This window comes from Simplicispira sp. GW247-4R2A, assembly GCF_059424465.1.
Genome location: NZ_JBWKZM010000003.1, coordinates 107,296 through 163,667 on the forward strand (window position 1 = coordinate 107,296; position 56,372 = coordinate 163,667).

At 62.6% G+C, this 56,372-nt stretch carries 50 protein-coding genes, 1 tRNA gene and 1 pseudogene (2 of these 52 only partly in view); 30 read left to right on the plus strand and 22 right to left on the minus strand.

Going from position 1 to position 56,372, the window contains the following annotated elements; all coding sequences use genetic code 11:
- Positions 1-187, minus strand: partial view of a YqiA/YcfP family alpha/beta fold hydrolase gene (locus AC07ZH_RS03525; protein ID WP_495198579.1) — the 5' end (the start) only. Its footprint begins 428 nt before the window's first position; only the first 187 of its 615 coding nucleotides appear in the window; it begins with the start codon at positions 185-187; its stop codon lies beyond the left edge, outside the window.
- A gap of 32 nt (positions 188-219) precedes the next feature.
- On the opposite strand from AC07ZH_RS03525, the gene rodA reads away from it, so the two are divergent.
- The 6 genes from rodA to AC07ZH_RS03555 all read left to right on the plus strand — a co-directional run bounded on the left by rodA (position 220) and on the right by AC07ZH_RS03555 (position 5,662).
- Positions 220-1,380 (plus strand): rod shape-determining protein RodA, encoded by a 1,161-nt coding sequence (gene rodA / locus AC07ZH_RS03530; protein WP_495198580.1) that lies wholly within the window; start codon positions 220-222, stop codon positions 1,378-1,380.
- Positions 1,381-1,474: 94 nt separating this feature from the next.
- Positions 1,475-1,810, plus strand: coding sequence for a YegP family protein (locus tag AC07ZH_RS03535; RefSeq protein WP_119109019.1), 336 nt, complete (start codon positions 1,475-1,477; stop codon positions 1,808-1,810).
- A gap of 60 nt (positions 1,811-1,870) precedes the next feature.
- Positions 1,871-3,355 (plus strand): metalloprotease TldD, encoded by a 1,485-nt coding sequence (gene tldD / locus AC07ZH_RS03540; protein ID WP_495198581.1) that lies wholly within the window; start codon positions 1,871-1,873, stop codon positions 3,353-3,355.
- A 45-nt stretch (positions 3,356-3,400) separates the two neighbouring features.
- On the plus strand, positions 3,401-3,955 hold the full coding sequence (locus AC07ZH_RS03545) for a hypothetical protein (RefSeq protein WP_495198582.1): 555 nt from the start codon (positions 3,401-3,403) through the stop codon (positions 3,953-3,955).
- Positions 3,956-4,157: 202 nt separating this feature from the next.
- Positions 4,158-5,288, plus strand: a complete 1,131-nt coding sequence (locus tag AC07ZH_RS03550) for a 3-deoxy-7-phosphoheptulonate synthase (RefSeq protein ID WP_119109016.1) — start codon at positions 4,158-4,160, stop codon at positions 5,286-5,288.
- Positions 5,289-5,350: 62 nt separating this feature from the next.
- The gene (locus tag AC07ZH_RS03555) at positions 5,351-5,662 is read left to right on the plus strand and encodes a hypothetical protein (RefSeq protein ID WP_495198583.1); all 312 of its coding nucleotides are present in this window, start codon (positions 5,351-5,353) and stop codon (positions 5,660-5,662) included.
- Between the two features lie 79 nt (positions 5,663-5,741).
- On the opposite strand, the gene mpl is transcribed toward AC07ZH_RS03555, so the two are convergent.
- On the minus strand, positions 5,742-7,178 hold the full coding sequence (mpl, locus tag AC07ZH_RS03560) for a UDP-N-acetylmuramate:L-alanyl-gamma-D-glutamyl-meso-diaminopimelate ligase (protein WP_495198584.1): 1,437 nt from the start codon (positions 7,176-7,178) through the stop codon (positions 5,742-5,744).
- A gap of 169 nt (positions 7,179-7,347) precedes the next feature.
- Between mpl and AC07ZH_RS03565 the strand changes: the two genes are divergently transcribed.
- From AC07ZH_RS03565 to AC07ZH_RS03595, 7 genes are all read left to right on the plus strand, one after another.
- Entirely contained in the window at positions 7,348-7,953 is a 606-nt protein-coding gene (locus AC07ZH_RS03565) for a hypothetical protein (RefSeq protein WP_495198585.1), read from the plus strand.
- The gene (locus AC07ZH_RS03570; protein ID WP_495198586.1) at positions 7,950-8,543 is read left to right on the plus strand and encodes a TlpA family protein disulfide reductase; all 594 of its coding nucleotides are present in this window, start codon (positions 7,950-7,952) and stop codon (positions 8,541-8,543) included. Before AC07ZH_RS03565 ends, AC07ZH_RS03570 begins: the two co-directional genes overlap by 4 nt.
- A 103-nt stretch (positions 8,544-8,646) precedes the next feature.
- Complete coding sequence (gene accB / locus AC07ZH_RS03575; protein ID WP_495198587.1) at positions 8,647-9,093, plus strand: acetyl-CoA carboxylase biotin carboxyl carrier protein; 447 nt, start codon at positions 8,647-8,649, stop codon at positions 9,091-9,093.
- A 47-nt stretch (positions 9,094-9,140) separates the two neighbouring features.
- The gene (accC, locus tag AC07ZH_RS03580) at positions 9,141-10,490 is read left to right on the plus strand and encodes an acetyl-CoA carboxylase biotin carboxylase subunit (protein ID WP_119109011.1); all 1,350 of its coding nucleotides are present in this window, start codon (positions 9,141-9,143) and stop codon (positions 10,488-10,490) included.
- Positions 10,491-10,517: 27 nt separating this feature from the next.
- Positions 10,518-11,405 (plus strand): 50S ribosomal protein L11 methyltransferase, encoded by an 888-nt coding sequence (gene prmA, locus AC07ZH_RS03585; protein WP_495198661.1) that lies wholly within the window; start codon positions 10,518-10,520, stop codon positions 11,403-11,405.
- Positions 11,406-11,442: 37 nt separating this feature from the next.
- A complete protein-coding gene (locus AC07ZH_RS03590) occupies positions 11,443-13,035 on the plus strand; it encodes a DUF3426 domain-containing protein (RefSeq protein ID WP_495198588.1) in 1,593 nt (530 codons plus the stop codon).
- Between the two features lie 27 nt (positions 13,036-13,062).
- The gene (locus tag AC07ZH_RS03595; RefSeq protein WP_119109009.1) at positions 13,063-13,965 is read left to right on the plus strand and encodes a carbohydrate kinase family protein; all 903 of its coding nucleotides are present in this window, start codon (positions 13,063-13,065) and stop codon (positions 13,963-13,965) included.
- 52 nt (positions 13,966-14,017) lie between these two features.
- Here the strand turns inward: AC07ZH_RS03595 and AC07ZH_RS03600 are convergent, their stop codons facing one another.
- From AC07ZH_RS03600 to AC07ZH_RS03635, 8 genes are all read right to left on the minus strand, one after another.
- A complete protein-coding gene (locus AC07ZH_RS03600) occupies positions 14,018-14,617 on the minus strand; it encodes a histone (RefSeq protein ID WP_495198589.1) in 600 nt (199 codons plus the stop codon).
- 196 nt (positions 14,618-14,813) lie between these two features.
- A complete protein-coding gene (locus AC07ZH_RS03605) occupies positions 14,814-15,989 on the minus strand; it encodes a ribonucleotide-diphosphate reductase subunit beta (RefSeq protein WP_119109008.1) in 1,176 nt (391 codons plus the stop codon).
- A 121-nt stretch (positions 15,990-16,110) separates the two neighbouring features.
- A complete protein-coding gene (locus AC07ZH_RS03610) occupies positions 16,111-18,999 on the minus strand; it encodes a ribonucleoside-diphosphate reductase subunit alpha (RefSeq protein WP_495198590.1) in 2,889 nt (962 codons plus the stop codon).
- 276 nt (positions 19,000-19,275) lie between these two features.
- Positions 19,276-19,854, minus strand: a complete 579-nt coding sequence (ampD, locus tag AC07ZH_RS03615; RefSeq protein WP_495198591.1) for a 1,6-anhydro-N-acetylmuramyl-L-alanine amidase AmpD — start codon at positions 19,852-19,854, stop codon at positions 19,276-19,278.
- Positions 19,844-21,310: a sigma-54-dependent transcriptional regulator gene (locus AC07ZH_RS03620; RefSeq protein ID WP_495198592.1), complete on the minus strand. Its 1,467-nt coding sequence runs from the start codon at positions 21,308-21,310 to the stop codon at positions 19,844-19,846. Before AC07ZH_RS03620 ends, ampD begins: the two co-directional genes overlap by 11 nt.
- A gap of 10 nt (positions 21,311-21,320) precedes the next feature.
- A complete protein-coding gene (locus tag AC07ZH_RS03625) occupies positions 21,321-23,048 on the minus strand; it encodes an ATP-binding protein (RefSeq protein ID WP_495198662.1) in 1,728 nt (575 codons plus the stop codon).
- Positions 23,038-23,262: a PP0621 family protein gene (locus AC07ZH_RS03630; protein ID WP_119109003.1), complete on the minus strand. Its 225-nt coding sequence runs from the start codon at positions 23,260-23,262 to the stop codon at positions 23,038-23,040. The genes AC07ZH_RS03625 and AC07ZH_RS03630 overlap by 11 nt, the downstream gene beginning before the upstream one ends.
- Positions 23,259-24,056 (minus strand): cytochrome C assembly family protein, encoded by a 798-nt coding sequence (locus AC07ZH_RS03635; RefSeq protein WP_495198593.1) that lies wholly within the window; start codon positions 24,054-24,056, stop codon positions 23,259-23,261. The genes AC07ZH_RS03630 and AC07ZH_RS03635 overlap by 4 nt, the downstream gene beginning before the upstream one ends.
- 79 nt (positions 24,057-24,135) lie before the next feature.
- On the opposite strand from AC07ZH_RS03635, the gene ffh reads away from it, so the two are divergent.
- Complete coding sequence (ffh, locus tag AC07ZH_RS03640; RefSeq protein WP_495198594.1) at positions 24,136-25,515, plus strand: signal recognition particle protein; 1,380 nt, start codon at positions 24,136-24,138, stop codon at positions 25,513-25,515.
- Between the two features lie 110 nt (positions 25,516-25,625).
- On the opposite strand, the gene miaB is transcribed toward ffh, so the two are convergent.
- From miaB to AC07ZH_RS03675, 7 genes are all read right to left on the minus strand, one after another.
- The gene (gene miaB / locus AC07ZH_RS03645; RefSeq protein WP_495198595.1) at positions 25,626-26,960 is read right to left on the minus strand and encodes a tRNA (N6-isopentenyl adenosine(37)-C2)-methylthiotransferase MiaB; all 1,335 of its coding nucleotides are present in this window, start codon (positions 26,958-26,960) and stop codon (positions 25,626-25,628) included.
- 72 nt (positions 26,961-27,032) lie between these two features.
- Positions 27,033-27,458, minus strand: coding sequence for a hypothetical protein (locus tag AC07ZH_RS03650; RefSeq protein WP_495198596.1), 426 nt, complete (start codon positions 27,456-27,458; stop codon positions 27,033-27,035).
- A 107-nt stretch (positions 27,459-27,565) separates the two neighbouring features.
- Positions 27,566-27,642 (minus strand) — tRNA-Met (locus tag AC07ZH_RS03655).
- Positions 27,643-27,696: 54 nt separating this feature from the next.
- Positions 27,697-28,476, minus strand: a complete 780-nt coding sequence (locus tag AC07ZH_RS03660; RefSeq protein WP_495198597.1) for an enoyl-CoA hydratase — start codon at positions 28,474-28,476, stop codon at positions 27,697-27,699.
- Between the two features lie 52 nt (positions 28,477-28,528).
- On the minus strand, positions 28,529-30,325 hold the full coding sequence (locus AC07ZH_RS03665; RefSeq protein WP_495198663.1) for a M61 family metallopeptidase: 1,797 nt from the start codon (positions 30,323-30,325) through the stop codon (positions 28,529-28,531).
- Between the two features lie 35 nt (positions 30,326-30,360).
- Positions 30,361-31,080, minus strand: a complete 720-nt coding sequence (locus tag AC07ZH_RS03670; RefSeq protein WP_495198598.1) for a DsbC family protein — start codon at positions 31,078-31,080, stop codon at positions 30,361-30,363.
- Complete coding sequence (locus AC07ZH_RS03675; protein ID WP_495198599.1) at positions 31,077-32,252, minus strand: FAD-dependent monooxygenase; 1,176 nt, start codon at positions 32,250-32,252, stop codon at positions 31,077-31,079. The genes AC07ZH_RS03670 and AC07ZH_RS03675 overlap by 4 nt, the downstream gene beginning before the upstream one ends.
- A 161-nt stretch (positions 32,253-32,413) precedes the next feature.
- Between AC07ZH_RS03675 and ychF the strand changes: the two genes are divergently transcribed.
- Both ychF and AC07ZH_RS03685 read left to right on the plus strand, forming a co-directional pair.
- Complete coding sequence (gene ychF / locus AC07ZH_RS03680) at positions 32,414-33,508, plus strand: redox-regulated ATPase YchF (protein ID WP_119108994.1); 1,095 nt, start codon at positions 32,414-32,416, stop codon at positions 33,506-33,508.
- A gap of 229 nt (positions 33,509-33,737) precedes the next feature.
- On the plus strand, positions 33,738-35,012 hold the full coding sequence (locus AC07ZH_RS03685; protein WP_495198600.1) for a GGDEF domain-containing protein: 1,275 nt from the start codon (positions 33,738-33,740) through the stop codon (positions 35,010-35,012).
- A 77-nt stretch (positions 35,013-35,089) separates the two neighbouring features.
- On the opposite strand, the gene AC07ZH_RS03690 is transcribed toward AC07ZH_RS03685, so the two are convergent.
- On the minus strand, positions 35,090-35,563 hold the full coding sequence (locus AC07ZH_RS03690; protein WP_495198601.1) for a YqaA family protein: 474 nt from the start codon (positions 35,561-35,563) through the stop codon (positions 35,090-35,092).
- Between the two features lie 378 nt (positions 35,564-35,941).
- Between AC07ZH_RS03690 and AC07ZH_RS03695 the strand changes: the two genes are divergently transcribed.
- The 4 genes from AC07ZH_RS03695 to purH all read left to right on the plus strand — a co-directional run bounded on the left by AC07ZH_RS03695 (position 35,942) and on the right by purH (position 39,257).
- A complete protein-coding gene (locus AC07ZH_RS03695) occupies positions 35,942-36,187 on the plus strand; it encodes a hypothetical protein (RefSeq protein ID WP_495198602.1) in 246 nt (81 codons plus the stop codon).
- Positions 36,188-36,297: 110 nt separating this feature from the next.
- On the plus strand, positions 36,298-37,344 hold the full coding sequence (gene dusB, locus AC07ZH_RS03700) for a tRNA dihydrouridine synthase DusB (protein ID WP_495198603.1): 1,047 nt from the start codon (positions 36,298-36,300) through the stop codon (positions 37,342-37,344).
- Positions 37,341-37,574, plus strand: coding sequence for a Fis family transcriptional regulator (locus tag AC07ZH_RS03705; protein ID WP_119108990.1), 234 nt, complete (start codon positions 37,341-37,343; stop codon positions 37,572-37,574). The genes dusB and AC07ZH_RS03705 overlap by 4 nt, the downstream gene beginning before the upstream one ends.
- An 81-nt stretch (positions 37,575-37,655) precedes the next feature.
- Complete coding sequence (gene purH / locus AC07ZH_RS03710) at positions 37,656-39,257, plus strand: bifunctional phosphoribosylaminoimidazolecarboxamide formyltransferase/IMP cyclohydrolase (RefSeq protein WP_495198604.1); 1,602 nt, start codon at positions 37,656-37,658, stop codon at positions 39,255-39,257.
- A 69-nt stretch (positions 39,258-39,326) separates the two neighbouring features.
- Here purH and yihG read toward each other — a convergent pair whose 3' ends face one another.
- The 3 genes from yihG to thiD form a co-directional block, all read right to left on the minus strand.
- A complete protein-coding gene (yihG, locus tag AC07ZH_RS03715; protein WP_119108988.1) occupies positions 39,327-40,190 on the minus strand; it encodes a 1-acylglycerol-3-phosphate O-acyltransferase, YihG family in 864 nt (287 codons plus the stop codon).
- A gap of 80 nt (positions 40,191-40,270) precedes the next feature.
- The gene (gene hemL / locus AC07ZH_RS03720; RefSeq protein ID WP_495198605.1) at positions 40,271-41,575 is read right to left on the minus strand and encodes a glutamate-1-semialdehyde 2,1-aminomutase; all 1,305 of its coding nucleotides are present in this window, start codon (positions 41,573-41,575) and stop codon (positions 40,271-40,273) included.
- On the minus strand, positions 41,559-42,494 hold the full coding sequence (thiD, locus tag AC07ZH_RS03725) for a bifunctional hydroxymethylpyrimidine kinase/phosphomethylpyrimidine kinase (protein WP_495198606.1): 936 nt from the start codon (positions 42,492-42,494) through the stop codon (positions 41,559-41,561). The genes hemL and thiD overlap by 17 nt, the downstream gene beginning before the upstream one ends.
- Before the next feature lie 116 nt (positions 42,495-42,610).
- Here thiD and AC07ZH_RS03730 point away from each other — a divergent pair, with 116 nt between their 5' ends.
- The 7 genes and pseudogenes from AC07ZH_RS03730 (at position 42,611) to AC07ZH_RS03760 (ending at position 53,626) form a co-directional block, all read left to right on the plus strand.
- Entirely contained in the window at positions 42,611-42,763 is a 153-nt protein-coding gene (locus AC07ZH_RS03730) for a rubredoxin (protein WP_119108985.1), read from the plus strand.
- Between the two features lie 51 nt (positions 42,764-42,814).
- Positions 42,815-43,213: a response regulator gene (locus AC07ZH_RS03735; RefSeq protein WP_119108984.1), complete on the plus strand. Its 399-nt coding sequence runs from the start codon at positions 42,815-42,817 to the stop codon at positions 43,211-43,213.
- On the plus strand, positions 43,213-43,578 hold the full coding sequence (locus AC07ZH_RS03740) for a response regulator (RefSeq protein WP_119108983.1): 366 nt from the start codon (positions 43,213-43,215) through the stop codon (positions 43,576-43,578). Before AC07ZH_RS03735 ends, AC07ZH_RS03740 begins: the two co-directional genes overlap by 1 nt.
- Before the next feature lie 15 nt (positions 43,579-43,593).
- Positions 43,594-44,121, plus strand: a complete 528-nt coding sequence (locus AC07ZH_RS03745; RefSeq protein ID WP_119108982.1) for a chemotaxis protein CheW — start codon at positions 43,594-43,596, stop codon at positions 44,119-44,121.
- Between the two features lie 21 nt (positions 44,122-44,142).
- Positions 44,143-46,395 carry a methyl-accepting chemotaxis protein gene (locus AC07ZH_RS03750; protein ID WP_495198607.1) on the plus strand — a complete coding sequence of 751 codons (2,253 nt, stop codon included), beginning with the start codon at positions 44,143-44,145 and terminating at the stop codon, positions 46,393-46,395.
- Between the two features lie 46 nt (positions 46,396-46,441).
- Positions 46,442-52,427 (plus strand): annotated as a pseudogene (locus tag AC07ZH_RS03755) (hybrid sensor histidine kinase/response regulator).
- Positions 52,428-52,447: 20 nt separating this feature from the next.
- Positions 52,448-53,626 carry a PilT/PilU family type 4a pilus ATPase gene (locus AC07ZH_RS03760; RefSeq protein WP_495198608.1) on the plus strand — a complete coding sequence of 393 codons (1,179 nt, stop codon included), beginning with the start codon at positions 52,448-52,450 and terminating at the stop codon, positions 53,624-53,626.
- A gap of 10 nt (positions 53,627-53,636) precedes the next feature.
- Here AC07ZH_RS03760 and AC07ZH_RS03765 read toward each other — a convergent pair whose 3' ends face one another.
- Positions 53,637-55,121, minus strand: coding sequence for a cryptochrome/photolyase family protein (locus tag AC07ZH_RS03765; protein ID WP_495198609.1), 1,485 nt, complete (start codon positions 55,119-55,121; stop codon positions 53,637-53,639).
- Between the two features lie 20 nt (positions 55,122-55,141).
- On the opposite strand from AC07ZH_RS03765, the gene AC07ZH_RS03770 reads away from it, so the two are divergent.
- The 3 genes in view from AC07ZH_RS03770 to pyrR are tightly spaced (each overlapping or abutting the next) and all read left to right on the plus strand, a layout consistent with a single transcriptional unit that may run on beyond the window.
- Positions 55,142-55,735, plus strand: a complete 594-nt coding sequence (locus AC07ZH_RS03770) for a YqgE/AlgH family protein (RefSeq protein WP_495198610.1) — start codon at positions 55,142-55,144, stop codon at positions 55,733-55,735.
- Positions 55,732-56,160 carry a Holliday junction resolvase RuvX gene (gene ruvX, locus AC07ZH_RS03775; protein ID WP_119108976.1) on the plus strand — a complete coding sequence of 143 codons (429 nt, stop codon included), beginning with the start codon at positions 55,732-55,734 and terminating at the stop codon, positions 56,158-56,160. The genes AC07ZH_RS03770 and ruvX overlap by 4 nt, the downstream gene beginning before the upstream one ends.
- Positions 56,157-56,372 carry the 5' end (the start) of a bifunctional pyr operon transcriptional regulator/uracil phosphoribosyltransferase PyrR gene (gene pyrR, locus AC07ZH_RS03780; RefSeq protein WP_495198611.1) on the plus strand. It continues 321 nt past the right edge of the window, so 216 of the gene's 537 nt are visible here — the first part of the coding sequence; it begins with the start codon at positions 56,157-56,159; the stop codon falls past the right edge of the window. Before ruvX ends, pyrR begins: the two co-directional genes overlap by 4 nt.

Here is a 56,372-nt window from a genome sequence, read left to right on the forward strand (position 1 = left end):
TGCCGGCGCAAAGCATCTCCACCGCCGCGCGCGGTGAAGGCGGTAATTGGGGGCACCAAAATTGCACGCTGGGGTGCAGCCGCGCCACGTAAGCGGCCATCAGGCGGGCCTTGGCCGACTGGGGCGAAGACCTGAAGCCGTGCAAATAGAGCAGGTGGGTGGTGCTGGATGGATGTGCAGGAACCATGGGGCCATTGTCGCCCGCGATAATCGCGGCCCATGGAAACCACGATCAACAAGCCCACGCTGCCCGCGCGCATCCTGCCGCTGTTTCGCGGTTTCGACGGCTGGCTCATGGTGCTGGTGCTGGTACTGGCCGGGGCCGGCCTGCTGGCCATGTACTCCTCGGGCTACGACCACGGCACGCGCTTTGTCGACCATGCGCGCAACATGGTCATCGCGCTGGTGCTGCTGTTTGCCGTGGCACAGATTCCACCGCAGCGGCTGATGGCGTTTGCGCCCCCCCTGTACGCGGTGGGGGTGCTGCTGCTGGTGGCGGTAGCGGTCGCCGGTATTACCAAGAAAGGGGCGCAGCGCTGGATCGACCTGGGGGTGGTGATTCAGCCGAGCGAGCTCTTGAAGATCGGCATGCCCCTGATGCTGGCTTGGTGGTTCCAGAAGCGCGAAGGCCAGTTGCGCGCACTGGATTTCGCGGTAGCCGGCCTGCTGCTCGCGGTGCCGGTGGGGCTCATCATGAAGCAGCCCGATCTGGGGACCTCGCTGCTGGTGCTGGCGGCTGGGCTTTCGGTGATTTTCTTCGCGGGCTTGTCCTGGAAGCTGGTGCTGCCCCCCATGCTGCTGATCGCCGTAGGGATCGTGCTGATCGTGGGTTTTGAGTCCCAGATCTGTGCCGAGGGTGTGCGCTGGCCGGTGTTGCACGACTACCAGCAGCAGCGCATCTGCACGCTGCTCGATCCGACGCGTGACCCGCTGGGCAAGGGATTTCACATCATCCAGGGCATGATTGCCATTGGTTCGGGCGGGCCCTTTGGCAAGGGATTCATGGCCGGCACGCAGACGCACCTGGAGTTCATTCCCGAGCGCACGACCGATTTCATCTTTGCCGCCTTTTCCGAGGAGTTCGGCCTGGTGGGCAACCTGGTGCTGATCGTTTGCTTTTTGCTGCTGGTTTGGCGGGGGCTGGCCATCGCGATGCATGCGGGAACCTTGTTTTCACGGCTCATGGCGGGTGCTGTGGCCATGATTTTCTTCACCTACGCCTTCGTCAATATGGGCATGGTGAGTGGCATCTTGCCAGTGGTGGGCGTGCCGCTGCCGTTTGTCAGCTACGGCGGCACGGCCATGGTCACGCTGGGGCTGGCGCTGGGCATTCTCAACTCCATCGTGCGTGCGCAGCGCGACGCTGCGCAGGGGCGTTGACGCCGCTGCCGGCTGGCCGGGCGTTGCCACAGCGGCGCGCAGCAGGTACAACGGGGGGCCAAGCCTTTTTGGCGCACTTTCCAGGAGACCTTGCATGGCCGCAAAGTACGAGCTGAAAAAAACCCGCAACGACAAGTTTGTGTTCAACCTGGTCGCGACCAATGGCCAAGTGGTGCTGACCAGCGAAATGTACGAGTCCAAGGCCAGCGCGCTCAATGGCATCGAATCCGTGCGCAAGAACGGGCCAGACGATGCGCGCTATGGCCGCCTCTCGGCCAAGGACGGCTCGCCCTATTTCACGCTCAAGGCCGGCAATGGCCAGGTCATCGGCCAGAGCCAGATGTATTCGGGCGCCAAGGCGCGCGACGGCGGCATCGCCGCGGTGCAGGGCAATGCCGCCGATGCGGTGCTGGACGACCAGACGCTCTGACCGGCGCCGCCGATGCGGTTGCGGGAAGCGGCCAAGGTGCCAGCGCCCTAAAATGGCCTGATGAGCACCCGCACCCCCCTTGCCGCAGCCCACACCACCAGCACCCGCGAGCGCATCGCCCTCGCTTCTGACCTGCTGTTGTCGCCTTTTGGCCTGAACGAGAGCCACCTGGCACGCGCACTCGCCGAGATTCGCGCGCACCGCGTGGACGACGCCGACCTGTATTTCCAGACCACGCGCAGCGAAGGCTGGAGCCTGGAGGAGGGTATCGTCAAGACGGGGTCGTTCTCCATCGACCAGGGCGTCGGCGTGCGCGCCGTCAGTGGCGAGAAGACGGCGTTTGCGTACTCCGACGACATTTCCGAGGCCTCTTTGCTCGACGCGGCCAGAACCGTGCGGTCTATTTCGAGCGCACGGCAAGAGGGGCGGGCGCGAGTAGCTTCTAGGAAGATAGCTAAAAGCCGTGCACTGTATGGCTCGACCGACCCCATCTCCACGCTCGGCAGCGCCGACAAGGTGGCGCTCCTGGAGCGTGCCGAGCAGCGCGCCCGTGCCAAGGACCCGCGTGTGGCGCAGGTCATGGCGGGCTTGGCGAGCGAATACGACGTGGTGCTGGTGGCGCGCGCCGACGGCACGCTGGCGGCCGACGTGCGCCCGCTGGTGCGCCTGTCGGTCACCGTGATCGCCGAGCAGAACGGCCGGCGCGAAATGGGCTCGGCCGGCGGCGGTGGGCGCTTTGGGCTGGCGTATTTCGACGATGCGCAGATTGCACAGTACGTGGACGAAGCGGTGAATGCCGCCCTGGTCAACCTCGAATCGCGCCCGGCGCCTGCCGGCGAGATGACCGTGGTCCTCGGCCCCGGCTGGCCGGGCATCCTGCTGCACGAAGCCATCGGCCACGGGCTGGAGGGCGATTTCAACCGCAAGGGGTCAAGCGCTTTCAGCGGCCGCATCGGCCAGCGCGTGGCGGCCAAGGGCGTCACGGTGCTGGACGATGGCACGATTGCCGAGCGCCGCGGCTCGCTCAATGTGGACGACGAAGGCAACACCAGCGGGCGCAACGTGCTGATCGAGGACGGCATTCTCAAGGGCTACATCCAGGATTCGCTCAACGCGCGCCTGATGGGCGTGGCGCCCACCGGCAACGGCCGGCGCGAGAGCTACGCCCATGTGCCCATGCCGCGCATGACCAACACCTACATGCTCGGCGGCGACAAAGACCCGCAGGAGATCGTCGCCAGCATCAAGAAAGGCCTGTACGCCACCAACTTTGGCGGCGGGCAGGTGGACATCACCTCGGGCAAGTTCGTGTTCTCGGCGAGCGAAGCGTTCTGGGTGGAGAACGGCAAGATTCAATACCCGGTCAAGGGCGCCACCATCGTTGGCAGCGGGCCTGAATCGCTCAAACGCGTCACCATGATCGGCAACGACATGCGGCTCGACAGCGGCGTCGGCACTTGCGGCAAGGAAGGCCAAAGCGTCCCCGTGGGCGTGGGCCAGCCCACGCTGCGGATCGATGGGCTCACGGTGGGCGGTACGGCGTAGGCGGTACCTGCTTTTCTCTGCGTGGGCACTCGCGCACAATGGGCCATGCCGAGCACCCGCACCCGGTCGCAATTCACCGTCCAGTCCTTTGGCGACGTCAGCCGTTTCCTGCGCTCGGGGGTGGCCGATGAGGACTCACGCCAGCTGCGCGACAGTATCGGGGCGCTGGCGCAAAGAATTGACGAGGCCATCCGGGTGCGGCGCACCGCCCCCGTCAAGGCGGCTGCTGCCGACACTGCCGAAATCACCCGCCAGGCCGCTGAACTCGCCAAATGCGTGCGCGAGCACCAGTTCTTTGTCACCGGCCTGGGTTCGGCCTGGCATGCGCTGTACGAGATGGGCGCCTACCAGAGTGCGCTGCGCGGCCTGCGCCGGGCAGCGGACGCCTGGCATGCCGCATTGGTGGAGCGCACCCCCAAAGAGAGCGCGGCCTTCGATCGCATCGAACTGACCGCCTGGCGCACGCTGGGCGAAGGCCTGATGCTGATCGACATGTACGAGCAGAGTGAAAGCGCCCACAGCGAGCCGGCCGATGCGCCACCTGCGCGTCCCGTGGGCTGGCAGCGCGTGCTCGCCTGGCTGCGCGGGAGCAGGCGTTAGGAACGGCGCCTATCCGCTGTGCTACATTGCAGCCCATGTTTTCGCGCGCTGTTTTTTACTTTTGGTTCTGGTTCTCTGTCCTAGGCGGATGAGAGGCAAGCGCGCAAGCACCTGAACACTTCCCACCCAACCGCCGACGCTGCAAAGCCCGGCGGTTTTTTGTTTTTCAGTCCTTTGTTTCAACCTTTCCGGAAAGAAGCCCATGACCGCAGCAGCTGCACACCCTTCCAGCGATGCCTGGTACCGAAGCGTCGAGAAAACCAGCCAGACCGACGACGAACGCATCAAGGAAATCACCGTGTTGCCACCCCCAGAGCATTTGATCCGCTTCTTCCCGATTCGCGGCACCAAGGTGGAAAACCTCATCACCCGCACCAGGCGCAACATCCACGACATCATGATCGGCAAGGACGACCGCCTGCTGGTGGTCATCGGCCCGTGCTCGATCCACAACCCGGCGGCGGCGCTGGAATACGCCCACCGTCTGCAGGCAGCACGCGAACAGTACAAGGACACGCTGGAGATCGTGATGCGGGTCTATTTCGAGAAACCGCGCACCACGGTGGGCTGGAAAGGCCTGATCAACGACCCCTATCTGGACGAGAGCTACCGCATTGACGAAGGCCTGCGCATTGCTCGCCAGTTGCTCATCGAGATCAACCGCCTGGGCGTGCCCGCCGGCAGCGAGTTTCTCGACGTGATCTCGCCCCAGTACATCGCCGACCTGATCAGCTGGGGCGCCATCGGCGCGCGCACGACCGAGAGCCAGGTGCACCGGGAGCTGGCCTCGGGCCTCTCGGCCCCCATTGGCTTCAAGAACGGCACCGACGGCAACATCCGCATCGCCACCGACGCCATCCAGTCCGCCGGGCGCGGGCACCACTTCCTGTCGGTGCACAAGAACGGCCAAGTGGCGATTGTCGACACCAAGGGCAACAAGGATTGCCACGTCATCCTGCGCGGCGGAAAAACGCCGAACTACGACGCCGCCAGTGTGGCCGCCGCCTGCAAAGACCTGGCCGCCGCCAAGCTCACCCCGGCCCTCATGGTCGATTGCAGCCATGCCAACAGCAGCAAGCAGTACGAGCGCCAACAGGACGTGGCGCGCGATATTGCGGCCCAGGTGGCGGGCGGCTCGCATTGCGTGTTCGGCGTGATGATCGAAAGCCACCTGGTGGCGGGCGCGCAAAAGTTCACCCCCGGCAAGGACGACCCCGCCACACTCACCCACGGCCAGAGCATTACCGATGCGTGTCTGGGCTGGGAGGCGTCGCTTGCCACGCTGGGGGAACTCTCGGCCGCAGTCACCGCCCGGCGCAAGGCGGCGGTGTAAGCTTGCCGGTGTGGGGCCGGGCAAGCGCCCGGCCTGTCCATCTTCAAAAAGAAAGGCCCGCCATGCACAGCGAAGTGTCGGTCAGCGCAGACCGCAACCAGGAATTCCGTGTTGACCTCGAAGGCGCCGATGCCATGCCGCAGGACGAAGCCCGCCGCTGGCTGGACGACGAATTCATACGCCTCGAATGCGAGCCCTTGCGTGCCAGTGGGAAGGTGCTGCTGGCCGACAAGGTGCTGGCGGTGGCGCGGGCGGCAGAGCATGGCCTGCTGTCGGATGCCGCGTGGCTCAAGAGTTTTGCCCGCGCCACCAACGGCGCACTGGCCAAACCGGTGGTGCGCATCGATTTGCAGGCCATGGCGATCAGCTACTGACCGCTACGTAAAAGTTCAAGCAAAAAAGGCCTATAGCGCTTAGCCAGTAAGCGTTAACAGTTATCAAATAAATAGCATTTTAGGCTGCCAGCGCCTGCAATAGCTGCGCGTGCACGCCGCCAAAAGCGCCGTTGCTCATGCACACGATGTGGTCGCCGGGCTGCGCCTCTTGGACGATTTGGGCGAGCAGCGTGGCGATGTCGGGTGCTGTCTGGGCGCGCCGACCCGGCCCGACGCCCAGCGGCGCCAGGGCGGCCGCCGCGTCCCAATCGAGGCCGGCGGTGTGGCAAAACGCCAGGTCGGCGCTCTCCAGTGCCCAGGGGAGCTGCGTCTTCATCGTGCCCAGCTTCATGGTGTTGCTGCGCGGCTCGAACGCGGCGAGGATGCGCACTTTCGGCCCTATGCTGCGCCGCAGGCCATCGAGCGTGGTGCGGATGGCGGTGGGGTGGTGGGCGAAATCGTCGTACACCGTGATGCCGCGCACCACCCCGCGCACCTCCATGCGCCGGCGTACGTTCTGAAAAGTCTGCAGCGCCTCTGCCGCCGCCGCTGGCGCCACGCCCACATGGGCAGCAGCCGCGATGGCTGCCAAGGCGTTGAGCTGGTTGTGCACGCCCGTCAGCGCCCAGTGCACGCTGGCCACGCGCTTGCCGTGCAGCAGCACGTCGAAGGCACCGGGTTCGCCATTCGCGTTCCAGTCGCTCACCGCGCTGCCAAAGCTGGCCACCTCGCTCCAGCAGCCGGCGTGCAGCACGCGCGCCAGACTCTCTTCCAGCCCATTGACGACCACGCAGCCAGAGCTGGGCACCGTGCGCACCAAATGGTGAAATTGGCGCTCGATGGCGGCAAGATCGTCAAAGATGTCGGCGTGGTCGAATTCCAGATTGTTCAGCACGGCGGTGCGCGGCCGGTAGTGCACGAATTTGCTGCGCTTGTCGAAAAAGGCGGTGTCGTACTCGTCGGCCTCGATGACGAAAAGCGGCGCGGCGCCCGGCGCGCCTGGCCGCTGGGCGGCGCCCGGCGCGCCTGGCCGCTGGGCGGCGCCCAGGCGCGCTGAAACGCCGAAATTGAGCGGCACGCCGCCCACCAGAAAGCCAGGCGCCAAGCCAGCGGACTCCAAGATCCACGCCAGCATGGAGGTGGTCGTGGTCTTGCCATGCGTGCCAGCCACGGCCAGCACGTGGCGCCCGGCCAGCACCTGCTCGCTGAGCCACTGCGGGCCGCTGGTGTAGCGTGCGCCGGCGTCGAGAATGGCCTCCATCAACGGGAACTTTGGCGTTCCGTCGGCAAGCCGTGCGCGGCTGACGACGTTGCCGACCACGAAGACGTCGGGGGCGAGCGCGAGTTGCTCGGCACCAAAGCCCTCGATCAGGTCGATGCCCAGCGCCCGCAGCTGGTCGCTCATGGGAGGGTAGACGCCTGCGTCACAGCCCGTGACGCGGTGGCCGGCAGCGCGTGCGAGCGCGGCGAGCCCGCCCATGAAGGTGCCGCAAATGCCCAGAATGTGAATATGCATGCCTGCAATTCTAGAAGGCGCGGGGGAGCGCAGAGAAACGAAAATTGTATGAAAAATGGCATCTAGCGCTTATGTGGTAAGCGCCATAAGCTATAGTTTTAATAGTAAATTTTGGGCGGTACAAAACCCTGGGGCGTACCTTGGCCGCGCTCGGGGCGACAATGGCGGTATGTATGTCGCGTCGTCCGGACTGTCTGTGGAAATTGCCCGCACTGCCGCCCGCATGGTGGTGGAGGACGGCGTGGAGCTGGGCCGCGCCAAGCGGCGCGCGGCGCAGCAGTTGGGCGCCGCACCGCGCACGCCCCTGCCCGACACGGCGCTGGTTGAGGAGGCCATCCGGGAGCACATCGCCCTGTTTTGCGCCGATACCCAGCCTGGTGAACTCCGCGCCTTGCGCGAACTTGCATTGTTGTGGATGGAGCGCCTGCAGGCGTTTCGCCCCTACGTGGGCGGTGCGGTATGGAGCGGCACAGCCACACGCCATGTTGACATTTACCTGCAGTTGTTTTGCGATGACCCAAAATCTGCCGAAATTGCGCTGATAGACCAGGGCGTGGCCTACGACGCCAGCACCGTGCAGGGGCTGCACGGGAGCCCGGTGGAGGCGCTTAGCGTCGCAGCCTTCAGCGAGGCACTGGGCGAGCGGGTCGGGGTTCATTTGCTGATCTACGACCACGACGACCTGCGCGGCGCGCTGCGCCCGGGCGAGGGCGGCCGCGCACCACGCGGCGATGCGGCGGCCTTGCGAAAACTATTGCTGGAGCACCCCGAGTGACCGATTCAGAACCTTCTTCTGCCGTACCCGCCGCGCCTGACGCGCTGCGCCGCCGCCTGTTGTACGCGGGGGTGGCTGGCGGCGCAGCGCTTGCCGGCGCGGGCTGGGCCTGGTGGCGCTTGCAGCCGCACGCCGAGACGGCCGCCGCACAGGCCAGCGATGCGGCCTTCTTTACCCAGTCTTTTGAAACGCCGGAGGGTGCACCGTTGTCCGCGCAAGCGTTTCGCGGCAAACCGCTGCTGCTCAATTTCTGGGCGACCTGGTGCCCACCCTGCATTGCGGAATTGCCTTTGCTGAACCAGTTCTTTCAAGAGCACCAGGCGCAGGGGTGGCAGATTCTGGGCCTGGCGGTAGACCAGCCTTCGGCCGTGCGCAAGTTCCTTGAGCGCCGGCCCGTCAGTTTTCCCATCGGTATGGCAGGTTTGGGCGGGACTGAGCTTTCGCGCTCCCTTGGCAATCTTGCGGGCGGCTTGCCCTTCACGGTCGTGTTTGCTGCCGATGGCCGGGTGCTGCACCGTAAAATAGGGCAAATCAAGCCGCAAGAGCTCGTTGACTGGGTGGCCAAAGGCGCCGTCACCAGCCGTTCTTGATTCTGGCCGATGGCGCAAAAGAACGAAATTGCCCGAAGAACCCTGAGGTACGCGTAAATTGGAGTAAATTCGCGCCCTGTCAAGAATTTGCTCTGGAGCTTGCATGGACCTGCGAAAACTCAAAACCCTGATTGATCTGGTATCCGAATCCAACGTATCGGAACTGGAAATCACCGAGGCCGAAGGCAAGGTGCGCATTGTCAAAAGCGGCGGCCAGGTGCTGCAGCAAATGGTCCCGGCCCCAGCGATGGCCCCACAGGCGCCGACGCCTGCCGCGCCGGCTGTCGCCGAGCTTCCTGCGCCGGCGGAACCGAGCGGCCATGTGGTGAAGTCGCCCATGGTGGGGACCTTCTACCGGGCGTCCAGCCCTGGCGCCAAATCCTTTGTCGAGGTGGGCAGTGTGGTCAAGGAAGGCGAGACCATCTGCATTATCGAGGCCATGAAGATCTTGAACGAGATCGAAGCCGACAAGTCGGGCACCGTCACGCGCATTCTTGGCGAAAACGGACAGGCCGTGGAATATGGCCAGCCGCTTTTCATCATCGAGTAAGCGGTCTATGAGCATGCACGCAATGGCCCTGCGCCGAAAGGGCGCCTATGTTTAAGAAGATTCTGGTTGCCAACCGGGGAGAGATTGCCCTGCGTATTCAACGGGCCTGCTCCGAGTTGGGCGTCAAGGCCGTCATCGTCTATTCGGAGGCCGACCGGGACGCCAAGTACGTCAAGCTCGCCGAAGAAGCGGTGTGCATCGGTCCAGCGCCTTCTGCACTGAGCTACCTCAACATGCCGGCTATCATTTCCGCAGCGGAAGTGACCGACGCCGAAGCGATTCACCCTGGCTACGGTTTCCTGTCGGAGAACGCGGACTTTGCCGAGCGGGTGGAAAAGAGCGGTTTCCAGTTCATCGGCCCCAGCCCTGAGTCGATTCGCACCATGGGCGACAAGGTGTCGGCCAAGCAAGCCATGATCAAGGCAGGTGTGCCGTGTGTTCCAGGCTCGGAAGGTGAACTGCCTGAGGACCCGGTGCAGATCCGCCGCATTGCCAAAACCGTGGGCTACCCCGTCATCATCAAGGCGGCGGGCGGCGGTGGTGGGCGCGGCATGCGGGTGGTGCACACCGAAGCGGCACTGATCAATGCGGTGCAGATGACCAAGGCGGAGGCCGGGGCGGCCTTTGGCAATCCGGCGGTGTACATGGAGAAATTCCTCCAGAACCCGCGCCACATCGAAATTCAGATTCTGGCCGACAAACACCGCAATGCGGTGTACCTGGGCGAGCGCGACTGCTCCATGCAGCGGCGCCACCAGAAGGTGATCGAAGAGGCGCCCGCGCCTGGCATTCCGCGCAAGCTGATCGAACGCATCGGCGAGCGCTGTGTGGCCGCTGTCAAGAAGATCGGCTACCGGGGGGCGGGAACATTCGAGTTTCTGTACGAAGACGGCGAGTTCTACTTCATTGAGATGAATACGCGTGTCCAGGTCGAACACCCGGTGACCGAGTGGATCACCGGTGTGGATATCGTGCGCACGCAGATCATGGTGGCGGCCGGCGAGAAGTTGCCGTTCACGCAGCGCCAGATTCAAATTCGCGGCCATGCGATTGAGTGCCGCATCAACGCCGAAGACCCGTACAAATTCATTCCTTCGCCGGGGCGCGTCACGACCTGGCATGCACCGGGTGGTCCGGGCGTACGGGTGGATTCGCACATCTACACCAACTACTACGTACCGCCAAATTACGACTCGATGATCGGCAAGCTCATCGTGCACGGCGACACCCGCGAACAGGCGCTGGCGCGCATGCGCACGGCGCTGTCGGAGACGGTGATCGAAGGGATCAACACCAACGTGCCGCTGCACCGCGAGCTGATGGTGGACGCGAACTTCGTCACCGGTGGCACCAATATTCACTACCTGGAAGAGTGGCTGTCGCAGCGCCAGCGCTGACGCCAGCCTGCAAAACACCCCATGAGCTTGCACGAACTGAGCCTGGCCTGCCCGCAAGAGCAGGTGGAATTGCTGAGCGATGCGCTGGAAGCCCTGGATGCGCTGTCCGTATCTGTGGAAGATGCCGATGCCCATACCGATGCCGAACAAGCCTTGTTTGGCGAGCCGGGCATGCCAGCACCGCGCAATGCCTGGGAGCGTAGCCGTGTCGTTGCGCTCTTTTCCGGCGCGCAGGCGGCTCAGGAAGCGCTTGCCTTGTTGCAAGCGCAGGATTTCTTCTCTGGCTGCCAGGTGCTGGGCGAAGCGCCTCTGGCAGAGCAGGATTGGGTGCGCCTGACCCAATCGCAGTTCACCCCTGTGGCGGTGACGCCCGAGTTCTGGATTGTTCCCACATGGCACGAACCCCCGGCCCAGGCCCGGCAGGTGATTCGCCTTGACCCAGGCTTGGCATTCGGCACCGGCACGCACCCCACCACGCGCATGTGCCTGCGCTGGATCGCCGCGCACGCAAATACCCCAGCCCTTGGCCGTGTGTTGGACTACGGTTGTGGCTCCGGGATTCTGGCGATCGGAGCGGCCAAGTTTGGTGCCACTGACATTGACGCCGTGGATATTGACACGGCTGCCGTGGAATCCACGCGGTACAACGCGCAGGCCAATGGCGTGCAGCTGCGCAGCGGACTGCCAGACGCGGCCCAGGGGCTCTACGACACGGTACTGGCGAATATCCTGGCCACACCGCTGCGGGTGCTGGCGCCGTTGCTTTGTGCGCATGTGGCGCAAGGCGGGCATCTGGTGCTGGCGGGTATTCTTGAGCGCCAGGTGGCCGAGTTGCAAGAAGCCTATGCCCCCTGGCTGGCCCTTTCGGTTGCCGACAGTGAAGACGGGTGGGTGCTGATGACGGCCCAACGCTGACGCGGATCCGACGCGCCTTTTTTACAATCGGCAGCCGATGAGCCAGACCACCCGCTGCCCCGCCTGCCAGACACGCTTCAAGGTCGTTGCGGACCAACTGCGCATTTCCGATGGCTGGGTGCGCTGTGGCAATTGCAAGCAGGTATTCGATGCGTCGCTGTCGCTGCAGCCCGCAGCGCCCGAGGCGATGCTGCCCGACATGCCGCTGGACCAGTTGCGCGGGCCCGTGGCGCGCGTGGCACCCCCCGCACCGACTGCGCGAGCCTGGGGCAGCGCGGCTGCGGCGCGCTCTGCACCCCCACCACCTATTTCGCACGAGGACGATGGCGAAGCCGACGACGGTTTTGCGCAGACACGGTCTGGCACCCTGGACTCGCTGGCGGAAGATGCGGTGCCCGATGCCCCTGACCATGTGCCCTCGTTTCTGAAGGCGCCGATCCCCCCCGAACCTGATTTTCTTGCGCCCAATGCCCTGGAGCTCTCGGGGCAGCAGTTCGCACGCGGGCAAACGCAACCCCCTGTGTCCGTTTTCCCGCCGCCTTTTGGCGGGCGTGGGGAGGATGGCGCTGACGAAGCCGTATTGCGGGCCACTGGGGATGGCCCGTTGCCGCGTGCCACCGAGGATGCGGACTCGCAGCCGGCATCAGGATTTGGATTTTTGCATCCGGGCGGCTATGAGTTGCCAGCGGCGCAAGTGGACACCGGCGACAGCGACTGGCCCGCGCTATTTGACGAAATGCCGAAGCTGGAGCCAAACGCTGAAGCTCAGGCGAATACTCCCCGTGGCGATACACCTGAACCCGATTTGGCGCATTTCATTGCCACACTTGCGCAAACGCCTGAGCTGGACAGCGCGGTGAATTCGGGTACAGACCCGGCGCCTGAAGTGATGGCTGCAGCGGTGCAGGAAGCGGCTTTGGCTGGGCCCCATGAGGCTCCGAGTGATGAAAGCGAGCCAGATTGGACCTTGGTGCAAGAGGGCTCTTCCGCTTCAATGGAGGAGGCCTTGCCGCTTCAGCCCGCTGTTCCCTTGGCGCAGAAGCTGCCCCTTGCGGTGCAGCGTGAAGCCGAAATCGCGGAGAGCGATGCACTGGAGGAGGCCACCGAACTGGATCAGGACCTGTCCTTCGTGCGCAGCGCGCGCCGACGGGCGTTCTGGTCTGGCAAGGGCGTGCGCGCGGGCTTGTCCTTGTTGGCCAGCGTGCTGTTGCTAGGGTTGGCTGGCCAGGTGGTGCTGCACGAGCGCGCGCGCGTGGCAGCAACCTGGCCGCAGAGCCGCAGTTTTCTCGAATCTGCTTGCGCCTATCTGGAATGTTCCGTGGGACTGAACCGCGACATCGGTGCAGTGCTGGTGGATGGCTCGTCGTTCAACCGTGCGCAGGGTGACCGGTACCAGTTTTCGCTGACACTGCGAAACCGCTCAGCCTTGCCTGTGGAAGCGCCGGCCATTGAATTGACGCTGACCGACGCACAAGATCAAACCGTGCTGCGACGCATCCTGCTGCCCGCTGAATTGGCGATCCCGAACCCGCTTGGGCCAGGCCAGGAATGGAGCACTATGGCGCCCATGACCCTTGGCCAAGGCGCTGCGCGCGTTGCGGGCTACCGCGTTCTGGCTTTTTATCCTTGAGGTTTCGACCTCGCACCTTGAGTTTTTATGGCAGTCCTGATTTGCGGTTCCTTGGCGTTTGACACCATCATGACTTTTGAAGGCCGGTTTGCCGACCAGATACTGGCGGAGCAGTTGCACATACTGAACGTCTCGTTTCTGGTGCCATCGCTGCGCCGGGATTTCGGTGGCTGCGCTGGCAATATTGCCTATAGCCTGAATCTGCTTGGCGGCAAGGCGCTGCCCATGGCGACTTTGGGAAGCGATGGCAGCGAGTATTTGCAACGGCTGGAAAAGCTGGGAATCGGCACGGATTTTGTTCGGCAGGTGGAGGACACCTACACCGCGCAAGCCATGATCATGACCGACATGGACAACAACCAGATCACCGCGTTTCACCCCGGCGCGATGATGCAAGCGCATCGCAACCGTGTTGAGAACGCGCCAGCGCATGGCATCACGCTGGGCATCGTGGCCCCAGACGGACGCGACGCCATGCTGGAGCATGCGGCCCAATTTCATGCTGCCGGTGTTCCCTTCGTATTTGACCCGGGCCAGGGCTTGCCGATGTTCTCTGGCGACGAGCTCAAGCACTTCGTGGATCTCGCCACCTGGGTGACGGTGAACGATTATGAGGCGCGCATGCTGTGTGAACGTACCGGCCTGGATTTCGCAGAACTGTCCTTGCGTGTCGAAGGGCTCGTGGTGACTTTGGGCGCTGCCGGCTGCGAGGTGTGGGTGGCTGGCACGAAAACGCTGGTACCACCAGTGAAAGCGCAGCAAGTGGTAGACCCCACGGGTTGCGGAGATGCCTGGCGCGGGGCCTTGCTGTTCGGTTTGGAACAAGGCTGGCCGTTGGTGCGCTGCGCGGCACTTGGCAGCCGCATGGGCGCACTAAAAATCGCTACGCGCGGGCCGCAAAATTACCAGTTGGATTTCACACCCGCCTGAGCGGGGTAAAAAAAACCGGCGCAGAGCGCCGGTGGAAAAATCAAACGATTTCTCAGGGCTTAGAGCCTGTGGGAAAGGGCCATGCAGCTTGGGGGTTGAGCTGGGTCTTTGGTGTCGGCTCGGCGTTTCCCTTGGCTGCGGGCTTCGCAGCGGGCGATGCGGCCTGCTTTGCTGGTGCCTTGGCGGCCGGCTTCTTGGCACTCGCCGCCTTGACCGGTGCGGCCTTCTTGGCCGGAGCTGCCTTGACCGGGGCGGCCTTCTTGGCAGGAACAGCCTTCTTCGCTGGAGCAGCGGCCTTCTTTGCCGGCGCTGCCTTCTTCGTTGCGACGGCCTTCTTGGCTGGGGCAGCCTTCTTCGCCGCTACAGCCTTCTTGGCGGGTGCTGCTTTTTTGGCAGGAGCTGCCTTTTTCGTGGGCGTGGCAGCTTTCTTGGCGGGAGCGGCTTTCTTCGCGGGCGCAGCCTTCTTGGCCGGTGCAGCAGCTTTCTTCGCCGGAGCGGCTTTCTTGGCAGGAGCTGCGGCCTTCTTGGCAGGCGCAGCCTTTTTCGCTACAGCCTTCGGGGCAGCAGCCTTCTTTACTGCTGCGGTCTTGGCAGGCGCAGCCTTCTTCTCAGGGGTTGCGGCCTTGGCGGCCGGCTTCTTCGCAGTTGCCATCATCTTCTCCTAGGGTCAATGAGCAAAGAGCACTCCACGCCTGCATGGGACACGGAGAGATTCAAGAGTCCGAAGCGACGCGCCAGACCCTGAATGGGGGTGCACTGCTCCGGCAGCCACGGTTGCGCGATCGCGCCCTGGGGCCAGAGGAGTGCAGGTAAAGTGTTCATTGAAGTGAAGGATGGCGAACTCGGGCTTAGTCCCAGGCGAGTGCCCCCCCTGATTGGTATTCAATGACGCGGGTTTCGAAGAAGTTGCGCTCCTTCTTCAGATCGATCATTTCGCTCATCCAGGGAAACGGGTTTTCTTCCTGGGAGAACAATTTACCCAAACCGATCTGTGAGGCGCGGCGGTTGCCGATGTGCCGCAGGTACCCTTTGAACATCGAAGCGTTCATGCCAAGCACGCCACGCGGCATGGTGTCCTCGGCGTAGCGGTATTCGAGTTCGACCGCCTTGTGGAACAGCGCCGCGATTTCTTCCTTGAAGGCAGCGGTCCAGAGATGCGGGTTTTCAAGCTTGATGGTGTTGACCAAGTCGATGCCGAAGTTGCAGTGCATGGACTCGTCGCGCAGGATGTACTGGTACTGCTCGGCTGCACCGGTCATCTTGTTCTGCCGTCCCAGCGCAAGAATCTGTGCGAAGCCGACGTAGAAGAACAGTCCCTCCATCAGGCAGGCGAACACAATCAGGGATTTGAGCAGCGCCTGGTCGGTCTCGGGTGTTCCGGTGCTGAACGACGGATTCATGATCACGTCGATGAACGGAATCAGGAATTCGTCCTTGGCGCGAATCGAGGGGACTTCGTTGTAGGCGTTGAAAATCTCGCCCTCGTCCAGCCCCAGTGATTCCACAATGTATTGGTAGGCGTGCGTGTGAATGGCCTCTTCGAACGCCTGGCGCAGCAGGAACTGGCGGCATTCCGGGGCCGTGATGTGCCGGTAGGTCCCAAGCACGATGTTGTTGGCCGCCAGTGAATCGGCGGTGACAAAAAACCCGAGGTTGCGTTTGACGATGCGGCGCTCGTCTTCGGTAAGGCCATTGGGGTCGCGCCACAACGCGATGTCGCGCGTCATGTTGATTTCTTGCGGCATCCAGTGGTTGGCACAACTGGCGAGGTATTTGTCCCACGCCCATTTGTATTTGAAGGGCACCAACTGGTTGACGTCCGTCTTGCCATTGATGATGCGCTTGTCGGTTGCGCTCACGCGACGGGCAGGATGCGCTGAGGTATCGACTGCAGCTTGTTTTGGCAGGGGCTGCTGAAGTTTGGAAACATCGAGCGGCGACGGGGCCGCCAGCGTTGCTTGGGGCACGACGCGATCAGTAGAAATTGGCGAGAGTGGTGTGACTTCTTCGTCCCAGGTCAGCATGGTTTTTCCAGTGCTCGCATTATGAGAGCACTGCTCCGAAATGAAAAGCGCGCAAGCGCGGCGCGACGCGGTTTTGTTGCTTCACTGCACAAGCCGCCGAGCGTGTGCGTGATGCACGTCTCTATTGGCAGGCTTCGCAGTCGGGGTTGTCGATGGCGCAGAACTGCACATCGCTTACTGGCAGGGCTGCGGCTGCATGCGTTGGCTGCTGCAGTTGGCTTTCGACTGCGTTGTGGTGGCGTGAAGGCACGGTGCTCATTTCGACATGCGTGGCCGACTGGGTGCGCAGGTAGTAGGTGGTCTTGAGTCCTCGCACCCAGGCCAGCTTGTAGGTCTCGTCCAGCGTCTTGCCTGAGGCGCCCGCCATGTAGAGGTTCAGGCTCTGTGCCTGGTCGATCCACTTCTGGCGCCTGGCGGCGGCCTCGACCAGCCATCGGGGTGCGATTTCGAAGGCGGTCGCGTACAGCGCCTTGATCTCTGCGGGCACCCTGTCAATGGGCTGTAGTGAGCCCTTGAAGTGCTTCAGATCCATCAGCATCACTTCGTCCCAGATACCCGCCTGCTTGAGGTCGCGCACCAGCCCGTGGTTGATGATGGTGAACTCGCCCGACAGGTTCGATTTCACCGACAGATTGCCGAAGCATGGCTCGATAGACGCGTCCACGCCGACGATGTTCGAGATGGTTGCCGTCGGCGCGATGGCCACGCAATTGGCGTTGCGCATGCCGTCACGCCTGATCTTGGCGCGCAGCGTGTCCCAATCGAGTTGTGATGAACGATCGACTTCGACATGGCCGCCGCGCGCCTGTGCAAGCAGTTCGAGCGAATCGAGCGGCAGGATGCCGCGGTCCCACAAAGAGCCTTTGAAGCTGCTGTAGCGACCACGCTCCACGGCCAGGTTGCTCGATGCCTCGTAGGCGTAATAGCAGAGAGCCTCTGCCGACTGGTCGGCAAATGCGAGCGCCTCTTCCGACGCGTAGGGAATGCGCAGTGCATACAGCGCGTCCTGAAAACCCATCAGGCCCAGGCCTACCGGGCGGTGCCGGAGATTCGAATCGCGCGCTTTCTTGACCGCGTAGAAATTGATGTCGATGACGTTGTCGAGCATGCGCATCGCGGTCGCCACCGTTCGCTGCAGCTTGCCGTGATCCAGTGACAAGGCACCCTGGGCGCTGCGGCTCAGGTGGTTCAGCAGGTTGATCGACCCAAGATTGCAGACGGCAGTCTCGGAGTCGCTGGTGTTGAGTGTGATCTCGGTGCACAGGTTGCTCGAGTGCACGACGCCGACATGCTGTTGGGGTGAGCGCAGGTTGCAGGCATCCTTGAACGTGATCCAGGGATGCCCGGTCTCGAACAGCATGGTGAGCATTTTTCGCCACAGATCGGTCGCCTCGATGGTGCGTGAAGGTGTGATGTCACCACGCTGTGCACGCTCCTCGTACGCCAGGTATGCACGCTCGAACTCGGCGCCGAAGCAGTCGTGCAGATCGGGCACGTCAGACGGCGAAAACAGGGTCCAGCGTCCCTTTTCCAGGACCCGGCGCATGAACAGATCGGGAATCCAATTGGCGGTGTTCATGTCGTGCGTGCGCCGCCGGTCGTCGCCGGTGTTTTTGCGCAGTTCCAGGAATTCTTCAATATCCAGGTGCCAGGTTTCCAGGTAGGCGCACACGGCTCCTTTGCGCTTGCCTCCCTGGTTGACTGCGACCGCGGTGTCGTTCACGACTTTGAGGAACGGCACGACGCCCTGAGATTCTCCGTTCGTGCCCTTGATGTGGCTACCCAGGGCCCGTACCCGCGTCCAGTCGTTGCCCAGCCCTCCGGCGTACTTGGAAAGCAAGGCGTTTTCTTTGATCGATTCGTAGATGCCATCGAGATCATCGGGCACGGTGGTCAGGTAGCAACTCGAGAGTTGCGAGCGGCGCGTGCCACTGTTGAACAAGGTGGGCGTGCTCGACATGAAGTCAAAGGCCGACAGCAGTTCGTAGAACTCGATGGCGCGGGCTTCGCGATCGACTTCATTGAGAGCCAGCCCCATGGCGACCCGCATGAAAAAGGTCTGCGGCATTTCGATGCGGCGCTTGTGCACATGCAAAAAATAGCGGTCGTACAGCGTTTGCAGGCCCAGGTAGTCGAACTGGCGGTCGCGCTCGGGGCGCAATGCGTTGGCCAGTGGTGTCAGATCGAATTGCAGCAGGCGCTCGTCCAGCAAGCCTTGTTCCACGCCTTGGCGCAGCAAGGTGGGGAAGTGCTCGCGGTAGGCGGCGTCCAACGCTTCGGGGGCCACGTCGCGCCCCCACACTTCACGGCCAATGGTGTGCATGAGCAAGCGGGCCGTGACATAGCTGTAATCCGGGTCCTTTTCAATCAGGGTCCGCGCGGCCAGGATCACGGCCTTGAAGACTTCATCCAGTGCAATGCCGTCGTAGAGGTTGCGCAGCGTCTCCTGGACGATGGGGGCGGCTGCGACATGCTCACCTAGACCAGCGCAACTGGCCTCCACCAGTGCGTGCAGCCTGGCCAAGTCGAGTGGTGTGCGCTCCCCATCGTCGAGCACATGCAGCACTTCGGCCTCTGCATGGTGCACAGGAGTTGCTTGGTGCGAACGCTCCTGCGCGCGACGCTCCCGGTACAGCACATAAGCGCGTGCCACTTCGTGGTGTTCGCCGCGCATCAGCCCCAGCTCGACCTGGTCTTGCACGTCTTCAATGTGAAAGGTGCCGCCGTTCGGACGCGAGCGCAGCAGGGCACGCACCACCGTTTGGGTGAGCCCATCCACGGTCTCGCGGATGCTGGCGGATGCAGCCCCTTGCGCGCCGTGCACGGCGAGAAATGCCTTCATCAATGCCACCGCGATTTTTTGCGGCTCAAACGGTACGACGGCACCGTTGCGACGAATCAGGTGGTGGTGGGCGTAATCCGCTGGTGGTGTGGGTGCCAATAGGTTGGCACCTTGCGCAGGAATTGCCGATCGGCGAAAAGATTCAGGGGGCTGGAGGGAGGAATGCATGGCGTTCCATTCAAAAAAAGAAAAAGACTGGGCGGCGGTAGGTGTGGGTGAATAACTATAGGTGGTGCAAAAAGTATTTGCAATACGCTACCTATAGTGTTTTTTAGAATTTAATGGTGCATGCCATGCAGACATTTGTGCCAGCCCGCATGTGGCTTGGAGCGCGGGGGAAGAAGCAAGCTTGGCAGCCGTCTGCGAGCTGTTTGTGGCTCTCGGGCCGCGTTTGGATTGGAGCGTTGGCCTGGGCGCGGGCTATGTGGCCCGCGTGCGGCGTGCTCAGCGCAGCGGAAACTGAATGCTCGGCAGGCCCAGGCGGCTCTGAAATTGCACCCAGTCAAATGCCGCACCTGGGTCGGCCTTGCGCCCTGGTGCGATATGTTCATGCCCGGCGATGTGGGCAATGGGGTAGCGCTGCGCCAATGCGTGGCTCAGTTGCACCAGCGTGCCGTACTGCGCAGCCTCGAAGGCTTCGCCCTCCAGGCCTTCGAGTTCAATGCCGATGGAGTCGTCGTTGCAATGGCTGCGGCCCCGGTAGCAGGACGCCCCCGCATGCCATGCGCGCTGGTCGCAGTCCACGAACTGAACCAACTCGCCATCCCGGCGGACAAAGAAATGCGCTGAAACGCGCAGGCCGCGCAAGCGTTCGTAGTAGGGATGGGCGGTGCAGTCGAGGGTACCGAGAAAGAGCGCCGCGACATCGCCGCCGCCGTACTGCCCAGGCGGCAGGCTGATGGAATGCACCACCAGCAAATCCACCTGGGCGCCCGCCGGACGCGCATCGCAGTGTGGTGATGCCAGCGCATGCGCAGCTTGGTACCAGCCACCTTGCCACAAGGCGCTGTTCTCAGGGCTCATCGTCGCCTTGCGGGTCGCCAGGTGCCGCGATATTGAGCCGCGCGATGCGGTAGCGAATCTGGCGCAGACTGATGCCCAGGCGAGCTGCCGTCGCCGTGCGGTTGAAATGGTTTTCTTGCAGCGCACGCACCAGAATGCAGCGTTCCTGCTGATCCAGCCAGGCCTGCAGATCCCGGGGGACCGGTTCCTGATCCGCCCGTGCTGCCGCAGGTGCTATTTCCGTCGCGCCGGGGGTGGCGCCGGCCGGTAGGGGTTCGGTGACTGACGAGACTGCGCAGTCCACGTGCAGTTCATCGCCGTCGCCCAGGGCTACCGCGCGGTGCAGCAGGTTTTCCAGTTCGCGCACGTTGCCGGTGAGGGGGTGGGCCGCGATGGCCGCAACGGTCGCATCGGTAAGTTTGGGCGCGGGGATGCCGGATTCGTGGGCAATACGCGCCAGCAGGGCGCGGCACAGGTCAGGCAGGTCTTCGCGGCGTTCGCGCAGCGGAGGTATCACCACCTCGATGACGTTGAGCCGGTAATACAGATCCTGGCGAAAGCGCCCAGCCTGGACGTCGGCGGCGAGGTCGCGGTGGGTGGCGCTGACGATGCGCACATCGACCGGCTCCTCCTGCGTTGCGCCCAGCGACCGCACACTGCGTTCCTGGATGGCGCGCAGCAGCTTGGACTGCATGGCCAGCGGCAAGTCACCGATCTCGTCGAGAAAGAGCGTACCGCCTTGCGCGGCCTGGAAGTACCCCTGTCGATCCTGCGTAGCGCCGGTGTAGGAGCCTTTGCGCGCACCGAAAAATTCGGCTTCCAGCAAAGCTTCCGGAATGGCGCCGCAGTTGACGGCGATCAGCGGGCCACCAGCCCGTTGGCTGCTTTCGTGCAAGGCTCTGGCAACCAGTTCTTTTCCCGTGCCAGATTCACCGCGTACCAGGACAGGCGCCATGCCACGTGCCACTTTGGCAATGCGTTGCTTGACGTTCTGCATGGTCTGGGATTGGCCTACCAGGCGATCAAGGGAGGTCGGGCCGCTGAGACCGTTGGGGCCGCCCGGCGCCGTACGTGTTTGCGCGGTTTTGGGCGCCAAGACGCTGTCCGTACCCTGGATCGCCGAGGCCACCACGGCGCGAAACTGCTTGAGATCCACCGGTTTGGTGAGGTAATCAAATGCACCGGCGCGCAGTGCTTCGACGGCGTTTTCAGCCGAGCCGTACGCTGTCATGACCAAACAGCGCTCCGGGCGTTGCTGTTTGCGCAGATCGTGCAGCAATTCCATGCCAAATCCGTCGGGCAGGCGCATGTCGGTGATGACCACTTCGTACCGGTTTTGCGCCAGTAGCTGGCGTGCCTCTGCAATATCGGCGGCTGTTTCGACACGGTAGCCCTCCCGCAGCAGCGTCAGCTCGTAGAGCGTTCGCAGGTCGGGTTCGTCATCGACCACGAGGATGGAGGCGGGCTGGGAATGCATAGTCAGAGGGTCAGACCACGATGGTGTCAAACAGGGAGGCGTCGGGCGAGGCCACCAGGCCAGTGCCACGGAACCTTACGGTAAACGCATTCCCGCTGCGATCGCCGGTCTGTGTCTGCCGGTGCGCGCGCTGGTAGCCGATGCTGGCGCCATGGCGCTCGCACAGGCCGCGGCAGATGTAGAGACCCAGGCCGCTGGAGCGGCTCTCGGAGGAGAAGAAGGGCTCGAACAGATGGCGCTCGACCGACTGGTCCAAGGGCGCGCCATCGCTCCACACTTGTACGCTGGCCTGGCCCGGGGAATCCATGCGCGTCTGCAATTGCAGCGACTCGCTGTCGCCGGAGCGGTAGCGCAAGGCATTGTCGAGCAGGTTCACCAGCACGCGGCGCAGGTGTTCGGCATCGAATTCGACGTGCATGCCAGGCGCGCCCAGTGCCAGCGTTCCCTGGCGTGTCGGCGCGGCGTGCGCCTGCCACTCGCGCCAGATGTGCGCCACGTTGTCGTCGAGCGCAACCGTGGCCGCAGCGGCGTGGTCGATCTGGTGCTGCACGCGGGCAATATCGAGAATTTCCTCGGCGATGTGGGCCAGACGGTCGGCGTTCTGGCCGATCATCTGCGCCAGACGCTTGTGTGTCGGGTCGTGCAGGTCTTCGTCCAGCAGGGCGTTTGCCTGCACGATCGCCGCCAGCGGGTTGCGGATTTCGTGCGCCACGGCGGCCGACATGCGGCCCATGGCGGCGAGCTTTTCGGTCCGCAGGCGTGCTTCGAGCTCGCGCAAATCGTGCAGGAACATGACGCACAGGCGCTGCTCGGAAGCGTCCGGGGCCGCGGAGTCGGGCGCTGTCAGCCATGTGCGCACGTGCAATCCAATAGGGCTCTGGTCTTCGCTGATCAGATTGACTTCGGCGACTTTGGGGGCATTCTGGCGAAAACTGCGCCGCGCCAGGGCGGCAAGGGCTTGCCAGGGCGGGCGCGCAAGCAGCGAGAACGGCGCGCTCAGCGTGGATTCGGCGCCGAGCAGCCGCACTCCCGCCGGATTGGCATTGCGCACCACAAAGTCCTCGCCCAGCACCAGCACGCCCTCGCTGAGGTTCTGAATCACAAGCGCGCTGACCTGCTGCTGCACCATGGCCGTGGCTCGGCTGGTTTGGGCAATGTGCTGCTCGCGCACCAGACGCAGCGCGAGCTGCTGCACCAGGAAGGCCACGATAAAGTAGCCCGTGCCCGTCAACGCCGCTTGTAGCGAGCGCTGCGCCATTTCTGCGCCGTTGTGGTCACCTCCCCACCAGGCCCAGGCGAGCAGCAAGATCGTGACGGCTGCGGTGGTCCCCAGCGCGAGGGTGAGCGTGCCCAGCACCGAGGCCATGAGGATGGGCAGTCCAAAGAGCGGGGTGAAGCTCATGCTGCCGGTGTGCAGGAGTTGCAGCGCTGACACCACAGCCAAATCCACACCGATCGAAGGCAGCCATTGCACGCCAGCCTGCGGAGAGGGCGCCGCCCTGCCTGCGAACAGGCGCAGGGCCAGGGTGCCAGCCAAGTACAGCACGCAGACGCCGATGATCCACGGTTCTGCGGCCTGGTTCAGCATCTGGCCCATGAGCTGCAGCAGCAGCAGCGCCAGGGCTACGACGACGCGGCCAGTCAGAAAGCCTTGCCACAGACGCAAAAAGGCGGGGTCCTGTCCGCGCAATAGCCGCTGCCGCGCCAGCGAGGTGGCAAAGAACCCCTCAGTGGCCATCTTGCTTTTGGTGCTCGGCACAGCAGTAGCTTCGCCCGTCGCTGAGCCAGGCGTCGCTGCGGGGCACATGGACGCCACAGCGCGCACAGGCCAGCATCTCTTGGGGAGCAGGAAGTTGCGCCGATTGCCGGGGTGCTTTTCTGGACTCGACGCGCTTGCCGCGCCACACCATGTAGGCCACGCCGAGCACCAGCAGCAGAACGAGAAATTTCATACTACGCGCCCGAACACGACTTCCAGTACAAAGCGCGAACCGACGTAGGCGAGCAGCAGCAGCACTGCGCCCGCATACAACACCCGGACCGCACTGCGCCCGCGCCAGCCAAAGCGCCTGCGCCCGAGCAGCAAGGCGGCAAAAGTGAACCAGGACAGCAGCGAAAACACCGCCTTGTGGTCCCAGCGCCATGCGCGCCCGTAGAGGGCCTCGCTGAACAGAACGCCAGCGACCAGGGTGGCGCTCAGCAGCACGAACCCGGCTGTGACGAAGCGGAACGTGAGGCGTTCAAGCGTCAGCAAAGGCAGGCCGCTGTGGGGGTCTTCGGCCAGGCGAAGCCGCTTTTCGGCACGGGTCATCAGTGCTGCATGGACCACCGCAGCAGCGAACAGCCCGTAGGCCGCGATGCCGAGCGCCAGATGCAGTGGCAGCCAGCCCGAGGCGCTGACGTGCAGCGGCTGGCCTGGAAATGCCAGAGCCAACAGCACGGCCAGCGCCCCCAGCGCTGCCAAAGCCCAGCGTGCACGCAACTGGGGGAATAGTTGCCGCTCTACGGCGTACACCGTCAGCACCAGCCAGGCGGTGACGGACAGCGCGGGAGCAAAACCAAAGCGAGGCGAGGGCTGCAGCATGCCCAGCCCAAGCAGGGCGCCATGCAGTGCCCAAGCCAACCAAAGCGCCGCTTTCGCGGCCGGTTCGGGCAGGCGCGAGGCAAACGCCGCCGGTATGGCATAGGCAATTGCAGCGGTAGCCCCCAGCAGCAAGGCGACGGGAGAGGCGCTGGTTAAAATCATCCCGGCAGTTTACCTTTCGCCCGGGCACCAGCCTGCGGCCCACACCGCCCGCCCAAGCGCGCTCACCCGGAATTTTTTTATGGCCTCCGCCCTCACCGACAAACTCACGCGCCTGGTCAAAGAGATGCGTGGCCAGGCGCGCATCACGGAATCGAACGTGCAGGACATGCTGCGCGAAGTGCGCATGGCGCTGCTGGAGGCCGACGTGGCCCTGCCCGTGGTGCGCGACTTCATCGCCCGTGTGAAGGACAAGGCTCTGGGCCAGGAAGTGATGGGCTCGCTCAAGCCCGGGCAAGCGCTGGTGGGTATCGTCCACCGCGAACTGGTCGCCACCATGGGCGAAGGCGTGGCCGACATCAATCTCAATGCACAGCCGCCGGCCGTCATCCTGATGGCGGGCTTGCAGGGCGCGGGCAAGACCACGACAACGGCAAAACTAGCCAAGCACCTGATCGACAAGCGCAAGAAGAAGGTGCTGACGGTCTCCGGCGACGTGTACCGCCCAGCCGCCATCGAACAGCTCAAGACTGTTACGGCCCAGGCCGGCGCCGAGTGGTTTCCGAGTACGCCTGACCAGAAGCCACTGGATATCGCCCTCGCTGCGCTTGATTACGCCAAAAAGCACTACTTCGATGTGTTGTTGGTCGACACCGCAGGCCGCCTGGCGATTGACGAGTTGCTGATGCAGGAAATCAAGGACCTGCATGCGGCCATCAAACCGGTGGAAACCCTGTTTGTGGTGGACGCCATGCAGGGCCAGGACGCCATCAACACGGCCAAGGCCTTCAAGGAGGCGCTGCCGCTCACCGGCATCATCCTCACCAAGCTCGACGGTGATTCGCGCGGCGGTGCGGCGCTGTCGGTGCGCCAGATCACGGGTGCGCCCATCAAGTTCGCTGGCGTGTCGGAAAAGCTCGACGGTCTGGAGGTGTTTGATGCCGAGCGCCACGCCGGCCGCATCCTGGGTATGGGCGACATCGTCGCCCTGGTCGAGCAGGTGTCGGCCGGTGTGGACATGGAAGCCGCGCAGAAGCTCGCCGCCAAGGTGAAAAGCGGCGATGGTTTTGACCTCAACGACTTCCTCGGCCAGTTGCAGCAGATGAAGCAGATGGGCGGCTTGTCGAGCCTGATGGACAAACTGCCCGCACAGCTGAGCGCCAAGGCCGGCGCGGTGGACATGGACCGGGCCGAGAAAGACATCAAACGCAAGGAGGGCATCATCCAGAGCATGACGCCCAAGGAGCGCCGCAGGCCCGAACTCATCAAGGCCACCCGCAAGAAGCGCATTGCCAACGGCGCCGGCGTGCAGGTTCAGGAAGTCAACCGCCTGCTCAAGGAGTTCGAGCAGATGCAGGGCATGATGAAGAAGATGAAGGGCGGCGGCCTGATGAAGATGATGAAGAAGATGGGCGGCATGAAAGGCATGGGCGGCGGCGGCATGCCCAAGATGCCCTTTTAAATTTTAGGTGTTTTAGGCCTCTAGCGCCTATTGGGTAAGCGCTAGCAGCTATAAATATAGAAGCATCCCTGCACTTGGGCTGCTGCCGCTTCAGGGGCGCTTCCGGCGCTTTATGCCGCCTCGCGGACCAGCACTTCGCCGCGCAAGGTGTAGGCCTTGGCTTCGGTAATGGCCACATCCACCATCTGCCCCACCAGCCTTGGCTGGCCGGCGAAGTTCACCACGCGGTTGCACTCGGTGCGGCCCATGAGTTCGCCGGCGTCCCGCTTGGAGGCGCCTTCCACCAGAATGCGCTGCACCGTTCCGACGCGTTGCTCGCTAATCGTTTTGATGTTGGCGTTGATGACGGCCTGCAACTGGTGCAGGCGGCGCAGCTTCACGTCGCCCGGCGTTTCATCGTGCAGGTTGGCTGCGGGCGTGCCCGGGCGCGGGCTGAAGACGAAGCTGAAGGAGTTGTCGAAGCCGATGTCGTCGATCAGCTTCATCATCTTGGCGAAATCGTCTTCGGTCTCGCCGGGGAAGCCGACGATAAAGTCGCTGCTCATCGCCAGATCGGGCCGGATGGCGCGCAGCTTCTTCACCGTGCTCTTGTATTCCATAGCGGTGTAGCCGCGCTTCATGGCCATCAGGATGCGGTCTGAGCCGTGCTGCACGGGCAGGTGCAGGTGGTTGGCCAATTTTGGAATGCGCGCGTAGGCCTCGATCAGCTGCGGGGTGAATTCATTGGGGTGGCTGGTGGTGAAGCGCAGGCGCTCGATGCCGGGAATGTCGGCCACGTATTCCAGCAGCAGGGCGAAATCGGCAATCTCGGCCGTGTCCCCCATGGGCCCTCGGTAGGCATTGACGTTCTGGCCCAGCAGGGTGATTTCCTTCACCCCCTGGTCGGCCAGGCCGGCGACTTCCACCAGCACGTCGTCGAACGGGCGACTGACTTCTTCGCCGCGCGTGTACGGCACCACGCAGTAGCTGCAGTACTTGCTGCAGCCTTCCATGATGGAGACGAAGGCCGATGCGCCCTCCACCCGCGCGGGCGGCAGGTGGTCGAATTTTTCAATTTCCGGGAAGCTGATGTCCACCTGCGGGCGGGCCTGCACGCGGCGCTGCTCCAGGAGCTGCGGCAGGCGGTGCAAGGTTTGTGGCCCGAAAACGATGTCGACATAGGGCGCGCGCTTGATGATCTCGGCGCCTTCCTGGCTGGCGACGCAGCCACCCACGCCAATCTGCACACCGCGCTCCTTGAGGTGGCGCACCCGGCCGAGGTCGGAAAACACCTTCTCCTGCGCCTTTTCACGCACCGAACAGGTGTTGAACAGAATCAAGTCGGCTTCTTCGACGTCCTGCGTGGGCTCGTAGCCTTCCGCGGCGTGCATGACGTCCAGCATCTTGGCCGAGTCGTACTCGTTCATCTGGCAGCCAAAGGTTTTGATAAAGACTTTTTTGCTCATGGAAATGTCTCGCAGGGCTGTGCCCAAGCAGGTGCGCGCCGGCGCTGCCGCCTGCCCGAAGCGGCCAAGGTTTCAACGCGGGGTGGTGTCGCTCTCGAAGCGGAAGTTGCGCTGCACGCCGCCGCCGGCGCGCGGCAGGGCGATCTCGGCTGCGGTCAGAATCCAGGCGGTATGCAGCATGCCGGTGCTGGTCTCCATCCGGTAGTTCACCGTGTACTGCTTGCCGATGACGGAATGCAGCATGACGAGCGAGTTCTGCGGGCTGAATAAGCGCATGCCGGGGGCCATGCGCACCGGGTTGCCGTCGATTTGCGCGTCCACCGTCGAGAGAATGGCCAGGGTGCCGCGCCGGGCCTGCTCGGGGAAGGTGCGTACACCGCCGAGTTCGCCATTGGTCTGTGCGAGAGCGGGCGGCGCCGCAAAGGGCACAAGAGCGCACAGCGCCAGGAGCGTGGCGCGAAGGGCGCGGCGGGAGAGCAAGGGTGGGCAGCGGGTCATGGTTCTATCCAGCGGCTGAAAAGGCAATTCTAGGCCGCCGCCTGCGCGCCGCGGACGACCTTGGAAAGCAAAAACCCCTTGCAGGCAGCCTGCAAGGGGTGAAAAGGTGGTGGTGATAGGTGGACTTGAACCACCGACATCAGCATTATGAATGCTGCGCTCTAACCAACTGAGCTATATCACCGCGACCAAAATTATAGAACAGATTTCAGCGGGTAGGCGCCGGATCCGTGCGAAATCAGCGGTGCGTGAAAACGGCCTTGCGCTTGTTCAGGAAGGCATCCATGCCCTCCTTCTGGTCCTCGGTTGCAAACAGGGCGTGGAACAGGCGGCGCTCGAACATCACGCCGTCCGACAAACCGCTCTCGAATGCCCGGTTGACCGATTCCTTGGCCGCCATCACGGCAACGCGCGAGAAGTCGCTGATGGTCAGCGCAGCGCCCAAGGCTTCGTCCTGCAGTTTGTCCAGCGGCACCACGCGGCTGACCAGTCCGGCGCGCTCGGCCTCCTCGGCATCCATCATGCGGCCGGTGAGGGCCATGTCCATGGCCTTGGCCTTGCCGACTGCGCGCGGCAGGCGCTGTGTGCCGCCAGCGCCAGGGATCACGCCAAGCTTGATTTCTGGCTGGCCGAATTTGGCGTTGTCGGCAGCGATGATGAAGTCGCACATCATGGCGAGCTCGCAGCCGCCGCCCAGCGCAAAGCCGCTCACCGCAGCGATGACGGGTTTGCGGATGGAGCGGATGGTTTCCCAGTTGCGGCTGATGAAGTCACCTTTGTACACATCGGCAAAGCTGTACTTGGCCATGGCGCTGATGTCTGCACCAGCGGCAAAGGCTTTTTCACTGCCCGTGACGATGATGCAGCCGATGCGCTCGTCGGCGTCGAAGGCCTGCAAGGCGGCGCCGAGCTCGTTCATGAGTTGATCGTTCAGCGCGTTGAGTTGCTTGGGGCGGTTGAGCGTGATGATGCCGACTTTCTCGGCTTCGGTGCGCACTTCGATCATTGCGTAGGACACGGTGTTCTCCAGGTAATTGCCAAATGCAAACTATATAGAAGGCTGCGCGCCGTCAGTCGCCTGAGAGCCAATGCGCCGCCAATGCCGCATCGCTTAGTTGCAGCAAGACGGTATCTGCCGGGGCGGTGCCGTCCTGCGTGATCTGTAGAGGCAGGCGCAGCAGGCGCCGGTCGCGCGCTACCAGGGCGACCACCTCACGCGTGCCTTGCGGCGCATAGAGGGCCAGGTCTTCGAGTCGCTGCAGGCGCCAGGCGCCGGCGGCGGTTTCAATGCCCAGCCACTCATCGCCCGCTGCCATGCCGGCGCGCTCGGCCAGCCCGCCGCGCAGGACCGATTTGATGCGCAGCTCTTCGCCTGTGGCGATGCGCATGCCCAGGCGCTGCGCCCACTGCGGGGTATCGGCTTGCAGGCGAACGCCATGCGCGGCCAGCAGTTCGGCGAGCGGCAGTTCCTCGGTGGAATGCGCCCAGGCAGCGATTTCAGCCGCGTAGCTGCGCCCCCCCAGGTCTTCCAGTGCGGTGAGAAGATCGGCTTCCCGCATCGGTCCCGCCTTGCAGCGTGTCCACAGTGCGCGCATGACCGCGTCAAGCGTGCTGTGGCCTTCCCGGCGCAGGGTCAGATCCAGACACAAGGCGACCAAGGCGCCCTTGGTGTAGTAGCTGACGGTGGCGTTGGGGGTGTTTTCGTCCTGGCGGTAGTACTTGACCCAGGCGTCGAAGCTGGCCTGCGCCAGGCTCTGGATCAGGCGCCCCGGCGTCTGCAGTACCTGGTTGATGGTCTTGGTGAGACGCTTGAGATAGGCCGCATGCTCCAGAACCCCCGCGCGCACCAGCAGGAGGTCGTCGTAGTAGCTGGTAAAGCCTTCGAAGAACCACAGCAGCTGTGTGTAGTTCTCCTGCGCATAGTCGTAGCGCTCGAACTCTGCTGGACGCAGGCGTTTCACGTTCCAGGTGTGGAAATACTCATGGCTGATGAGCCCGAGCAGCGTGGTGTAGCCTTCGCCCGGCTTCCAGGCACCGCCAGCGCCATCGCTGCGCCGCGGAAGGTCACGCCGGCCGGCAATCAGGGCCGTGCTATTGCGATGCTCCAGGCCCCCGTAGCCGTCGTCCACCGCATTGAGAAGAAAGAGATAGTGCTCGATCGGCGGCGGCTCCGTGCCATGCCAGAACGCCATGCAGGTGGTACAGATTTTTTCAGCGTCGGCAAGCAGCCGCTGGCCGTCAAAGGAAGGCGCAGCGCTGCTGACCACGAATCGGTGTGGGGTGCTGCCAACGGTGAAGTGGCCCCTCCAGACGTTCCCTAATTCCACAGGACAGTCCACGAGGGTGTCGTAGTCAGGCGCCAGGTAGGACCCAAAGCCGGCACCGTCGATGTGTTCTGCTGGCAAAGCCGTGGCCACCTGCCAGTCCAAGGCATAGGACGGGGCTTCAATGGTCAGTCCATGCGCCAAATGCGCGTGGCCAAGGGCACGCAAAAACAGACTGGTGCCGTTAAAGAATCCACGCGACGCATCCAGCCAGCTGCTGCGCACCGACTGGTCGGCGGCATAGACCTCGTACTGGACTTCAAGTGCTGCATTCGCTTGGCAGTCGGCGCGCCAGGTCGCCTTGTCCAACTGCGTCAGCGCCACGGGCTGGTCGTTTTGCCCAGCACGCAGGTTTTGCAGGTGTTTGGCAAACTCGCGCACCAGATAACTGCCCGGAATCCACGTTGGCAACTGCAGCGTTTGCTGGGCCTGCGGATTTTCGACCCGCATGGTGATGCAGTAGAGGTGGGCATGCGGATCGTGCAATACGACCCGAAACTGCACGGCTGGTGCACCCGTGCTGCGCACTGGTGACGGGGGCAGGGCTTGGTCCCGCGTTGCCTGGTCGCCGTGCTGCCTCATTTGCCCGCTTGTTCCGCCTGTGCCAGGCGTTTTTCGACTTCCGCATCATTGACCGCACCTGGCACGCGGCTGCCGTCCGAGAAGATCAGGGTAGGTGTACCTGTGATTTTGTGTTTCTTGCCAAATGCCAGATTGCGTTGCAGCGCGCCAGTGTCGCAACTCGCCGCAGCCGGCGTGTGCTCACGCAGCATGTGGTCCTGCCATGCCGCGGCGGGGTCTTTAGCGCACCAGATATTGCGCGACTTTTCCGCTGAATCGGGGCTCAGGATGGGATAGAGAAAGGTGTAGATGGTGACGTTCTGCACCTTCTGCAGGTCGCGCTCAAAGCGCTTGCAGTAGCCGCAATTGGGGTCTTCAAACACCGCTAGCTTGCGCGCTCCGTTGCCGTGCACCACCGTGAAGGCGTCGGCCAGCGGGAGGGCGGAGAAGTCCACCGCCGAGAGCTTGGCGATGCGGTCCTCGGTAAGGTTGCGGCGTGCCTTGGTATCGATCAACTCGCCCTGAATCAGGAAATTGCCCTTGGCATCCGTGTAGAAAACATCGGTGCCCATGCGTACTTCGTACAAGCCCGGCATGGGCGTGGCGCGCACTTCGTCAAGCTTGTCCAGTTGCGGAATGCGCTCGGCGAGGGTCTTGCGGATGGCGCTTTCCTGCGCGCTTGCGCTGAACGCTGTGGCGAGCGCGGTGCAGGCCAGAAGCCAGGTGAGTTTCTTCATGGGATGGGATGTCCTGTAGCGGCTGCAGAGGAAGTAAAAAGGTCTGGGTGCATGGCCTGGTTCGCGGCCCAACTTTTGAGCGGGCCGCTGTGATCAAAGCCCTGCATGCCCCAATTGCGCAGGGCCTGCAAGGCCGGCTGAGGGTGGGCAAATAGCTGGGCCAGCAGGTCGGTGGTGAGGCGCATGGGCAGCAGCGCCGCCTTGCGCTCGCGTTCGTATTGGCGCAGCACACGCAGATCGGCCACGCTGCGCCAACTGCTGCGCGCATGGAGCAGACGCGCAAGCGCCTGCACGTCGCCCAGGCCGAGGTTCAGGCCTTGTCCAGACAATGGGTGAACCGTGTGAGCGGCGTCGCCCGCCAGCACCCAGGAGGCGCTGGCGCTGCCGGCACTGCCCAACGGGCCGCACCAACGTTCTGCACGTGCCAGTTGCAGTGGCCAGATGCACCGTGGACCCTGCACTTGCAAGACACCGAGCGCGCCGCCACTGGCTTGCGCCAGTGCACTGGCAAAAGTGGCGTCGCTCTGTTCCATCAGGCCCTGGGCACGTTCGGGCGTGACCGACCAGACCACGGCGACCTCCTTGCCGTCGGCGCCGCCAAGCGGCAGAAAGGCCAGAATGCCATCGGCCGAAAACCATTGGCGTGCGGTCTGCATGTGCGGCATCGCGCAGTGGACGCGCGCGGCAAGTGCGGTCTGGGGGTAGGGGGAGACGTCGAAATGCACGCCCAGCTCGGAGCGTGTATGGCTGGCCCGACCTTCGCAGACGACTGTCAAAGGTACCGCCACTGGTTCAGGAACAAGGTCAATATGGGGCTGGTAACGTGCGGCCTCGGCCAGACGCGCTTCGAGCGCAGGCACATCGACGATCCATGCCAGTGCCGGCACATGCTGATCGGCGGCGTCGAAGCTTACTTCCCCGCCGGCATCGCCTTGCACCTGCATGTGCAACACTGCAGTGGCGTGCTCGGCTTCGGGCCAGCAACGCAGCGATTCGAGCAGCGCGCGGGACGTGGCATTGAGCGCATAGGCGCGAATGTCGCGGCGCTCGCTGCCTGCCGCCTGCGGTGCGCCCACCAAGGCGACGTTCAAGCGCTCGCGGGCCAGCAGCAAGGCGAGTGTGCGGCCGACAATGCCAGCGCCGCGGATACAGAGGTCGTAGTGCTTGGCCATGCCAGGATTGTAGAAGGGTGGCCTAGGAACTGCCCGCTGGCTAGAATGCCGGGCTTGCCCGCGCCTGCCCTTTGAAATTGCGTCTTCGGAGCTGCAGCGCCGCGCCCTCTCTCGCGTCGCGCCGGTTTTTATCGGCCTACGGCGCCTTACAAGGATTTTCCATGAGCCTCCAATGCGGCATCGTGGGCCTGCCCAACGTCGGCAAGTCCACCCTTTTCAACGCCCTGACCAAAGCCGGCATCGCGGCTGAGAACTACCCCTTTTGCACCATCGAACCCAATGTGGGCGTGGTGGAGGTGCCCGATCCGCGCCTGCAGCAACTGGCTGAGATCATCCAGCCCGAGCGCATTGTTCCGGCCATTGTGGAGTTCGTCGATATCGCCGGGCTCGTGGCCGGGGCCAGCCAGGGGGAAGGCCTGGGGAATCAATTTCTCGCCCATATTCGTGAAACCGACGCGATTGTCAATGTCGTGCGCTGTTTTGACGACGAGAACGTGATCCATGTGGCAGGGCGGGTGGATCCAATTTCTGACATTGAAGTGATTCAGACCGAATTGTGCTTGGCCGACCTTGCCACCGTGGACAAGGCGCTGAACCGCTACAGCAAGGCTGCCAAGTCGGGCAACGACAAAGAGGCCGCCAAACTGGTGAGCTTGTTGACCCGTATTCAGGAAGCGCTTAACCAGGGCAAACCAGCCCGGTCCGTGGAGATCTCCAAGGAAGAGCAACCGCTGCTCAAGCCGTTTTGTCTCATCACCGCCAAGCCGGCGATGTTCGTTGGCAATGTGAGCGAGGACGGGTTTGAAAACAACCCTTACCTCGATCGACTGAAGGAATATGCCGCTGGCCAGAAGGCACCGGTGGTTGCCATTTGCGCCAAGATCGAAGCTGAAATGGCGGAAATGAGCGATGAAGACCGCGATATGTTCTTGGCGGAAATGGGCCAGTCCGAGCCGGGCCTGGCGCGGCTGATCCGGGGAGCTTTCAAGTTGCTCGGACTGCAAACCTACTTCACGGCGGGCGTCAAGGAAGTGCGTGCCTGGACGATTCACGTCGGAGACACTGCGCCGCAAGCTGCCGGTGTGATTCATGGCGATTTCGAGCGAGGCTTCATTCGTGCGCAAACCATCGCATTTGACGATTTCATCAAGTTCAAAGGGGAGCAAGGCGCTAAAGATGCCGGCAAGATGCGGGCAGAAGGCAAGGAGTACATCGTCAAGGATGGTGATGTGCTGAATTTTCTTTTTAACGTCTGACCCTCCTGGCGGGTTTGGTCAAAAGTTCGGCGTAACAAACCGTAGTTTTTTTGTGAAAATCTGTTATCTTCTTCTCTAGCGTTTGTTTTGCGCAACGCTCACTTCAGTCCTGTCAGTCCCGATTTTTGCTTCGCCCTCTACTTGGTGTGAACCCATGGGGATGTTCCCTTTCTTGTCGTTGTTTTCGGCCCGGGGAAGCGTGGGTTTTGCCCATAGCGAGGGATTCCCCATGTCTGAGGACATGGGGTCAGGGTTTGGTGATTCTTCGGCCAGTGTGGGGAATTTTGGGCGTCGCCAGTCGGATTTCAGCCGCCTGCGCCGTACACGTTCCACGGCCCAGAAATGGCTGGTGGTTTTGCTGTTGCTGGGGGCCTTTGTTGGGGTCGCTGTGGTCTTTTGGGCAATGGGCTACGTGCAGGCGAGCACCCTGCAGGCCCTCTCTGGGCTGGTGGTGGCAGTGCCCTTGGTTTTTTTGCTGCTCTTTCGCAAGCAGTGGAACCTCAAGTTTCGTGAAAAGCGCCTGAAACTGCCCATCGTGGTGTGCGCGCTTGCCAGCATGCTGTGGCTGGTGTACCTCGACCCTGCCATGCAAATGCTGCTGGTGCCGTTCACTTTTGTGACCCTGGCCTACGGGATGTACCGTATTTCGCGCAACGTTGCCTTTTTGCTGGCGCTGAGCGTGGTGGTTGGGTACGCCTTGGTGATGGCCATGCATGCATTTGAGCAGGGCAACCCCGCCTTGCTCAAATTGGAGTTCATGCATTTCCTGGCTTTGGCCGCCGCGCTTCCCGGGTTTGTTTACCTGACGGGCAAGGTGCCGCTGCTGCACTTGGTGCTCAACAAGGCCAGCCGCAAGATTCGAACCATTGAAGCCGACGCCCAGCTTGACCCCTTGCTCTGTTGCTACAACCGCCGTTACATCGTTGCGGCGCTTGAGGAGCAAAAGCAACTGGCCGATGAAACCGGGCAGCCGCTGTGCATTGCCATTATTGATCTCGACCATTTCAAGCGCATCAACGACGAAATGGGCCATTTGGGTGGAGACGAGGTGTTGCGCACCTTTTCGCGCGTGGCGCAGCAGAGCGTGCGCGACGAGGATATCTTCGGTCGTTATGGGGGCGAGGAGTTCTTGCTGATTTTCCCTGGCACTTCCTTGTTGCCCGCGCTCAATACTTGCGAGCGTGTGCGCTCGCAAGTCGAGACCCACCCTTGGGGGGCGAACATGCGCTGCCGTGTGTCGGTTTCCATCGGCGTGACGCAGTATGTGCAAGGAGAATCGGTGCTTGAGTTTTTCTCGCGTGCCGACACAGCGACCTACTTGGCCAAGGAAGGTGGGCGCAATCAGGTGGTGGTGGAAGAGCCGGTGGACAGGCGCGCGGCGCAAAAGCCGGATGCTGACGATGAAGCCCGTGATGGTCTCGGGCAAGACGGCGAAATAGACGACGATTTTTCGCTCGTGGAGGAAGCCGGATTCATTGAAGAACGCCGCTCCGGCGGGCACTGATTTTCTGACATATTTCTGGCGTTTCCGTATGCTGCATAAGCGAATGCAGCTACCAAAAAATTCTATTGCAAACCGGCTCAGAGCCCGGCCGGGATAATCGTCAGCAGTGCGCTGGTGATGATGAGGTAGCGAAAAAATTTGCCGATGGCCATGTAGAAGACGCAGGGCCAAAAAGGCAGTTTCAACCAGCCCGCCACGGCGCACAGCGGGTCGCCAACCACAGGCAACCAACTCAGCAGACAGGCACGCGCACCAAAGCGCTCCAGCCAGGCCAGTGCATGCACATCGGTGCGGCTGCCCTTGGCCCTGTCCACGACCTTGTGGGCGCCCAGCCCCAGCCACCAGTTCAGTGCGCCGCCCAAGGTATTGCCAACGGTTGCGACCAGCACGGCGGGCCAGAACAGGTCCGGATTGAGCTTGACCAAGCCCAAAACTGCTGGCTCGGACCCGAGCGGCAGCAAGGTAGCGGAGACAAAAGCGATGACGAACACAGTGCTGAGCCCGAACTGGGGCAGAGCGAGCCATTCAAGCAGATGGGTCCACATTTCCATACCGGACAGAGTGTAGGGGCCGTCACCGGCATAGTGCGTGTTGCGAGGCGCTGTCCTACGGCCATTTGCGGTGCCTGCGTAGGTGCGGTCTGGGTTGGGGTTTCTACGCTGGTGCTTATGCAAAGTGGCCCGTTTCAGGAGGTGCCCATGGCGCGTAGCCACCCCTTCGCTCGACCCCCAATCGCGTGCCTGCTGGCGGCCCTGTGCTGCGTCAGCTGTATAAGCCCACAGGCAGCAACGCGAGCAGACGCTTCACAAGACATCGCGTTGCGGATCGCTGAAGGGTACTGTCACAGTGGGCCAGGAGATGCCAACTGGCGGGCTGCGGAGCAAGAACTGCGCGTCCAAGGCTTGGCGTTGCGCGTGCAGTGCGTTGACATGCGCCCACAAGGCGTGGAACTGGTGGTACGGGACTCCGGGCGCGCCAGCGCAGTGCTGCGAGGCCCTCTGGCGGATGGTGAGCCAGTCGAAATTGGCGCTGGCGCGGGCGCTTCGCCCGATGTGCAATTCAACCGCGCCTGGCTGGACCAGGCGCTGCTGCGCCATCGGGTGGAACTGTCGGCCCCCCACGAAGTACGGGACAGACGACTGGGACCGCAGTCGATGGATCTGGCTACGCACTGATCCGCCAAGGAGGTCTGAACTGCAGTTCGGCCCACGCGGCGGTGTGTCAGCATGCTGAAAATTTAAGCAGCTACAATCCCGCCTCCTTGTTCGAGCCTGCCGCGCACCCCATGCATATCGGGTCTTTCCTGTTGCCCAATCGTCTTTTTGTCGCGCCTATGGCAGGCGTCACCGACCGGCCTTTTCGCCGGCTGTGCAAGACGCTGGGCGCCGGTTATGCGGTCAGCGAAATGGTGACCTCGCGGCCCGATTTGTGGAACAGTCTGAAGACGTCGCGCCGCGCCGACCATCGCGGAGAGCCGGGGCCTATTGCCGTACAGATTGCGGGTACCGACGCTGCCATGATGGCCGAGGCGGCCGTGCACAACATCGAGCGCGGCGCGCAGATCATCGATATCAACATGGGGTGCCCGGCCAAGAAGGTGTGCAACAAATGGGCCGGCTCGGCCCTGATGCAGGACGAGGCGCTGGCGGTGTCGATTGCGCGGGCCGTTGTGCAGGCCTGTGCACCAAGCGGCGTGCCTGTCACCCTCAAGATGCGCACCGGCTGGTGTGCGCAGCACAAGAACGCGGTATCTCTTGCGCGCCAGTTCGAGGCAGTGGGCATTGCCATGCTCACCGTCCACGGGCGCACGCGTGAGCAGGGCTACAGTGGCGCCGCCGAGTACGCCACCGTGGCGGCTGTGAAAGCGGCGGTGGGTGTGCCGGTGGTGGCCAACGGCGACATCGACTCGCCCGAGAAGGCGCAAAGCGTGCTCGCCGCCACGGGGGCTGACGCTTTGATGATTGGCCGCGCGGCGCAAGGGCGGCCCTGGATATTCCGCGAGATCCACCATTTCTTGGCTACTGGCGAGCACTTGGCGCCGCCGCTGGTCGCCGAACTTGAGCGCCTGCTGCTTGCCCACCTGGACGAGCATTACAGTCTGTACGGCGCAGAGACGGGCGTGCGCAGTGCGCGCAAGCACATTGCCTGGTACCTGCGCTCGCTGCCGGGCGGCGAAGCCTTCCGCCAGCGCATGAATGCCATAGACGACTGCGCAGGGCAGCGGGCCGCTGTGGCGCAGTACCTGCACGCGTTGGGCGCTACCATGGACCGATTGCCAGCGCCCGTTGTGGCGCAGGACAATGCAATAACAACAGAGGGATGGTTGGCATGAGCCGGCAACATATTGACGAATGCGTGCGCGAGAGCCTGCAGAGCTATTTTCGCGATCTGGATGGCGAAACGCCCGACGGCATGTACGACATGCTGGTGCGTGCGGTGGAAAAGCCGCTGCTCGAAGTGGTGATGAGCCAGGCCGAGAACAACCAGTCGCGCGCCGCCGAGTGGCTGGGCCTGAACCGCAATACCTTGCGCAAGAAGCTGCTCGAACACAAGCTGCTCTAAATACTATTATTTATATAGCTGTAGACGCTTGCCAGATAAGCGCTACAGCCGTTTTTTATTCAAAACTCTGCGGCCCACGCCATGAACGCACTTCTTTCTGTCTCGGACAAGACCGGCATTGTCGACTTTGCCAAAGCCCTGCACGCGCTGGGCGTCAAGCTGCTGTCCACCGGCGGCACTGCACAACTGCTGGCTTCGGCCGGCCTGCCGGTGACCGAGGTGGCTGAGGTCACCCAGTTCCCGGAAATGCTCGATGGCCGCGTGAAGACGCTGCATCCCAAGGTGCACGGCGGCCTGCTGGCGCGCCGCGAATTGCCAGCGCACATGGCAGCACTGAAGGAGCATGGCATCGACACCATCGACCTGCTGGTGGTCAACCTCTATCCGTTCGAGGCCACCGTGGCCAAGGCCGGCTGCACGCTGGCGGATGCCATTGAAAACATCGACATCGGTGGCCCCGCCATGGTGCGCAGTGGCGCCAAGAACTGGAAGGATGTGGGGGTGCTGACCGATGCCTCGCAGTACCCCGAGGTGCTAGAGGAATTGAAGGCGAGTGGAAAACTCTCCGACCAACTGCGCTTTGCGCTGTCGGTGGCGGCATTCAACCGCGTCGCCCAGTACGACGGCGCTATCAGCGACTATTTGTCTTCCGTCACGTTCGAACCGGAAAAGCTTGCAGACGCCTATGTGCCCAGCCGCACCCTGTTTCCTGGTCAGAGCAATGGCATCTTCACCAAGGTGCAAGATTTGCGCTACGGCGAAAACAGCCACCAGCAGGCAGCGCTGTACCGCGACCTGCACCCCGCACCCGGCTCGCTGGTGACGGGCGTGCAGCTGCAGGGCAAAGAGCTGTCCTACAACAACATTGCCGACGCCGATGCCGCCTGGGAATGCGTCAAGAGCTTCGACGCTGCTGCCTGCGTGATCGTCAAGCACGCCAACCCCTGCGGTGTGGCCGTGGGACTGGACGCGCTGGGCACGTACACCAAGGCCTTCCAGACCGATCCCACCAGCGCCTTTGGCGGCATCATTGCTTTCAACCGCGTGGTGGACGGTGCCGCGGCGGCGCAGATCAGCAAGCAATTCGTCGAAGTGCTGATGGCCCCGGACTTCACGGCGCAAGCGCTGGAAATCTTCAAACCCAAAGTGAATGTGCGGCTTCTCAAGGTAGCGCTGCCGAAACACGGCGGCACCACCAACTGGCAGCGTGGCCGCAACGCCATGGACGCCAAGCGCATCGGCTCGGGCCTGCTGCTGCAGACGGCCGACAACCATGAGCTCTCGTTGACCGACCTCAAGGTGGTGACCAAGAAACAGCCCACATTGGAGGAAATGGAAGACCTGCTGTTTGCCTGGAAGGTGGCCAAGTACGTCAAGAGCAACGCCATCGTGTTCTGCAAAAACGGCATGACCATGGGCGTCGGTGCTGGCCAGATGAGCCGGCTCGACTCGGCCCGCATCGCCAGCATCAAGGCCCAGCATGCGGGCCTCAGCCTGCAGGGCACCGTGGTGGCGAGCGACGCCTTCTTCCCCTTCCGCGATGGCCTGGACGTGGTGGTGGATGCCGGCGCGAGCTGCATCGTTCAGCCCGGCGGCAGCATGCGCGATCAGGAAGTCATTGATGCCGCCAACGAGCGCGGCGTGGCCATGGTGTTTTCCGGCGTGCGGCACTTCCGCCATTGACCCGGCGTTGCACCAAAAAAAAGCGGCTCGGGCCGCTTTTTTTTTTGTCTGGCTGGTCTACGTGGTCAATCAGCGAGGCTGCCGCTCTGCGAGAAGGCGCGTAATTTCTTCATCCTTCGCCTGCCACAGCTCATTGACCCAGGCTTGTACGGCGGCCCGTGGTGCTGGTTCGCCGGGTGCCGGCAGCACCTGAGCGGGAACATCGCGCAGATGCACGCGCACCACCACGTCGCCCAGGCGCCCGGCCATGGCGTCGGTGAAGGTCGGCAGGCCTTGCGGGTACACGAGGGTCACGTCCAGAAACCCCGTGAACGCGTCGCCCAGGCCCTCAAGGGCCATGCCAATGCCACCCACCTTGGGTTTGAGCAGGTGGCGATAGGGCGACTTCTGCTGGGCGTGCTTGGCGGCGGTAAAGCGGGTGCCTTCCACGAAACTCATGACCGAGGTCGGCACCAGGCGGAACTTGGCGCAGGCTTTGCGCCCGGCTTCCAGGTCGGCACGCGCGCTGGCTCCGCCCTTGCGTTGCATGAAGGGGAAATCAAGGGCCCACCAGGCAAAGCCGATCACGGGGACGTAGAGGAGCTCTTTCTTGGTGAAGAACTTCAGCATGGGAATGCGGCGGTTGAACACGCGTTGCAGCACCACGATGTCCACCCAGCTTTGGTGGTTGCTGGTGACCAGGTACCAGCCACGCGGATCGAGCCCGTCCGCCCCCTCCACGCTCCACCGGCCTCGGTTCACGGCGCCCAGCCAGAACGCATTGATGTCCATCCACAGCGCCGCGATACCCATCAAGGCGCGGTCGCAGCCGCTGCGTACGGCTTCGGTGGGGAACAGCAGCTTGACGAGCGCCACCGGAACCATGGCCAGGACCAGCACCAAGGTATTGACGGCGAGGATCAGCGAGGCAAACAAAAACTTGAGCGCGGACATGGAACAGGAGCAGGTAGCGGGAGATTTATGATGTTTTTGCCTTCTAGCGCTTATGGGTAAAGCGTAAGAAGCTATATAAATTATAGCGTTTTGAAGACTTCTCGCGCAGCAGCCACCGTGGCGGCAATGTCGTCCTGTGTGTGGGCTGCGCTGACGAAGCCGGCTTCGTACAGCGCAGGCGCCAGGTACACGCCGCGTTCGAGCAGCCCATGGAACAGCCTGTTGAACCGCTGGCCGTCGGTGCGCATGACCTCGGCATAGTTCTGCGGCAGCTCGGGCAGCAGGAAGAAGCCGAACATGCCGCCTTCGCTGTCGGCGCAGAACGGCACGCCTTCGTCGGCCGCCGCTGCTTCGAGGCCGCTGACCAGGGCGCGCGTGCTGCTGGCCAGGGCCTCGTAGAACCCGGGCTTGCGAATTTCGTGCAGCGTCGCCAGGCCACAGGCTGTCGCCACCGGGTTGCCCGAGAGCGTGCCCGCCTGGTACACCGCGCCGAGCGGGGCGAGTTGCTCCATGACCTCGCGCCGTCCGCCAAAAGCGGCCAGGGGCATGCCCCCGCCAATGACCTTGCCCATCACCGTGATGTCGGGCGCGAAGCCGGGAATCTGTCGCGCATACACGCTCTGTGCCCCGCCCAGCGCCACGCGAAAGCCCGTCATGACTTCGTCGTACACCAGCAGCGCGCCGTATTCGGTGCACAGCTCGCGGCAACGCCGGGTGAACTCGGTGCTGGCGCGCACAAAGTTCATGTTGCCGGCAATGGGTTCCATCATCAAACAGGCCAGGTCGCGCCCATGCAGGGCGAAGGCTTCCTCCAACTGCGCCACGTTGTTGTATTCAAGCACCAGGGTGTGCTGCACCACCTCGGGCGGTACGCCGGCGCTGGTGGCGTTGCCGAACGTCGCCAGCCCTGAGCCGGCCTTGACCAGCAGGGCGTCGGCGTGGCCGTGGTAGCAGCCCTCGAACTTCAGGATCTTGCTGCGGCCGGTGGCGCCGCGCGCCAGGCGGATCGCGCTCATGCCGGCTTCTGTGCCGGAGCTCACCAGCCGCACCATGTCCATGGACGGCATGAGTTCCAGAATGGCTTCGGCCAGCTCGACTTCGCGCTCGGTGGGCGCGCCGAACGAAAGGCCGTCAACCGCCGCCTTGTGCACGGCTTCCAGAACCGCTGGGTGGCCGTGGCCGAGGATCATCGGCCCCCAGGAACCGATGTAGTCGATGTAGCGCGTGCCGTTGGCATCCCACATGTAAGCGCCTTGGGCGCGCCCGATGAAGCGTGGCGTGCCGCCCACGGCCTTGAAGGCGCGCACGGGCGAGTTGACGCCGCCAGGGATGACGGCGCGGGCGCGCTCGAACAGGGAAAAGTTGCGGTCAGTGTTGTGTGTCATGTGGGGGTAGGCCGAACTCTTGCGCGCTCGGTGTGTCTTCGATTTCAGGGGCTGTATCCTCGTTGTCGTCGGGTTCCGCCCAGAACATGCGGTCAGGCAGGACATGCCCCATGCCGGGGCGAAAACCCGCTTCCAGGCAGCCGTCCAGGTAGCCGAGTGCTTCTGTGAACGCCTCGGAGAGGTCGCAGCCCGTTGCCAGCAGTGCTGCCAGAGCCGCCGAGAGCGTGTCGCCCGCACCGGTAAACGTCGCATCGAACAACTCGACGCGGCCACTGCACAACACGGTCTCGGGTGTTGCCAGCACATTCTCGACAAACTGTTCCGGCAGTGCGATTCCTGTCACCAGGGTGTAGGGTACGCCCAGCTCGGCAGCGGCGGCGGCGATATCCCTTGGCCCTGGACTGGCGTCCCTGTCCCAGTCGGGAAGCAGCCAGCGCCACAAGGTATTGTGGTTTCCTACCAACACTGTTGTCTGGGGCAACAACAGTTCGCGAAAGGCATCCAGGTACTGATCAATGCGGTCGTCCTGCCACCAGGACAGATTGGGCATGTAGGCCACTACCGGAAGGTCAGGGTAGTCGGACGTGAGTTCCGCCAGTGCGCTGATGTTTTCCGGCGTTCCTACAAAGCCAATCTTGATCACTTGAACCGGGAGGTCTTCGAGCACCGCTCGTGCCTGCTCCACAACCGCCTCATCGTCCAGGGCGTAGTGGTCGAAGCACTGGCCCGTGTCGCGGACATAGGCACCGGTCACTATTGCCAGCGGGTGGCCTCCGACGGACGCAATGGTCGTAATATCCGCTGTAAGGCCCGCTGCGCCGCAGGGATCGCTGGCGTTGATTGACATCACGCAAGCCGGCAAGTCCGACGGTGTGGTTATTCCTGCGGCTGTTTCTGGTGAAGAAGGCGTGGTCGTCATGAACCCTATACCGCGCCAGGGGGTGGCGCAAAAACGGCAGCCGTGCGGCGCGCCTGGATACAATCGTTGCATTCTATGTGAAGGCACCTTAAGCTGTGGCCGCACCTAAAACTTGGATGTGCCTTATTTGTGGCTGGATTTACGAGGAAACCAAGGGTTGTCCCGAAGATGGGATACCTGCGGGAACACCGTGGGAGCAAGTACCTGAAAGTTGGCTGTGTCCGGAATGCGGAGCGGGCAAACAGGATTTCGAGATGGTGCAGATCTAAAACGCAAGAGATTTCTCTTGCGTTTATTAATTTCCATCGGAGCAGTGACAATTGACTAAAAGCGGCGCCTCTTTCAAAGTGCTCGTGGTGGATGACAGCAATACCATTCGCCGCAGTGCAGAAATATTCTTGAAGCAGGGAGGGCATGAAGTCCTTCTTGCGGACGATGGTTTTGATGCATTGGCAAAAGTTAACGACTACCATCCGCAGGTTATTTTTTGCGATATATTGATGCCTAAGCTTGATGGCTATCAAACAGTCGCAATCATTAAGAGAAACCCCCAATTTACACACACGCCGGTTGTCATGCTATCTTCAAAAGATGGCGTTTTTGATAAGGCTCGTGGAAGAATGGTGGGGTGTCAGGATTATCTGACAAAACCCTTCACAAAAGATCAGTTACTGCAAGCAGTGCAGCAATTTGCAAGTGTTTCCCAAGGAGCGATGTAATGGCTATCCAGAAAGTACTGGTCGTCGATGATTCGAAGACTGAATTGATGTTCCTCACGGACCTATTGCAAAAAAAAGGAATGCAGGTGCGGACTGCAGAAAATGCCGAGGAGGCATTCCGGCGTCTTGCGGAAGAAAAGCCAGACCTGATTTTGATGGACGTGGTAATGCCCGGCCAGAATGGATTTCAGCTGACACGTGCCATTAGTCGTGACCCGCAGTATGCAGATGTTCCGATCATTATGTGCACCAGCAAGAATCAGGAAACCGATCGTGTCTGGGGAATGCGCCAGGGGGCACGTGGCTACATCACCAAGCCTGTAGATCCCGCCGAGTTGCAAGCCAAGATCGACGCTCTCAACTAAGCGCCCGCAAGCTCCATGGCAAATCGTGAAGCCCTCAGGGAACTGCAGATACGTCTGGCCAGCAGGCTCCAGGCGGCGCGCAGTGAAGCCGTGTCTGTGTCTTCCTGGCTGGCCGTGGAGTCCGCCGGGGAGCGCTATTTGCTGCCCTTGGTTCAGTCGGGAGAGATTTTCCCCTGGACATCGGTTCAGCCCGTCCCCTATACCCGCGACTGGTTTTTGGGTGTGGCGAACTTGCGCGGCGGCCTTACAGGGGTGGTTGACTTGGCCCGGTTGATGGGTCACCTCAGCGTGCGCAGTGAGCAGGCACTGGCTGAATCCAGTCTGCTGGCTTTCAATGCGGCGCTGGAAGTCAATGCGGCACTGCTGGTCGATCGACTGGCTGGCTTGCGTGGGACGGAGGCGTTTGTACGATCCGAACCTCCTGCTGGTGATGCGCCAGATTTTTTTGGTACTACATATGTCGAGGCCGGCGGCACCCGCTGGCAGGAGCTCAATTTGCAGGTGCTGTCACAGCACCCGGCATTTTTGAGTATCGGTGCTTGAGTTTCTCTGTAAGGTCGCTCCATGTCTGTCGTTCAAAATTTTGGAAAACTCTTCAATCGCAAGCCGGCGCAGGCCGAAGGCTACGCGCTTTCCGATGAACAGGGCGGTGAGGGATCTGCCCTGCGCGAGCCTTACCTGGGAGATGGGCTCAACAGCGTGCAGGGAGACCCCGGTAGTCCAGAGGTTCTGCCGCTTGTGCCGGCAGCCGACCATATTTCACTGCCTTTACTGGGGGAGGCCACTGCAGCGGCGCACCAAAGGCGCTTGCTGATTTTGCTGGCCCTTGGTGTGGTGGTGCTGGCATTGATTGCCGGCTGGGTGTTGCGCCAGTCCGACCGGTCTGCGCAGCAACTCGCTGCCACAGGGCAATCCTTGATGCAGTCGCAGCGGCTCGCCAAGTCGGTTTCCCAGGCCTTGGTGGGGAGCCCTCAGGCTTTCCCCGATGTGGTGGAAAGCTCTGGCGTGCTGGCGCGCAACGTGCGCGCCCTGCAAGCCGGCGATGCTGAGCTGGGTGTTCAGGCACTGGGTGCAAATTACCAGTCCGATCTGAAAACCATTCAGCCTTTGATGGAGCGCGCCGAGCGCAATGCTGCCGTCGTGATGGGCCAGCAGAAGATTCTGACGCAGGTGGGTGATGCGCTTCGCACCATCAACCGCCAGTCGTCCGACTTGCTTGAAATTGCGGAAACCGTGTCTTCGCTCAAGCTGCAGCAGAATGCCCCTGCGGCAGAAATTTCCGCAGCTGGCCAATTGGTGATGCTGACGCAACGCATCGGCAAGTCGGCCAATGAGTTTCAGACCACTGAAGGCGTCAGCCCTGAGGCCGTGTTCCTGCTCGGCAAGGACTTGAATTCCTTCAAGGAAATTGCACAAGGACTGCTCGACGGCAGCCCTGAATTGCGGTTGAGCGCCACGCGCGATCCCCAAACCCGCGACCAGCTCACCTCGCTCATCAAGCTGTACGAAGAAACACGGACGCAAGCCAGCGCTATTCTGGGAAACCTGCAGGGGCTGGTGTCTGCGCGTGAAGCGCAAACCGCCATTATTGGTGACAGCGAGCCTCTGCGCCGTCAGCTCGAAGGCTTGCAAAACCGCCTGACTTCGCAGACGGGCATTGGCGTCGGTCAGCTCATCGCGCTGGTGCTCGCGGCGCTCTTCGTGATTTTCTGCGGTATCGGTATTTCGCGCGTGCAGCTGCTCGACAGCCGAAGCCGCCAACGCGTTGCAGAAGCCCAGCACCGCGACGCACAGCGTCAGGAGCAGGAGGCCAAGCGCGTTAACGACGCCAACCAGGCCGCCATTTTGCGGCTGATGAACGAGTTGCAATCGGTTGCTGAAGGCGATTTGACACAGGAAGCCACGGTGACCGAAGACATCACGGGTGCTATTGCCGACTCGGTGAACTACACCGTGGAAGAGTTGCGCCAGATCGTCGGCAGCGTGCAGAACACCGCCACGCGGGTGGCGCAAACCACCGCCCTGGTGGACAACACCTCGACCGAACTGCTTGCCGCCTCGACCGAGCAACTGCGCGAAATTCGTGAAACGGGCCGATCGGTGCTCGACATGGCCTCGCGCATCAACGAAGTGTCCACCCAGGCGCAGGAATCCGCCACGGTGGCGCGCCAATCGCTGCAAGCAGCCGATTCAGGCCTGCAGGCGGTGCAAAACGCCATCGGCGGCATGAACTCCATTCGTGACCAGATTCAGGACACGTCCAAGCGCATCAAGCGGCTGGGTGAATCGTCGCAGGAGATTGGTGAAATCACCGAACTGATTTCCGACATTACCGAGCAAACGAACGTGCTGGCCTTGAACGCCGCCATCCAGGCTGCATCCGCCGGAGAAGCCGGTCGCGGCTTCTCGGTGGTGGCCGAAGAGGTGCAGCGCCTGGCTGAGCGCTCCGGTGATGCAACGCGCCAGATTTCCGCGCTCGTGAAGGCGATTCAAACCGATACGCAAGACGCCGTCGCCGCTATGGAGCGTTCTACGCAAGGTGTGGTGGAAGGGGCGCGCCTGTCTGATAGCGCAGGTACCGCTCTTTCGGAAATTGACCGGGTCTCGCGGCGCCTCGCCGAGCTGATCGAACAGATCTCATCCTCTACCTCTCGCGAGGCCAGCTTGGCCAACGAAGTCGCCGACAACATTCAGCATATTTTTGCGGTGACGGAGCAGACGGGCGAAGGCACGCGAACGACCGCACAGCAGGTGCGCGAACTCTCGACCATGGCCGAAGAGTTGCGCCAGTCCGTCGCGCGTTTCAAGATTGCCTGACTCCGTCTGACCATTGAACAGGCCGCGCGCCGCCGGGAACGAATCCATGTCGCCAAATGAAGTCGCCAATGCCCCTGTTGCCGAAGGGGGGGCGGGGGAGCTGGATCTGGGGCCGCTGGCCTGGGTGCTGGACGAACTGCGCAAGTCACTTGATGGAGCGATCAAGGCCTTGCGCCGCTTTGTCTACGATGCCGACGTTGCCCGGGAATCGGATATTGCCTCGCTGGATACCGCTACGCTGCGCGTGGCACGGCAGCAACTGCACCAGGCCACCGGCGCGCTGGAAATGGTGGGAATGGCATCGCCTGCGCTCGTGCTGCGAGCCATGGAAGGCGCGGTACAGCGCTTTGTTCAGCGGCCTGAACTGTGCACAGACGGTGCAGCAGGCGCGATAGAGCGCGCAAGTTTTGCGCTGTGCGAATACCTGGAGATCGTGCTTGCGGGCAAGGCGGTTTCTCCGGTGGCCCTCTTTCCGCAGTACCGGGATGTTCAGGCTTTGACCGGTGCCGAACGTGTGCATCCGGCCGATTTGTGGCCCGCAGAGCGCCGGTTTCGGGAGCCCGAATTTGAGATCAGGCAGTCACCCCTCGCTTATGGTCCAGCGGCGAGGAGTCGACTGGATCAGGCCGTGCTGCGTATCGTCAAGGATGGCGATTTTGACGCGGCGCGTGACTTGTGTGATCTCTCTTTGGGCTTGGCTGCTGCACACTCAGATCGGCAAGGGCGGGCTTTTTGGAAAATCTGCGCCGCTTTCTTTGATGCTTTTGCGCGTGGCATGTTCGCTACGGATGTGTATGTCAAGCGGGTGGCATCCCGCGTTCTCATGCAGTACGCTTCCTTGGCGCGCGGTGAGAGTGTGATCGCAGACCGCCTGGTGCAGGATCTGCTGTTTTTCTGTGCCCAGGCGCGGCCCAATGCAGACGAGTCGCTGCCGTTGCTCGATGCTGTGCAGAAATCATTTGGTTTGCAGCGTTTCCAGCCTGTCGACTATGAGGCGCGGCGTTTCGGGCGATTCGATCCCGCAGTATTGGCGCAGGCACGCAAGCGTATCTCCGCTGCGGCGGAAACATGGTCAGCTCTGGCAGGCGGTGATCGCAACAAGCTCAAACCCGCAGCCGACCAATTCAGTCTTGTTTGTGATTCGCTCCGCAAACTCAATCGCAACAGTGAAAGTCTTGCCCAGGCATTGACCCGGGCGCTTGATCTGACCGTACGCTCTGCTGAGCCGCCTTCGGCATCCTTGGCCATGGAGGTGGCTACTTCGGTGTTGTACCTGCAGGCCGCGCTGGAAGACTCCGATGTGTCGGATGAGCAGATGGCCGGGCGTGCCGTGCGTCTGGCCGAGCGCCTCGACGGCGTCTCGGCAGGCAAGGAGCCAGACCCCCTTGAGCCTTGGATGGAGGAGTTGTACCGCCGCGTCAGCGACCACCAGACCATGGGCAGCGTCGTCGATGAGTTGCGTGCCACGCTGGGTGAGGCCGAGCGGTCCATGGATCAGTTTTTCCGCGATCCGGAAGATACCGCGCCGCTTGTCCCGGTTCCAGACCGGTTGTCGCAAATGCGTGGCGTGCTATCGGTGCTGGGGCTGGATCAAGCGTCGCTCGCAGTCCTTCGGATGCGCGATACCGTGGGGCGCCTACTCGCTGGAGGCGTTGAAGATCCCGACGAACGCAAGTCGCTTTTTGAAAAGTTGGGCAATAGCCTGGGTGCACTGGGCTTCATGATCGACATGCTGAGCTACCAGCGTGCCATGGCGCGCAAGCTGTTCGTCTACGACGAAGCGCTGGGCGAGCTGCGATTGATTGCGGGACGCGCCCGCACCCGTTCGTCAGACGTGGCGGTCGATGCGGAAGAACTGGCGGCAACTATCGAGGAGCGTGCGGCCGTGCCGCTTCCGGATGTGGTTCCTCGCATACCCGCGCATGTGCCCCATGAGCAAACAGCTGCCGCAGGGTTCGCAACGACCGAGCCTATTGCCGTCCCGCAGGTGTTGGAAGCATTGCCTGAGGAAGCTGGTGCCACGCAGGAGCCAGTTGAGGTGGTCTCCGACCCGCAGACCCAGCCGACAGAAGACAGTAGCGCGCCGCAGATGCATCTGCGGGGGCCGGAATTAGAAGACGAATTGCTGGACATTTTTCTCGAAGAAGTTCGCGAAGTGGTGGGCAATGGTTTGGGTGCCATATCCACCTTGGATGAAGATCCAGGCGATCTGAGCGAGCAAACCACCCTGCGACGGGCATTCCACACGCTCAAAGGCAGTTCCCGCATGGTCGATGGAGCAGTTGCTTAATGCATGGCTTGCCGAACAAAAACCCATGGAGCGCCCCCTGCTCGACATGTCCCGGCAAGCATTGCAAGGCTTCAGTCGATGGGCCCTGGATATCGCAGCAGGTGACGATTCGGCATGGAATGAGTCTGCTTTCCGCACTGTGGCAGAAGCCATGCGTCTGGAGGGCAAGGTGTTGCCTTTGGTCCTTCCGCCCGAGAGTGGCGAGGTCCGCACGGGTCCCGAAACCGAAGTTGCGCCAGATCTTCAGGTGGCAGCCGTTGCCAGCACGACTGATGGCGAGCCCGACGTAGCGCCTGAAGAGGTTGCCCTTGAGGGTGAGGGCTTTGTCGCTGAAGCGGTGGACGGGTTAGCGGAGGCCGTTCCGGATTCAGCAGATCTTGGAGAGCGTGAAGCTACTGAGCTTGGTATGGTGGAGATGTCTGCCGTGGTTCCGGCAGAAGCTGCCGAGATCGGGCAAGGCAGTGAAATTGATTTTTCCGAGTTTGAGGCTGCATTGGGTGCCTCTGGGCATGTCGGCACCTCTGGAGAACTGGCATTGCCGTCCGCACTGGATGAAACGGTGTTGGCAAGCGACGAACAGGGTGCTGCGGAACAGGCCCATGTCGGTGATGCTTCGATGGAAGCTGGCGCGCGCACCGAGCAGGAGCACGGCCAGGAGCATGGTGCATTGGAAATATCGCCGCTCGCATCCAGCGACGCGGTAGACGAAAGCACCAAATCCATCGGACACTTGCGCATCGGCATTCCGCTGTACAACGTCTATCTGAATGAAGCGGACGAATGGTCTCGCCGCTTGACGACCTGCCTGCAGGAGTGGTCGCTGGAGTTGCACGAGCGTTTGCCGGATACAGCGATTGCGCTGGCGCACTCTCTGGCTGGCAGTTCTGCCACTGTGGGGTTCGATGCGCTCTCACAAACTGCCCGACTTCTTGAGCATGCGCTCGAGCATGTGCAACTGCAACCGGTGGGCGAAGCGGACCAGGCGGCGATCTTTTTGCGCGCAGCGGATGAAGTGCGTCGCTTGCTTCACCAGTTTGCAGCCGGCTTTCTCAAGCCAGCCGATGAAGAAATTCACCGGGCATTGCGCAGCATTCTCGAAACTGAAGTCTGCACCACGCTATCGCCGTCTCTGGAAGAATTCGTCGCTCCTGCGACGGCCGAGTTTGAGACCCGTCCTACCGATTCTGCGCAGCCAATCGAAGTAGAGGCTTCGCAGCCGGAGGTGGTGTCCGAGCCGACGACGTTCGAGCCGGTGCCTTCGGGTGTGGTGGCTCCCGCCCTGTCCGTAGTTGTAGCCGCGCGTGATCACGACCAGCAGGTGGACGACGCGATAGCAAGGGCTGTCGCACTGGGGTCAGATCTGGACGACGATATTGACGCGCTCGACGTCATCGATCCCGATCTGTTCCCGATCTTCGAAGAGGAGGCCGCAGAGTTGTTGCCCCAATTGGGTGGTGCGCTGCGACAGTGGGCCGCGCGCCCGGAGAACCTGGGGGCACGCAGCGAGGTGCTTCGCGCCTTGCACACCCTTAAAGGGAGTTCGCGCCTTGCAGGAGCCATGCGACTTGGCGAGATGTCGCATCGGCTGGAATCGGCCATTGAACAGCTTGACCTGGAAACCTTGCAGGCCGAAGAGATAGAGCCGCTGTTGGCCAACTTCGACGCGCTTCAAGCAAACTTCAAGGTATTGCGCACCTACGATGGGGCCTTGCCTGAGGGATTCGCAGAAGACGTCCAGCAGAACGGCGCGACGCTTGATGCGCACATGTCTGCGGACGGCGAGCAAGCAGCGCCTTTGCCGTCCGTTTTGACACGGCCGTTGGTGGCGAGCAAGGGCGCGGCGGCGCGCGCAGCCACCCAACAATCGGTCCGGGTGCGTGCCCAGTTGCTTGACCGCTTGGTCAATCAGGCCGGTGAGGTGATGATCACCCGTGCACGCCTTGAATCCCGCTTGGGGCATATGAAAGGCTCCATGGGCGAGTTGTCGATTAACCTCGACCGCTTGCGCCAGCAACTGCGCGACATTGAGGTGCAGTCAGAATCCCAAATGCAGTCGCGGCTGGCATTGTCCAAGGACACCGCAGCAGGCTTCGATCCGCTTGAATTCGACCGTTTCACACGGGTGCAAGAGCTGACGCGCATGATGGCCGAATCGGTCAATGACGTTGCCACGGTGCAGCGGAACCTGCAGCGCGTGGTGGAAGGGACAGAAGACGATTTGATTGCGCAAGGCCGGCAGGCACGCGAGTTGCAACGCGACCTGCTGCGCACGCGCATGGTGGAATTCGAGGGCATTTCCGAGCGTTTGTATGCCGTCGTTCGCCAGGCATCCAAAGAGACTGGCAAGCAAATCAAGCTCGACATCACTGGGGGTTCCATTGAAATGGACCGCGGTGTGCTGGACCGCATGACCCCTGCATTCGAGCATTTGCTGCGCAATTGCGTGGCACACGGCATCGAGCAGCCAGACGATCGCGTTGCCATCGGAAAGCCCGCCATGGGCACCGTAACGGTCGATTTGCGGCACGAGGGCAACGACGTATCGGTAGAGTTCCGCGACGATGGTGCCGGCCTGAATCTGGAGCGCATTCGCAGCCGCGCCGTGACGCAGGGTTTGATTGCGTCGCCTGGAGATGTCAGCGACAGCGACGCTGCCGACCTGATTTTCATGCCCGGGTTTTCCACGGCCAGCGAAGTCACAGAGCTCGCTGGCCGGGGGATTGGCATGGACGTCGTGCGCTCCGAAGTCCAGGCCCTGGGCGGCCGCATTGAAACAAAAACGGTCGCTGGTGCTGGCACTGCGTTCCGCATGGTGCTGCCACTGACGACGGCTGTGACGCAGGTGGTGATGCTCCGGGCGGGTGAGCTCGCTTTTGGAGTACCGGCCAACGTGGTCGAGTTGGTTCGCCGGGTTCCCTTGACGGAGATAGAGGCAGCTTACCGGACCGGTCAGCTTGATGTGGGCGGTGAGAGCGTAGCGTTCTACTGGGCTGGTGCGTTGCTCCAAGCGTCGCGCCGCAGCCAGGAAGGGGTGGGCAAGACCAGGTCCGTCGTGATCTTCCGCAGCGCCTCGCAGCGCATTGCCATGCATGTCGATGACGTTCTGGGCAACCAGGAAGTGGTGGTGAAGAACCTGGGGCCCCAACTCTCGCGCCTGCCTGGTTTGGCGGGTATGTCGGTGCTCGCCTCTGGCGCCGTGGTGCTTATCTACAACCCAGTGGCGCTGGCGACGGTGTACGGCAGCCAATTGCGCGATTCGCAAGAGGTATTGGCTGAAACGGAACAGCCGCCTCACGGTGACATCCCGGCGGCGGCGGCAGCGGCCCCAGCGGCAATCCCAATGCCGGGACAGGTACCTCTGGTCCTCGTGGTGGATGATTCGATCACTGTGCGCCGCGTCACGCAGCGTTTGCTGCTGCGCGAAGGCTACCGCGTGGCACTTGCGGCCGACGGTCTCCAGGCACTTGAACGCCTTCAGGATGAGCGGCCTGCGGTTGTGCTTTCGGACATTGAAATGCCGCGCATGGATGGATTCGATCTTGCACGCAACATCCGCGCTGATGCGGCGTTGCACGATCTGCCCATCATCATGATCACTTCGCGTATCGCCCAGAAGCACCGCGACCACGCGATCGAGTTGGGAGTGAACCACTATCTTGGCAAGCCCTACTCCGACGAGGAACTGCTCAGCCTGGTGAAGCATTACGCCCATGTGGATGCGGTAGAAGCGGCAAGTGTTTGATGGCTGCGGTAGCTTGCACTGTGAGCAATGGGGCAGGCACGGCTTCCGAGGCGCTGCAGGATCTGCTGTCTGCCATGGTGCGGGAAGAGGCTTCTGACCTCTTTTTGATCGCTGGCGCTGTGCCTACGATCCGGCGCCATGGCGACTACCTGGCGCTCACGCAGCAGCCTTTGGCCGCGCTGGATATTCGTGCTTTCGCGATGTCGGTCATGAGTCCTGCACAGGCCGAGGCGTTTGAACTCCGCAAGGAATGCGATCTGGCGCTCCATGTGCCAAATGCTGGCCGTTTTCGCATCAACGTGCACCTGCAGCGCGGGCAGACCGGCATGGTGGTGCGCCATGTCTCCTCGCACATTCCGTCTCTTGAAGCCTTGGGCCTACCGCCCGTGGTGCATCAGCTGGCGTTTCTCAAGCGCGGTCTGGTGCTTGCGGTCGGCGCGGCGGGCGCGGGCAAGACCACAACCCTCGCGTCCCTTCTGGACCATCGCAATGCTCGGATTCCTGGGCATATCCTGACCATTGAAGATCCGATCGAGTACGTACACACACATCGGCGCTCGCTGGTCACGCAGCGCGAGGTCGGGCTCGATACCTTGTCGTACGACGAAGCGCTGCGCCATGCCATGCGCGAGGCGCCGAGCGCCATCATGATCGGCGAGATCCGTGATCGCGAAACCATGCAGCATGCGCTGCATTACGCCGAATCGGGCCATCTGTGCGTGTCCACCCTGCACGCCAACAATGCCAGTCAGTCCATTCAGCGCATCCTCAACTTCTTTCCGGATACGGCGCATGCGCAGATACTGCAGGACCTCTCGCTGAATTTGAAGGCCGTTGTCGCGCAGCGGCTCATTCCTGGAAAGCAGTCGCGCCAGGTGCCTGCCGTAGAGGTACTGCTGTTGACGAATTTCATCGCCGATCTGCTACAGAAGGGCCAGGTGCACGAGATTCGTACTGCGCTTGAGCGAAGCAGCCAGGTCGGCATGTGCACCTTTGACCAATCGCTTTTTGCCCTCTACGAGCGCGGCGCGATCACCCAGGAGGATATGTTGGCCTATGCCGACAACCGCACCGACCTCACGCTGCGAGTGCGCCTTGCCGCAGGGGCACCACTGGAAATGGCCGGGATGCGTGTGGCGGATTTCGACCCACCCGCACCGCCCGGAGCGCAAGCGGCGCCGCCTCCCCCTCCGATGTGAATTTCAGGGATCAAGGATTGCCGGAGAGCCGGGCTTCCTTGACGACCGAATAGCGCGCCAATGTGCGATCGCGCGCATGGGCATGGTCGACTACCGGCAGAGGATAGTCGGCGCCCAGCACGACGCCCGCTGCGCGCAGAGCCTCCGGCCGCGCCAGCCAGGGTGCATGCACATCCGTGTCGTTTAGACGTGCCAGTTCCGGTAGGTAGCGGCGTATGAAGCGGCCTTTCGGGTCGAATTTTTGGCTTTGGGTGACGGGATTGAAGATGCGAAACCAGGGCTGTGCGTCGCAGCCGCTGGAGCTTGCCCACTGCCAGCCGCCGTTGTTGGAGGCCAGCTCGAAATCGTTCAGTTGCTGTGCAAAGTAGGCCTCCCCACGCCGCCAGTCCAGTCCCAGATCTTTGGCCAGAAAGCTTGCCACCACCATGCGCAATCGGTTGTGCATGTAGCCAGTCTGGTTGATTTGCGCCATGGCGGCGTCGACGAGCGGGTAGCCGGTACGGCCTGTTTGCCAAGCGGCCCACAGGGCATCTGCTTGCTCGCCAGTCTCCCATGCAATCGCGTCGTACGCCGGTTTGAAGCTGCGCTCGACCACGTGAGGGAAATGTGCCACCAATTGTTGGTAAAAATCCCGCCAGACGAGCTCTGAGAGCCACGCCGCCGCTCCGCTGCTACCCGCCTGCATGCGCGCATAGGCTTCACGGGCGACTTCGCGAACGGACAACGTCCCAAAACGCAGATGAACGCCCAGGTAGCTCGGGCCTTTGATTGCCGGGTAATCGCGCGCTTGGTCGTAGGCGTCCATGCGTGCAGAGAAATCCGTCCAAAGAGAACGCCCTCCCGAGCTGCCTGCCGGCACGGGGAGCCGCACGGCCTCACTCGGAGCGAAACCCAGCGCCGACAGCGCAGGGATACCGCGCGCACCGAATTCGCCACGGGGTGCGAGAGCACCCGGAGGAATGCGCACCGGGTAGGCGCTCAGAAAAAATGGGTCGACCTTGCGCAGCCAGGCCTTCTTGTAGGGCGTAAAGACCGTGTAGGGCGTTCCTGCCTGCGTCAGCAGTTCTGAACGCGCGAAAATCGTATGGTCCTTCACCAGCCGCAATTCGCGCCCCTGCGCTGCAAGCGCCGTGCGCACCTGTGCGTCTCGCAACAGGGCGGCAGGTTCGTCGTCGTGGGCCGCGTACACCGCCTGCACGCCCAGCCGTTCGGCCAGTTCCGGGACGGCCGCACTGGCAGCGGCGTGCAGCACGATCAGGCCGCAGGCACTGTCGTGCGCCAGGGCGCGCAGGGAGGCGTCGAGCTCCACCAGGCTTTCCCGGATGAACCGCACGCGCCGGTCAGCGCGTGGCAGCGGCGCGAGGATCTCCTTGTCGAACACGAAAGCGCAGTGCACTTGGGCGCATTCACGCAGTGCGTGAAACAGGGCAGGGTGGTCGTGCACGCGCAGATCGCGGCGGAACCATACCAGGCCACAGGGAAAGAGTTGGGGCATGTTCACCGTAAAATTGGTCTATGCCCGCCAATTCTGCGCCCATGAACTTGACGAACCACTTCCTGATTGCCATGCCCGGCATGGAGGACGCGTCGTTTTCACGCAGTGTGGTCTATGTGTGCGAGCACAGCGAGCGTGGCGCGCTGGGACTGATCATCAACAAGCCCACGGATATCAGCCTTGAGGGGCTGTTTGAGAAGGTGGATCTTTCGCTGGGGCGAAGCGATCTGACCGGCTCGCCCGTTTTTCTCGGGGGACCGGTGCAAACGGAACGCGGTTTTGTGCTGCACGAGCGCGTGCAGCTCGAAAGCGACGACGAGCCAGCGTACGCCTCCACCATGGTGATTCCTGGGGGCCTGGAGATGACGACGTCCAAGGACGTGCTCGAAGCCCTGGCGACCGGGGCAGGCCCTCGCCGGGTGCTGGTGACGCTTGGCTACTCGTCTTGGGGTGAAGGGCAACTGGAATCGGAAATGGCCGAAAACAGCTGGCTGACGGTGGGGGCAAATGCCGCCGTCATCTTTGACACCCCGGTGGAGGCGCGCTACGACAGCGCGCTGGGGCTGCTGGGGCTGCAAGCCTGGCAGCTCTCTCCCGGAGCCGGTCACGCATGACCCACGGCGATCCGCTCGCGCCGGCGCCTGTTGTTGCGCCGCACCTGCAAAGCTTTCTCGCGTTCGATTTCGGGCTCAAGCGCACCGGCGTAGCGGTCGGCACCCGCATGCTGCGCAGCGCCAGTCCGCAGCCCACGGTGCGCGCCGAAGGCGAGGCGCGTTTTGTCGCGGTTGCCGAGCGCATCCGCGAGTGGCAGCCCGATGCGCTGGTGGTTGGGGTGCCGTTTCATCCCGATGGCGCCAGCCATGAGAACACGCACCGTGCCCGGCGCTTTGCCCGCCAGTTGCATGGGCGCTTTGGTTTGCCGGTATTCGAGGTGGATGAGCGCTACAGCACGACCGAGGCGTTGTCCCAGGGCGCCCGGGACGCTGATGCCGCGTCGGCTTGCATCATCCTGGAGCAGTTTTTGAGGAATCTTCCATGACATCCCATCCGTCCGGCACAGCCGGAGCCCGTGCGCTCTCGCTTGATGCCGAAGCGCTGTACCGCGAACTGCTAGCGGGCGTGCGCAACCTGCGCCGCCAGGACACGCTGCTTGCCGGGATTGCCTCTGGCGGAGCCTGGCTGGCGGAGCGCCTGCAGCGGGACCTTGGCCTTGCAGGCGAAGCGGGTGTGCTCTCGTCGAGCATGCACCGC

Coding starts and splice junctions, on each gene's coding strand:
- rodA (WP_495198580.1), top strand. CDS start 220: ATGGAAACCACGATCAACAAGCCCACGCTGCCCGCGCGCATCCTGCCG.
- AC07ZH_RS03535 (WP_119109019.1), top strand. CDS start 1,475: ATGGCCGCAAAGTACGAGCTGAAAAAAACCCGCAACGACAAGTTTGTG.
- tldD (WP_495198581.1), top strand. CDS start 1,871: ATGAGCACCCGCACCCCCCTTGCCGCAGCCCACACCACCAGCACCCGC.
- AC07ZH_RS03545 (WP_495198582.1), top strand. CDS start 3,401: ATGCCGAGCACCCGCACCCGGTCGCAATTCACCGTCCAGTCCTTTGGC.
- AC07ZH_RS03550 (WP_119109016.1), top strand. CDS start 4,158: ATGACCGCAGCAGCTGCACACCCTTCCAGCGATGCCTGGTACCGAAGC.
- AC07ZH_RS03555 (WP_495198583.1), top strand. CDS start 5,351: ATGCACAGCGAAGTGTCGGTCAGCGCAGACCGCAACCAGGAATTCCGT.
- mpl (WP_495198584.1), bottom strand. CDS start 7,178: ATGCATATTCACATTCTGGGCATTTGCGGCACCTTCATGGGCGGGCTC.
- AC07ZH_RS03565 (WP_495198585.1), top strand. CDS start 7,348: ATGTATGTCGCGTCGTCCGGACTGTCTGTGGAAATTGCCCGCACTGCC.
- accB (WP_495198587.1), top strand. CDS start 8,647: ATGGACCTGCGAAAACTCAAAACCCTGATTGATCTGGTATCCGAATCC.
- accC (WP_119109011.1), top strand. CDS start 9,141: ATGTTTAAGAAGATTCTGGTTGCCAACCGGGGAGAGATTGCCCTGCGT.
- AC07ZH_RS03590 (WP_495198588.1), top strand. CDS start 11,443: ATGAGCCAGACCACCCGCTGCCCCGCCTGCCAGACACGCTTCAAGGTC.
- AC07ZH_RS03595 (WP_119109009.1), top strand. CDS start 13,063: ATGGCAGTCCTGATTTGCGGTTCCTTGGCGTTTGACACCATCATGACT.
- AC07ZH_RS03600 (WP_495198589.1), bottom strand. CDS start 14,617: ATGGCAACTGCGAAGAAGCCGGCCGCCAAGGCCGCAACCCCTGAGAAG.
- AC07ZH_RS03605 (WP_119109008.1), bottom strand. CDS start 15,989: ATGCTGACCTGGGACGAAGAAGTCACACCACTCTCGCCAATTTCTACT.
- AC07ZH_RS03610 (WP_495198590.1), bottom strand. CDS start 18,999: ATGCATTCCTCCCTCCAGCCCCCTGAATCTTTTCGCCGATCGGCAATT.
- ampD (WP_495198591.1), bottom strand. CDS start 19,854: ATGAGCCCTGAGAACAGCGCCTTGTGGCAAGGTGGCTGGTACCAAGCT.
- AC07ZH_RS03620 (WP_495198592.1), bottom strand. CDS start 21,310: ATGCATTCCCAGCCCGCCTCCATCCTCGTGGTCGATGACGAACCCGAC.
- AC07ZH_RS03625 (WP_495198662.1), bottom strand. CDS start 23,048: ATGGCCACTGAGGGGTTCTTTGCCACCTCGCTGGCGCGGCAGCGGCTA.
- AC07ZH_RS03630 (WP_119109003.1), bottom strand. CDS start 23,262: ATGAAATTTCTCGTTCTGCTGCTGGTGCTCGGCGTGGCCTACATGGTG.
- AC07ZH_RS03635 (WP_495198593.1), bottom strand. CDS start 24,056: ATGATTTTAACCAGCGCCTCTCCCGTCGCCTTGCTGCTGGGGGCTACC.
- ffh (WP_495198594.1), top strand. CDS start 24,136: ATGGCCTCCGCCCTCACCGACAAACTCACGCGCCTGGTCAAAGAGATG.
- miaB (WP_495198595.1), bottom strand. CDS start 26,960: ATGAGCAAAAAAGTCTTTATCAAAACCTTTGGCTGCCAGATGAACGAG.
- AC07ZH_RS03650 (WP_495198596.1), bottom strand. CDS start 27,458: ATGACCCGCTGCCCACCCTTGCTCTCCCGCCGCGCCCTTCGCGCCACG.
- AC07ZH_RS03670 (WP_495198598.1), bottom strand. CDS start 31,080: ATGAAGAAACTCACCTGGCTTCTGGCCTGCACCGCGCTCGCCACAGCG.
- AC07ZH_RS03675 (WP_495198599.1), bottom strand. CDS start 32,252: ATGGCCAAGCACTACGACCTCTGTATCCGCGGCGCTGGCATTGTCGGC.
- ychF (WP_119108994.1), top strand. CDS start 32,414: ATGAGCCTCCAATGCGGCATCGTGGGCCTGCCCAACGTCGGCAAGTCC.
- AC07ZH_RS03685 (WP_495198600.1), top strand. CDS start 33,738: ATGTCTGAGGACATGGGGTCAGGGTTTGGTGATTCTTCGGCCAGTGTG.
- AC07ZH_RS03690 (WP_495198601.1), bottom strand. CDS start 35,563: ATGGAAATGTGGACCCATCTGCTTGAATGGCTCGCTCTGCCCCAGTTC.
- AC07ZH_RS03695 (WP_495198602.1), top strand. CDS start 35,942: ATGCGCCCACAAGGCGTGGAACTGGTGGTACGGGACTCCGGGCGCGCC.
- dusB (WP_495198603.1), top strand. CDS start 36,298: ATGCATATCGGGTCTTTCCTGTTGCCCAATCGTCTTTTTGTCGCGCCT.
- AC07ZH_RS03705 (WP_119108990.1), top strand. CDS start 37,341: ATGAGCCGGCAACATATTGACGAATGCGTGCGCGAGAGCCTGCAGAGC.
- purH (WP_495198604.1), top strand. CDS start 37,656: ATGAACGCACTTCTTTCTGTCTCGGACAAGACCGGCATTGTCGACTTT.
- yihG (WP_119108988.1), bottom strand. CDS start 40,190: ATGTCCGCGCTCAAGTTTTTGTTTGCCTCGCTGATCCTCGCCGTCAAT.
- hemL (WP_495198605.1), bottom strand. CDS start 41,575: ATGACACACAACACTGACCGCAACTTTTCCCTGTTCGAGCGCGCCCGC.
- thiD (WP_495198606.1), bottom strand. CDS start 42,494: ATGACGACCACGCCTTCTTCACCAGAAACAGCCGCAGGAATAACCACA.
- AC07ZH_RS03730 (WP_119108985.1), top strand. CDS start 42,611: ATGTGCCTTATTTGTGGCTGGATTTACGAGGAAACCAAGGGTTGTCCC.
- AC07ZH_RS03740 (WP_119108983.1), top strand. CDS start 43,213: ATGGCTATCCAGAAAGTACTGGTCGTCGATGATTCGAAGACTGAATTG.
- AC07ZH_RS03745 (WP_119108982.1), top strand. CDS start 43,594: ATGGCAAATCGTGAAGCCCTCAGGGAACTGCAGATACGTCTGGCCAGC.
- AC07ZH_RS03750 (WP_495198607.1), top strand. CDS start 44,143: ATGTCTGTCGTTCAAAATTTTGGAAAACTCTTCAATCGCAAGCCGGCG.
- AC07ZH_RS03765 (WP_495198609.1), bottom strand. CDS start 55,121: ATGCCCCAACTCTTTCCCTGTGGCCTGGTATGGTTCCGCCGCGATCTG.
- AC07ZH_RS03770 (WP_495198610.1), top strand. CDS start 55,142: ATGCCCGCCAATTCTGCGCCCATGAACTTGACGAACCACTTCCTGATT.
- ruvX (WP_119108976.1), top strand. CDS start 55,732: ATGACCCACGGCGATCCGCTCGCGCCGGCGCCTGTTGTTGCGCCGCAC.